Annotated in this window: 35 protein-coding genes (1 of these 35 only partly in view); 18 read left to right on the forward strand and 17 right to left on the reverse strand. The window is 63.1% G+C overall.

Annotated elements, in window-relative coordinates; all coding sequences use genetic code 11:
* Positions 1–796, forward strand: the 3' portion of a protein-coding gene (locus ACT6VE_RS06865) for an enoyl-CoA hydratase (protein WP_444797850.1). It extends 26 nt beyond the left edge of the window; 796 of the gene's 822 nt are visible here — the last part of the coding sequence; its start codon lies off the left edge, out of view; its stop codon occupies positions 794–796.
* A gap of 32 nt (positions 797–828) precedes the next feature.
* On the forward strand, positions 829–1,029 hold the full coding sequence (locus ACT6VE_RS06870; RefSeq protein WP_444797851.1) for a methionyl-tRNA formyltransferase: 201 nt from the start codon (positions 829–831) through the stop codon (positions 1,027–1,029).
* A gap of 4 nt (positions 1,030–1,033) precedes the next feature.
* Here the strand turns inward: ACT6VE_RS06870 and ACT6VE_RS06875 are convergent, their stop codons facing one another.
* On the reverse strand, positions 1,034–1,870 hold the full coding sequence (locus ACT6VE_RS06875; protein WP_444797852.1) for an EamA family transporter: 837 nt from the start codon (positions 1,868–1,870) through the stop codon (positions 1,034–1,036).
* Positions 1,871–2,118: 248 nt separating this feature from the next.
* Between ACT6VE_RS06875 and ACT6VE_RS06880 the strand changes: the two genes are divergently transcribed.
* The 4 genes from ACT6VE_RS06880 (at position 2,119) to ACT6VE_RS06895 (ending at position 4,851) form a co-directional block, all read left to right on the forward strand.
* Positions 2,119–2,556 (forward strand): CoA-binding protein, encoded by a 438-nt coding sequence (locus tag ACT6VE_RS06880; protein ID WP_444797853.1) that lies wholly within the window; start codon positions 2,119–2,121, stop codon positions 2,554–2,556.
* 65 nt (positions 2,557–2,621) lie between these two features.
* Positions 2,622–3,050, forward strand: coding sequence for a CoA-binding protein (locus tag ACT6VE_RS06885; RefSeq protein WP_444797854.1), 429 nt, complete (start codon positions 2,622–2,624; stop codon positions 3,048–3,050).
* A gap of 115 nt (positions 3,051–3,165) precedes the next feature.
* Positions 3,166–4,449, forward strand: coding sequence for an O-acetylhomoserine aminocarboxypropyltransferase (locus ACT6VE_RS06890; RefSeq protein ID WP_444797855.1), 1,284 nt, complete (start codon positions 3,166–3,168; stop codon positions 4,447–4,449).
* Between the two features lie 57 nt (positions 4,450–4,506).
* The gene (locus tag ACT6VE_RS06895; protein ID WP_444797856.1) at positions 4,507–4,851 is read left to right on the forward strand and encodes a cupin domain-containing protein; all 345 of its coding nucleotides are present in this window, start codon (positions 4,507–4,509) and stop codon (positions 4,849–4,851) included.
* A 58-nt stretch (positions 4,852–4,909) separates the two neighbouring features.
* On the opposite strand, the gene ACT6VE_RS06900 is transcribed toward ACT6VE_RS06895, so the two are convergent.
* The 3 genes from ACT6VE_RS06900 to ggt all read right to left on the reverse strand — a co-directional run bounded on the left by ACT6VE_RS06900 (position 4,910) and on the right by ggt (position 8,557).
* Positions 4,910–5,479: a hypothetical protein gene (locus ACT6VE_RS06900; RefSeq protein ID WP_444797857.1), complete on the reverse strand. Its 570-nt coding sequence runs from the start codon at positions 5,477–5,479 to the stop codon at positions 4,910–4,912.
* A gap of 8 nt (positions 5,480–5,487) precedes the next feature.
* Positions 5,488–6,738 (reverse strand): cytochrome P450, encoded by a 1,251-nt coding sequence (locus tag ACT6VE_RS06905; RefSeq protein ID WP_444797858.1) that lies wholly within the window; start codon positions 6,736–6,738, stop codon positions 5,488–5,490.
* Positions 6,739–6,802: 64 nt separating this feature from the next.
* A complete protein-coding gene (gene ggt, locus ACT6VE_RS06910; protein ID WP_444797859.1) occupies positions 6,803–8,557 on the reverse strand; it encodes a gamma-glutamyltransferase in 1,755 nt (584 codons plus the stop codon).
* A gap of 275 nt (positions 8,558–8,832) precedes the next feature.
* Here ggt and clpP point away from each other — a divergent pair, with 275 nt between their 5' ends.
* From clpP to ACT6VE_RS06940, 6 genes are all read left to right on the forward strand, one after another.
* Positions 8,833–9,465, forward strand: coding sequence for an ATP-dependent Clp endopeptidase proteolytic subunit ClpP (gene clpP, locus ACT6VE_RS06915; protein WP_444797860.1), 633 nt, complete (start codon positions 8,833–8,835; stop codon positions 9,463–9,465).
* A 33-nt stretch (positions 9,466–9,498) separates the two neighbouring features.
* Positions 9,499–9,864: an MmcQ/YjbR family DNA-binding protein gene (locus ACT6VE_RS06920; protein ID WP_444797861.1), complete on the forward strand. Its 366-nt coding sequence runs from the start codon at positions 9,499–9,501 to the stop codon at positions 9,862–9,864.
* A gap of 265 nt (positions 9,865–10,129) precedes the next feature.
* The gene (gene clpX / locus ACT6VE_RS06925) at positions 10,130–11,407 is read left to right on the forward strand and encodes an ATP-dependent Clp protease ATP-binding subunit ClpX (RefSeq protein ID WP_444797862.1); all 1,278 of its coding nucleotides are present in this window, start codon (positions 10,130–10,132) and stop codon (positions 11,405–11,407) included.
* 418 nt (positions 11,408–11,825) lie between these two features.
* Complete coding sequence (gene lon, locus ACT6VE_RS06930) at positions 11,826–14,249, forward strand: endopeptidase La (protein WP_444797863.1); 2,424 nt, start codon at positions 11,826–11,828, stop codon at positions 14,247–14,249.
* A gap of 206 nt (positions 14,250–14,455) precedes the next feature.
* On the forward strand, positions 14,456–14,731 hold the full coding sequence (gene hupB, locus ACT6VE_RS06935; protein ID WP_069059143.1) for a DNA-binding protein HupB: 276 nt from the start codon (positions 14,456–14,458) through the stop codon (positions 14,729–14,731).
* 272 nt (positions 14,732–15,003) lie between these two features.
* Positions 15,004–17,199: an esterase-like activity of phytase family protein gene (locus tag ACT6VE_RS06940; protein WP_444797864.1), complete on the forward strand. Its 2,196-nt coding sequence runs from the start codon at positions 15,004–15,006 to the stop codon at positions 17,197–17,199.
* A 117-nt stretch (positions 17,200–17,316) separates the two neighbouring features.
* On the opposite strand, the gene ACT6VE_RS06945 is transcribed toward ACT6VE_RS06940, so the two are convergent.
* On the reverse strand, positions 17,317–17,811 hold the full coding sequence (locus tag ACT6VE_RS06945; protein WP_444797865.1) for a MarR family winged helix-turn-helix transcriptional regulator: 495 nt from the start codon (positions 17,809–17,811) through the stop codon (positions 17,317–17,319).
* A gap of 229 nt (positions 17,812–18,040) precedes the next feature.
* Between ACT6VE_RS06945 and ACT6VE_RS06950 the strand changes: the two genes are divergently transcribed.
* From ACT6VE_RS06950 to secD, 4 genes are all read left to right on the forward strand, one after another.
* Positions 18,041–19,309, forward strand: a complete 1,269-nt coding sequence (locus ACT6VE_RS06950) for a metallophosphoesterase family protein (protein WP_444797866.1) — start codon at positions 18,041–18,043, stop codon at positions 19,307–19,309.
* A 5-nt stretch (positions 19,310–19,314) separates the two neighbouring features.
* Entirely contained in the window at positions 19,315–22,785 is a 3,471-nt protein-coding gene (locus ACT6VE_RS06955; protein WP_444797867.1) for an AAA family ATPase, read from the forward strand.
* A gap of 140 nt (positions 22,786–22,925) precedes the next feature.
* Positions 22,926–23,345, forward strand: coding sequence for a hypothetical protein (locus tag ACT6VE_RS06960; RefSeq protein ID WP_444797868.1), 420 nt, complete (start codon positions 22,926–22,928; stop codon positions 23,343–23,345).
* Between the two features lie 105 nt (positions 23,346–23,450).
* Positions 23,451–25,976 carry a protein translocase subunit SecD gene (gene secD, locus ACT6VE_RS06965; RefSeq protein WP_444797869.1) on the forward strand — a complete coding sequence of 842 codons (2,526 nt, stop codon included), beginning with the start codon at positions 23,451–23,453 and terminating at the stop codon, positions 25,974–25,976.
* Positions 25,977–26,012: 36 nt separating this feature from the next.
* On the opposite strand, the gene ACT6VE_RS06970 is transcribed toward secD, so the two are convergent.
* From ACT6VE_RS06970 to hutI, 9 genes are all read right to left on the reverse strand, one after another.
* Positions 26,013–27,137, reverse strand: a complete 1,125-nt coding sequence (locus tag ACT6VE_RS06970) for an NAD(P)/FAD-dependent oxidoreductase (RefSeq protein WP_444797870.1) — start codon at positions 27,135–27,137, stop codon at positions 26,013–26,015.
* A gap of 75 nt (positions 27,138–27,212) precedes the next feature.
* Positions 27,213–28,229: a LysR family transcriptional regulator gene (locus ACT6VE_RS06975; protein ID WP_444797871.1), complete on the reverse strand. Its 1,017-nt coding sequence runs from the start codon at positions 28,227–28,229 to the stop codon at positions 27,213–27,215.
* Positions 28,230–28,562: 333 nt separating this feature from the next.
* Positions 28,563–29,339, reverse strand: a complete 777-nt coding sequence (locus ACT6VE_RS06980) for a transporter substrate-binding domain-containing protein (protein ID WP_444797872.1) — start codon at positions 29,337–29,339, stop codon at positions 28,563–28,565.
* 122 nt (positions 29,340–29,461) lie between these two features.
* Complete coding sequence (locus ACT6VE_RS06985; protein WP_444797873.1) at positions 29,462–30,448, reverse strand: aldo/keto reductase; 987 nt, start codon at positions 30,446–30,448, stop codon at positions 29,462–29,464.
* A gap of 82 nt (positions 30,449–30,530) precedes the next feature.
* The gene (locus ACT6VE_RS06990; protein WP_444797874.1) at positions 30,531–31,109 is read right to left on the reverse strand and encodes a HutD/Ves family protein; all 579 of its coding nucleotides are present in this window, start codon (positions 31,107–31,109) and stop codon (positions 30,531–30,533) included.
* Positions 31,109–32,785: a urocanate hydratase gene (gene hutU / locus ACT6VE_RS06995; protein WP_444797875.1), complete on the reverse strand. Its 1,677-nt coding sequence runs from the start codon at positions 32,783–32,785 to the stop codon at positions 31,109–31,111. Before hutU ends, ACT6VE_RS06990 begins: the two co-directional genes overlap by 1 nt.
* A 17-nt stretch (positions 32,786–32,802) precedes the next feature.
* A complete protein-coding gene (gene hutG / locus ACT6VE_RS07000) occupies positions 32,803–33,603 on the reverse strand; it encodes an N-formylglutamate deformylase (RefSeq protein WP_444797876.1) in 801 nt (266 codons plus the stop codon).
* A gap of 1 nt (position 33,604) precedes the next feature.
* Positions 33,605–35,140, reverse strand: coding sequence for a histidine ammonia-lyase (gene hutH / locus ACT6VE_RS07005; protein ID WP_444797877.1), 1,536 nt, complete (start codon positions 35,138–35,140; stop codon positions 33,605–33,607).
* A 90-nt stretch (positions 35,141–35,230) separates the two neighbouring features.
* The gene (hutI, locus tag ACT6VE_RS07010) at positions 35,231–36,454 is read right to left on the reverse strand and encodes an imidazolonepropionase (RefSeq protein ID WP_444797878.1); all 1,224 of its coding nucleotides are present in this window, start codon (positions 36,452–36,454) and stop codon (positions 35,231–35,233) included.
* 113 nt (positions 36,455–36,567) lie between these two features.
* On the opposite strand from hutI, the gene ACT6VE_RS07015 reads away from it, so the two are divergent.
* Together ACT6VE_RS07015 and hutC are read left to right on the forward strand one after the other, a co-directional pair.
* Entirely contained in the window at positions 36,568–37,911 is a 1,344-nt protein-coding gene (locus tag ACT6VE_RS07015; protein WP_444797879.1) for a formimidoylglutamate deiminase, read from the forward strand.
* Positions 37,912–38,066: 155 nt separating this feature from the next.
* Positions 38,067–38,744, forward strand: coding sequence for a histidine utilization repressor (gene hutC, locus ACT6VE_RS07020; RefSeq protein ID WP_444797880.1), 678 nt, complete (start codon positions 38,067–38,069; stop codon positions 38,742–38,744).
* A gap of 3 nt (positions 38,745–38,747) precedes the next feature.
* Here the strand turns inward: hutC and ACT6VE_RS07025 are convergent, their stop codons facing one another.
* The 3 genes from ACT6VE_RS07025 to ACT6VE_RS07035 all read right to left on the reverse strand — a co-directional run.
* Positions 38,748–40,706: a CHASE2 domain-containing protein gene (locus ACT6VE_RS07025; protein ID WP_444797881.1), complete on the reverse strand. Its 1,959-nt coding sequence runs from the start codon at positions 40,704–40,706 to the stop codon at positions 38,748–38,750.
* 265 nt (positions 40,707–40,971) lie between these two features.
* Positions 40,972–42,219, reverse strand: a complete 1,248-nt coding sequence (locus tag ACT6VE_RS07030; RefSeq protein ID WP_444797882.1) for a tetratricopeptide repeat protein — start codon at positions 42,217–42,219, stop codon at positions 40,972–40,974.
* Positions 42,220–42,459: 240 nt separating this feature from the next.
* Positions 42,460–43,511: calcium-binding protein (locus tag ACT6VE_RS07035; protein ID WP_444797883.1), on the reverse strand; the 1,052-nt coding region annotated here is incomplete at its 5' end.

A 43,511-nucleotide genomic window follows, 5' to 3' on the forward strand; every position in this document is an offset into this window, starting at 1 on the left:
AGAGGAGTCGGCAGGGCTGTTGCGGGTCGAGCGTTACGAGCCCATCCTGCGGATCACGCTCAGCAACCCGCCCGCCAACGCCCTCTCCATCGCCGTTATGGAGGCGCTGGGTGACGCGCTGGATGCCGTTGCCGCCGATGACGCCATTCGCATCGTCGTGCTTGCCTCGACGGGGAAAGTCTTTTCTGCTGGTCACGATCTCAAGGAGATGACCGCGCGCCGCAGCGACGCGGACGGCGGGCGCGCTTTCTTCGAAAAGACCATGCGCATGGCGGCGGATATCATGCTGAAGATCGCCGCGCTGCCGCAGCCCGTGGTGGCGGAAATCGATGGTCTTGCAACGGCGGCAGGCTGCCAGCTCGTCGCAAGCTGCGACCTTGCCATCTGCACCGACACCTCCACCTTCTGCACGCCGGGCGTCAATATCGGCCTGTTCTGCTCGACGCCGATGGTCGCCGTCACCCGTGCTGCCCACCCCAAGCAGGCGATGGAGATGTTGCTCACCGGCGAGACGATCGACGCCTCGACCGCCAAGGATTTCGGCCTCGTCAACCGCATCGTGCCGCAGCAATATCTCCGCCAGGTCGTCGACAAATACGCTGCCGTCATCGCCGCGAAGTCGTCGCAGGCCCTGCGCATCGGCAAGGCCGCCTTCCGCGCCCAGGCAGGCCTGCCGCTGGCGGACGCCTATGATGTCGCCGTTGCCACGATGGTGGACAACATGTTCGCAGAGGATGCGCAGGAGGGTATTGGCGCCTTTCTCGGCAAGCGCATGCCGGAGTGGGGACAGAAGTAATGGCGAGGATTGCGAGTTTCCAACGAGATCAAATGGAGCGTCTTCAGCTTCATGGCGAAGTCGAAGCAAAGCTATTTGTCCAAGACTACGACGGACGAAAGTTGATGCAGATATCGACCTATGGCCGACCGGACCGCCAGGATGTCGGCAAATTAAGCCAGACCATTCAACTGGACGAAGTCGCTGCTCGTGAGCTTTTCGAAATCATGAAGGCGGAGTTTGGCTTCAAGTAGTCGCTCACGCGAGCTTCAGTACCAGCACGCCCGCCGCAATCACCGCGCCGGCAATGTATCGCCAGATGCTGGCCTTCTCCTTGAGGATGAAAACCGAGATGAGGAGGGCGAAGAGGATGGCGGTTTCACGCAGTGCCGCGACGGTCGCGACGGGTGCCTTGGTCATCGCCCAGAGCGCGAGGCCATAGGAGGCGATTGAACCGACGCCACCGAACAGGCCGCGGGCCCAGTTGTGACGGACATGGTTCCAGACCGGGCGGCTGCCGCGCCTTAAGATTGCCCAGCTGAAAAGCAGGACGGGGGGCAGCAGCGACATCCACAGCGTATAGGAGACAGCGTTGCCGGAGACGCGCGCGCCCGCGCCGTCCACGAAGGTGTAGGTGGCGATGACGGCGGCGTTCGCCAGCGCATAGACGATGGCGCGTCGGCTGCCATGTCGGGACTCGAAGGCCAGCGTCAAGACACCCGCGGAGATGACCAGGACGCCGGCCATGGCGGTGGGCGTGAGATGTTCGCCAAGAATGAAACCACTCGTGGTGGCGACCAATAGCGGTGCGGCACCACGCATCAGCGGATAGACGAGGCCGATGTCGCCCGCCCGGTAAGCTGCTGCGACGAGCTGGAAATAGGCGAACTGAAGGACGGCCGACGTCAGGATGAAAGGCCAGGCATCCGGGTGGGGAAGGGGCACGAAGGCAAGGAAGGCGAGGCCGACCATGCCGCCGCCGAGCGAGACCATCGCGGCATCGAGCGACTTGTCCGTGCCGGATTTGACGAGGGCATTCCAGCTCGCATGCAGGGCCGCGCCGAACAGCACGAGAAAAAGAACGTCTAGCGGCAATCTGGGACCTCGAGGGGGGAAGGCACAGGCGGAAGAAGCGCCTTCATCTGCCCAAAGCCAGGGATTTGCAATCGGGATTTCTAGCAAATCTTGTGATCGGGACGGCAAATTCCGTGATGACTGGCCCGAAACGGAACATGTCCTTCCGGAGGGCGCGCGCAAACACGGTCGTCTTCTTTAACGTTCTGCGCTAGACTATGACTTGGAAGACGAGTGAGAGACGGTCGCGAACGCCGGAGGAGGCAGCGATGAACCACGATCACTATGCCGACAGCTACATCCGCCACATCCTGAAATCCGTTCGCACGATCGCCATGCTTGGTGCATCGCCGAACGACGCGCGGCCGAGCCACGGCGTGATGGGTTTCCTGCTCGGCAAGGGCTACCACGTCATTCCGGTCAACCCGGGCCATGCCGGCAAAACCATCCTCGGGCAGACCGTCTATGCCCATCTCGCCGATATTCCCGAACCGATCGATATGGTCGATGTCTTCCGGGCCGCGAACCAGTTGGGTGCGGTGGTGGACGAGGTTTTGGCCCTTCGTCCTCTGCCATCCGTGCTCTGGGGCCAGTTCACGGTGCGCGACGATGCCGCTGCCGCCCGTGCGGAAGCCGCCGGCCTCCAGGTCGTCATGGATCGCTGCCCGGTAACGGAATATCCGGTATTGATGCTCAAGGCGTCCTGACGGTCGTCAAACATTGACTTCACGTTGCGTTACCCCAATTCTCCCGCGAGAAACGGGAAAGCATCATGAATCACGATTCCTATCCGGACTACTACATCGCCGACATCCTGCGTTCGACGAAGGTCATCGCGCTTGTTGGCGCCTCGCCGAACCCGGAGCGCCCGAGCTATCGGGTCATGGCTTTCCTGCTGCGCAAGGGGTACCGCGTCATTCCGGTCAATCCCGGCCAGGTCGGCAAGGAAATCCTCGGCCAGCCCGTCGTCGGGCGCCTTGCCGATATCGTCGAGCCGGTCGATATGATCGACGTTTTTCGCGCGGCAGATGCGTTGCCGTCAGTCGTCGAGGAGGCGCTGGCGCTCAGCCCCTTGCCAAAGGCGATATGGGGGCAGCTCTCCGTGCGTCACGATGCGGCCGCCGCAACGGCGGAGGCGGCAGGCGTCAAGGTGGTGATGGATCGCTGCCCGGCCATCGAATATCCGCGCCTCGTCGCGTGAAGTTTTCCGGCGTGCAAGACGGATTGTCGCTGCTGCCCTTTTCCAGAAAATCTTTCTTTGACCGGCTCTTATCGCTCTGAAATAGTGCGCCGACTTTAGCCAGGGAGGCCATTTCATGACGAAGAACAAACCCGGATTTTCCACGCTCGCCGTCCACGCCGGCGCACAGCCGGACCCGACGACCGGTGCGCGCGCGACGCCGATCTACCAGACCACCAGCTTCGTTTTCAACGACACGGACCACGCCGCCTCGCTGTTCGGCCTGCAGGCTTTCGGCAATATCTATACCCGCATCATGAACCCGACGCAGGCCGTGCTCGAAGAGCGCGTCGCGGCGCTGGAAGGCGGCACGGCAGCACTCGCCGTCGCCTCCGGCCATGCCGCGCAGCTCCTGGTCTTCCACACGATCATGCGTCCGGGCGACAATTTCATTTCGGCCCGCCAGCTCTATGGCGGCTCGATCAACCAGTTCGGCAATGCCTTCAAGAGTTTCGACTGGCAGGTGCGCTGGGCCGATACCAGTGACCTTTCCTCCTTCGAAAGCCAGATCGACGACCGGACCAAGGCGATCTTCATCGAGAGCCTGGCCAATCCCGGCGGCACCTTCGTCGACATTGCCGGCATTGCCGAAGTGGCGCACCGCCACGGCCTGCCGCTGATCGTCGACAACACGATGGCGACGCCCTATCTCGTTCGCCCGCTGGAGCACGGCGCCGATATCGTCGTGCATTCGCTGACCAAGTTCATGGGCGGCCATGGCAATTCCATGGGTGGCGTCATCGTCGATGGCGGCACGTTCGATTGGACGGCTTCCGGCAAGTACCCCGCGCTGTCCGAGCCGCGGCCGGAATATGGCGGCGTGGTGCTGCATGCGACCTTCGGCAATTTCGCCTTCGCCATCGCCTGCCGCGTGCTTGGCCTGCGTGACTTCGGCCCCGCCATTTCGCCCTTCAATGCCTTCCAGATCCTGACCGGTATCGAGACCCTGCCGCTCAGGATGCAGCGCCATTGCGACAATGCATTCGCCGTCGCCAAGTGGTTGAAGAACCATGAAAAGATCTCCTGGGTCACCTATGCCGGCCTCGACGACGATCCGAACCACGCCCAGCAGCAGCGCTATTCGCCGAAGGGCGCGGGCGCCGTCTTTACCTTCGGCCTGAAGGGCGGCTACGAATCGGGCAAGCGCTTCGTCGAAGGGCTGGAAATGTTGTCGCACCTGGCCAATATCGGCGACACGCGCTCGCTGGTCATCCACCCGGCGTCTACGACCCATCGCCAGCTCACCGAGGAGCAGCAGGTGGCGGCCGGTGCAGGCCCGGATGTCGTGCGGCTGTCGATCGGCATCGAAGACGTCGCCGACATCATCGCCGATATCGAACAGGCGCTGGCCAAGGCCTGATCCTTCCCGGGCGGTCGTAGCGGCCGCCCGTTTTCCCTTCATTGAACGGACAAAATCATGAGCAAGGCGCAACCCTTCGACATTGCCGGCATCGAACCCGAAGTGGGCAAACCGGCCGCGGACCGGCTGATTTCCGGCGATCCGATCTTCACCAGCTGGAACATCGAGGAGGCCGAGGGCGGCATCTATTCCGGCATCTGGCAGTCGACGCCCGGCAAATGGCGCATTCAGTATGACGAGTGGGAGTATTTCCACATCCTCGAAGGCCATTCGATCGTCACCTCCGACGAGGGCGAGGTCTTCTCCCTCAAGGCCGGCGACCGTCTGATCCTGAGACCCGGCTTCAAGGGAAGCTGGGAAGTCGTTGAAACGACTCGCAAGGATTACGTCATCCGTCTCTAGGACGTCGCCGACAAGGCTTTTGCCAGCCCGGGCAGTGCGCACCGGTCCTGTTCGGGGGCTAGGGCGCCGCCTGTAGCGGGAAAAAATTGGCCAGAAACGTCGCGATGCCCAGCGTCCCGGCGAGCGCGAAGCATGTGAAGCCGTAGGTGTCAAAAGGCTGCTTCAGCCGCATTCGGCTGCGGCCTGAACTGGCTTGGTAGAGTAGGAAGCCAGTCAAAAAGACCAGGGCGACGGTTACGCCGGCATGTGGTTGATGGCTGAAGAGACCCACGCGGCCGAGGACGGTGAGGGGCACCGGAACGCCGATGGCGAAGCCCAACAGCATGCTGCCGGTCCCTGATGATTTCGTACCGGACGGTGCCCGATAGAAGCGTGCCACGCCGCCGCCCACCGACGTCAGAATAACCAGGCAGAGGTGCGGAAAAGAAAGGCCCCACGCCAAACTGTCTTCGCGTGTGGATGTCGTGAACAAGACCCAGAGGGCAACGTTGGCGGCTACGAGTGCCAAGAAGGTCCGCTCATCGCCACGCGACCTCAGAAAGCCGGAGGCAAGCGTGGCGATGGGGACGAATAGATAGACCGCGACGAAGACAGTACCGATAATGACGATATTGTCGCCGTGTGCCACTCAGCGCCTCACCATTCCAACTCTAGCGTCTCGAGCCCGTGGAAATGGTAGACATCCTTGACCACGGGCTTTTTCGCGATCTTCAGCCCCGGCAGGCGCTGGAAGAGGATCGGCAGCGCGATGTTCAGCTCCAGCCGGGCAAGCGGCGCGCCGATGCAGAAATGGATGCCGGCACCGAAGGAGAGGTTGGCACCCTCGTTGCGATCCGGCTTGAAGACGAGCGGATCGGAAAACTTCTTCGGATCGAGATTGGCGGCGGCGAGGATCATCGCCACCTTGTCGCCACGCCGGAACTGGATGCCGTCGAGTTCGACGTCCTCCAGCGCGAAACGATCGAAGATATGCACCGGCGCGGAAATGCGCAGGCATTCCTCCACCGTGCGTTCCGTCGTCTTTTCATCGGCAAAGAGCAAAGCCGGGTCGGCATTGTTTTCGAGAATGGTGCGCACGGCATTGCCGATCTGGTGCACCGTCGCCTCGTGCCCGGCATTGAGCAGCACGATGGTGGTGGAGATCAGCTCATCCTCGGTGAGGAGCTGGCCGCGGTGCTCCGTGTGCACCATGTGCGAGAGCAGGTCGTCGCGCGGCTCCGCCCGGCGCTCGGCGATCACGCTGCGCATATAGTCGGAAAATTCCTGCGCCGCCTTGTCGGCGTTGCGTTCGTCCTGCTGCGTGCGGCCGAACATATACATGCGCACATAGGCATGCGACCATTTCAGCAGCTGCGGCCCCATCTCGTCCGGAATGCCGATCATGCGGGCAATCATCGTCACCGGCAGGATATCCGCGAAGGCAGACAGCAGCTCGACATTGCCGTCCTTCTCGAACCGGTCAATCGCCTGGTGGCAGAGGTCGGTGATTTCCGGCGTCAGCCGGTCGATTATGCGCGAGACGAAGGCGCGGTTGACGAGCGTGCGCAGCCGCGTGTGTTCCGGCGGTTCCAGCTCCAGCAGCGACCAGGCTTCCGCCGCATCGAAATGCGCAAGATGCGCCTGCGGCTCGGGCATGCCGAGTTCTTCGCGCGTCGCCACATGCAGGATCTGCCGGCCAAAGCGGCGGTCGCGCATCAGGCCGTTCACATGGTCGTAGCCGGTGAAATACCACATCTTCTGCTCTTCCCACCAGAAGGTGGGACAGTGCGCATGCAGCGCCGCATAGACCGGGTTCGGATCGCGGTAGAAATCAGGATTGCGGCCGTCGAGGGAGACGCGGCGGCTCGCGGGATCGATGGAGAGGAAGGGAAAATCTGTCGTCGTCATGGAGATGACCTAGCGGATTTCGTCGCGCCGTGAAAGCGCGACGATCTCGTGGTCAACAGCCGCATCATTTTCCGATGGCGATACCTTCACGGCGCGGATCGGCGGCCCCCTTGAGGCCATCTGCGGAAAGTTCGATGGCGTGCAGGCCCGAATTCATCTCGCCCACCTTCACCTCGTAGCCGAGGGCCTTCAGCGGTTCGGCGAGTTTTTCGGCGTCTGTGCCGGCTTCGAGGTCGTAGGGGCCGAAACGGTTGATGAGGTGCGGCATGGCGACGATCTGGCCGACATCCATGCCCCAGTCGATATGGGCGATCAGTGCCTGCGCGACATAGCCGATGATCTGGCTGCCGCCGGGCGAGCCGATGGCCAAAAGCGGTTTGCCGTCCTTCAGCACGATCGTCGGCGACATGGAGGAGCGCGGGCGTTTTCCCGGCTCGACGCGATTGGCAACGGGCACGCCGTCGTCATGGGTCTTGAAGGAGAAGTCGGTGAGTTCGTTGTTGAGCAGGAAACCACCGGTCATCAGCCGTGAGCCAAAACCGTTTTCGATGGTCGTGGTCATCGAGACGACGTTGCCTTGCCTGTCGACGATGACGAAATGGCTGGTGGAGGGCAGTTCGATGGCCGCGTCGCGACCAAAGTTGAAGGCGTGGTCCCATTCCGGTTTGCCTGATGTCACCGCGTCGTCGCCAAGCGCCTTGTCGCCGTCGAGCAGCTTGGCGCGTTCGCCGAGATAGGTTTTGTCGATAAGCCCCTTGACCGGGATGGGCATGAAATCCGTGTCGGCGAGGTAGCGTTCGCGGTCGGCGAAGGCCAGGCGCTGGGCGTCGCCGATCAGCCGCCAGCTTTCCGGATTGTCCTTGCCGAGCGCCTTCAGGTCGAAATTCTCCAGCATGCCGAGCATCTGGCCGATGGCAACCGCACCGGAGGAGGGCGGTCCCATGCCGCACACGTCGAGCGCGCGATAGTCGATGCAGACCGGGCGGCGTTCCTCGACGCGGTAATTGGCGAGGTCGGCGAGCGAAAGCACACCGGCATTCTTGCCGGACATGCGCACCGTATCGACGATCGCATCGGCAATCGGGCCGGTGTAGAACGCCGATGCCCCGTCTTGCGCGATTGCAGAGAGCGTTTCGGCATAGGCGGGGTTCTTGAGGACGGTGCCGGCCTTCAATGGCGCGCCGTCGGCGCCGAAGAAATAGGAGGTCGTCGTTTCGAAAGTCTTCAGCTTGTCGCCTTCCGCGGCGATCAGTGTGGCAAGGCGCGGCGAGACGGCAAAACCATCGCGGGCAAGCCCTTCTGCCGATGCGAAGAGGTTTTTCCACTCCTTGCGGCCCCAGCGGTTGTGCGCCTCCTGCATCAGCATGACGGTGCCGGGCGTGCCGACCGAACGCCCGCCGACGACGGCATCGAAGAATTTGAGGGGCTGGCCCGTCTCATCCAGGAAGAGTTTCGGTGTCGCCTCCATCGGCGCGGTTTCGCGACCATCGAGTGTCGTGATGCGCTTGGCGCCGGCATCGTAATAGAGAAGGAAGGCCCCGCCGCCGAGGCCGGAGGATTGCGGCTCAACGAGGCCGAGCACGGTCTGGACGGCAATCATTGCGTCGATCGCGCTGCCGCCTTCGGCAAGGACCTTTTCGCCGGCCGCCGCCGCCAGCGGATGGGCGGCGGCCACCATATGCTCCTTCGCCGTCACGACTTTGGCGGCGGCGAGGCCGGTCGCGCGCTCGGGCGCCACGCTATCCGAGGCCTGCTGGGCTGAAGCGCCTGTCGCGGTCAGGAAAACAAGCCCGAGGGCTGCAAGAGTTCGTATTGTCATGGTTGCCTCCGATAGGTGGAGAATATAGTGCGGGCATTCGAAAACGGCAGATGCGGGGCAGTGTGGGATTCACGCTTTCTTTACCTTGCGGACAGCGCGGTTGTGGAAATCATGGCTCCACGTCGCACCGATTAACCGCATTCTGGCATAGAGCGCCGCAAAACGCGCGTCCGTCTTGAAGTCCGCTACCCTGACACTCTATGTAGGGAAGATGAAACTTGCTGATTCCCAACGCTTGGCGAAGGGGTTCAGGGCCACACCGATGAAGGATTGATATGAGAAATCCCGTAGATACCGCCATGGCTCTGGTGCCGATGGTCGTGGAGCAGACCAACCGCGGCGAGCGTTCCTACGACATTTATTCGCGTCTCCTCAAGGAACGTATCATCTTCCTGACGGGTCCCGTCGAAGATCACATCGCGACACTCGTCTGCGCGCAGTTGCTTTTCCTCGAGGCCGAAAACCCGAAGAAGGAAATCGCGCTCTACATCAACTCGCCGGGCGGCGTGGTTACGTCGGGCATGGCGATTTATGACACGATGCAGTTCATCAAGCCGGCCGTATCGACGCTCTGCATCGGTCAGGCCGCATCGATGGGCTCGCTGCTGCTCGCCGCCGGCCACAAGGACATGCGCTTTGCCACGCCGAACGCCCGCATCATGGTGCACCAGCCGTCCGGCGGGTTCTCCGGCCAGGCGTCCGACATCGAGCGCCATGCCCGCGACATCCTCAAGATGAAGCGCAAGCTGAACGAGATTTACGTCAAGCATTGCGGACGCACCTACGAGGAAGTCGAGCAGACGCTGGATCGCGATCATTTCATGAGCGCGGACGAGGCGAAGGACTGGGGTCTGGTGGACCGCGTCATCACGAGCCGCGAGGCGATCGAGAGTGCCGAGGGGGCGTAAGTATCGACGCTCGATGCAACGCTGCGGAATTCCATGACGCTCGACGAATACAACGCCTTCTGCGCTTCGCTCCCTGCCACGTCACATGTCGTGCAATGGGGCGGGGCGCATGTCTGGAAGGTTGGCGACAAGGTTTTCGCCATCGCCGGGTGGAGCGAGGCGGACCTGCCTGGGGTCACCTTCAAGGTGTCCGAGCTGGCATTCGATATCCTGCGCGAGCAGCCGGGATGCCGTCCGGCACCCTATCTCGCCTCGCGCGGCATGAAGTGGATTCAGCGGCAAACGGGCGAATCAGTGGACGACGCGGCCTTGTGTGACTATCTAAGGGAAAGTCACGGTTTGGTTGCGGCCAAGTTGACGCGCAAGGCGCGCGCGGATCTTGGCTTAAAGCGCGAATGAACGCAATCGTGTGATTTGTAATGATCGTGGGGCTTTATCAGCGCCATAAAGCCGGTAATATTGGCCGTTAATGCTATGTTGATTTGTCACAGTCTAGCATTCGGTGTTTAAGCGGGGAATGCGTTGCGACCGGTTCACGGGCTTGATCCCGGTCCGGTCAGTGCCCCTGGAGCCTTTGAAGGGCGCGAAAGCGTTACCTGTAAGGGCGGTTTGAGTGGTCCGGCCATCTTCCGGGAGATGAGCGGCGTGCTGGAAGGAAAGTGATATGAGCAAGGTCAGCGGCAGCAACGGCGGCGACTCCAAGAATACCCTGTATTGCTCTTTCTGCGGAAAGAGCCAGCACGAAGTCCGGAAACTCATCGCCGGACCGACCGTATTCATCTGCGATGAATGCGTCGAATTGTGCATGGACATCATCCGCGAAGAGAACAAGACCTCGATGGTCAAGTCCCGTGACGGCGTTCCCACGCCCCAGGACATCATCAAGGTCCTCGACGAATATGTCATCGGCCAGCAGCAGGCGAAACGCATCCTGTCGGTCGCGGTGCACAACCACTACAAGCGCCTGGCGCATTCCGCCAAGGGCTCGGACGTGGAACTGGCGAAGTCGAACATCATGCTGGTCGGCCCGACCGGCTGCGGCAAGACCTATCTTGCGCAGACGCTCGCCCGCATCATCGATGTGCCCTTCACCATGGCCGACGCCACGACGCTGACCGAAGCCGGTTACGTCGGCGAAGACGTCGAAAACATCATCCTGAAGCTCCTGCAGTCGGCCGACTACAATGTCGAGCGTGCGCAGCGCGGCATCGTCTATATCGACGAAGTCGACAAGATCTCGCGCAAGTCCGACAACCCGTCCATCACCCGAGACGTATCGGGCGAGGGCGTGCAGCAGGCGCTGCTGAAGATCATGGAAGGCACGGTCGCTTCGGTTCCCCCGCAGGGTGGACGCAAGCACCCGCAGCAGGAATTCCTGCAGGTCGACACGACGAACATCCTGTTCATCTGCGGCGGTGCCTTTGCCGGCCTCGACAAGATCATCTCGGCGCGCGGCGAAAAGACCTCGATCGGTTTTGGCGCACAGGTTCGTTCGCCCGAAGATCGCCGCGTCGGCGAAGTCCTGCGCGAACTGGAGCCGGAAGATCTGGTGAAGTTCGGCCTCATCCCGGAATTCATCGGCCGTCTGCCGGTTCTGGCGACGCTGGAAGACCTCGACGAGGACGCGCTGATCCAGATCCTGTCCGAGCCGAAGAACGCGTTGATCAAGCAGTACCAGCGCCTGTTCGAGATGGAAGACGTCGAACTGACCTTCCACGAAGACGCGCTGCGCGAGATCGCCAAGCGTGCCATCGTCCGCAAGACCGGCGCGCGCGGCCTGCGCTCGATCATGGAGAAGATCCTGCTCGACACGATGTTCGAGCTTCCGACGCTCGAAGGCGTGCGCGAAGTCGTCATCTCGGACGAAGTGGTCAAGGGCTCTGCCCGTCCGCTGTACATCTACTCGGAGCGCTCCGACGAGAAGGCCAACGTCTCGGCCTGATCGTGCCTCCCATGTCGCTTCAGGAAGGACCCGCCCCGGCGGGTCTTTTCGTTTGTGGTCAAACTCGCGACATTTCGTGACTGGCCGCTTGCCGACGGACGGGGCATGATGCCGGACCTGCCATGTATGTAAGACGTTGCGAAACGATGCGTGGCGGGCGAAGATGGAAGACTTCGATTCTGTTTTGCGTATGCTCCGACGACATGCCGGGGGAAGGCCGCAAGTTCCGCAACAGCGCGGAAGACTACACTTCCTTCCGTTGGTTCGTCTGGCCCGATACGGGGTGGGGCACTCCGTTGCCGGGCTTGAAAAAGTGTTAACCGCACGCCACTTGTGGATGGAAAAGATCGCCGGCCCGTTATGCTTTTAGCGCCGACAGGACCGGTTCCCGGAAACGGGACATTTGAAAGGAAATGACATGACGAAAAAGACGTCTGCGCCGCACGATTCCACGGCCTTCCCGGTCCTGCCCCTGCGCGACATCGTGGTGTTCCCGCATATGATCGTTCCGTTGTTCGTCGGCCGCGAGAAGTCGATCCGCGCGCTCGAGGAAGTCATGGGCACCGACAAGCAGATCATGCTTGCGACCCAGATCAATGCTTCCGACGACGACCCGGAAACCGACGCCATCTATCGCATCGGCACCGTCGCCAATGTTCTCCAGCTCCTGAAGCTGCCCGACGGCACCGTCAAGGTGCTGGTCGAAGGCCGCGCGCGTGCCGAGATCGACGGCTACACCGAACGTGAAGAGTTCTACGAGGCGCTGGCCCATGTGGTGGCCGAGCCTGAGGAGGACCCGGTCGAGATCGAGGCGCTGTCGCGCTCCGTGGTCTCCGAGTTCGAGAACTATGTGAAGCTCAACAAGAAGATTTCGCCGGAAGTCGTCGGTGCCGCGAGCCAGATCGAGGATTACTCGAAGCTCGCCGACACGGTCGCCTCGCACCTCTCCATCAAGATCGTCGAGAAGCAGGAAATGCTCGAGACGACGAGCGTCAAGCTCAGGCTTGAAAAGGCGCTCGGCTTCATGGAAGGCGAGATCTCGGTTCTGCAGGTCGAAAAGCGCATCCGCTCGCGCGTCAAGCGCCAGATGGAGAAGACCCAGCGCGAGTACTACCTGAACGAACAGATGAAGGCGATCCAGAAGGAACTCGGCGACGGCGAGGACGGCCGCGACGAGATGGCCGAACTGGAAGAGAAGATCGTCAAGGCCAAGCTCTCCAAGGAGGCCCGCGAAAAGGCGGATGCCGAGATGAAGAAGCTGCGCCAGATGAGCCCGATGTCGGCGGAAGCCACCGTCGTGCGCAACTATCTCGACTGGCTGACCGGCATTCCGTGGGGCAAGAAGTCGAAGATCAAGACCGACCTCAACGCCGCGGAAAAGCTCCTCGACGAGGATCATTTCGGTCTCGACAAGGTCAAGGAGCGCATCGTCGAATATCTCGCGGTGCAGGCTCGCTCGGCCAAGATCAAGGGTCCGATCCTGTGCCTCGTCGGTCCTCCGGGCGTCGGCAAGACCTCGCTCGCCAAGTCGATCGCCAAGGCGACCGGCCGCGAATATATCCGCATGGCGCTCGGCGGCGTTCGTGACGAGGCCGAAATCCGCGGTCACCGCCGCACCTATATCGGCTCGATGCCCGGCAAGGTCATCCAGTCGATGAAGAAGGCGAAGAAGTCCAACCCGCTCTTCCTGCTCGACGAGATCGACAAGATGGGCATGGATTTCCGTGGCGACCCGTCGTCTGCCCTGCTCGAGGTGCTCGATCCGGAACAGAACTCGACCTTCATGGACCACTACCTGGAAGTCGAATACGACCTGTCCAGCGTCATGTTCGTGACGACGGCAAACACGCTGAACATCCCGGCGCCCCTGATGGATCGCATGGAAGTGATCCGCATTGCCGGCTACACGGAAGAGGAAAAGCTGGAAATCGCCAAGCGGCACCTGCTGCCCAAGGCGATCCGCGACCACGCGCTGCAGCCGAAGGAATTTTCGGTCACCGACGATGCGCTTATGGCGGTTGTCCAGCAGTACACCCGCGAGGCGGGTGTGCGTAACCTGGAACGTGAACTGATGAAGCTCGCCCGCAAGGCGGTGACCGAGATCATCAAGGGCAAGTCGAAGAGTGTCGAGGTCACGGCGGAGAACGTCCACGACTTCCTCGGCGTTCCGCGCTATCGCCACGGCGAAGCAGAGGGCGAGGACCAGGTCGGTGTCGTCACCGGTCTTGCCTGGACGGAAGTCGGCGGCGTGCTGCTGACCATCGAAGGCGTCAGCCTGCCGGGTGGCAAGGGCCGCATGACGGTGACCGGCAACCTGAAGGACGTGATGAAGGAATCGATTTCGGCGGCGGCGTCCTATGTCCGCTCGCGCGCCGTCGATTTCGGCATCGAGCCGCCGCGCTTCGACAAGACGGACATTCACGTCCACCTTCCCGAAGGTGCGACGCCGAAGGACGGCCCGTCGGCTGGCATCGCCATGGCAACCGCCATCGTCTCCATCATGACCGGCATCCCGGTCTCGAAGGATGTGGCGATGACCGGCGAAGTGACGCTGCGCGGCCGGGTCCTGCCGATCGGCGGCCTGAAGGAAAAGCTGCTTGCAGCGCTTCGCGGCGGCATCAAGAAGGTGCTGATCCCGGAAGAGAACGCCAAGGACCTGGCGGACATTCCGGACAACGTGAAGAACAGCATGGAGATCGTCCCGGTCTCGCGCATGGGCGAGGTCATCAAGCATGCGCTCGTGCGCCGGCCGGAGCCGATCGAGTGGGACGGAACTGCCGAGGCGGCCAAGGTTCCGGCGGTCGAATCGACCGACGATGCCAATGGCGCGATCGCGCATTGAGCCTTAATGCCGGGTAAACAACCCGGCGTTTTGGAGTGAAACTGGAAAAGACCGGCCTTCGTGCCGGTCTTTTTCGTTGAAAAACGTGTGTAAACCCCGGATTCTCAGGGGATTGCGACGAAATTTTCTTGCGAGGCGAAGGCCGATGCGTATTCTGCCCCCCGACTTGTATGAGTCGTTTCAAACCGTAAGAAAGGGGTGGAAACATGAACAAGAATGAACTCGTATCCTCGGTCGCTGAGAAGTCTGGCCTGTCGAAGACGGACGCAGCATCTGCTGTAGACGCCATTTTCGAGACGATCCAGGGCGAACTCAAGAGCGGCGGCGACGTTCGTCTCGTCGGTTTCGGCAATTTCTCCGTGTCGCGCCGTGAAGCTTCGAAGGGCCGCAACCTTTCGACCGGCGCCGAGATCGAGATCCCGGCCCGCAACGTGCCGAAGTTCTCGGCCGGCAAGGGTCTGAAGGACGCCGTTAACAGCTGATCCGCTGCCGCTGCATCCGTCCTTGGGCCGATCCCGGCTTGAGGATGCGTTCGGCATTTAAAAGCCTGCAGTGTCCTTGCGTGTCATGCGCGATACTGTGGGGGAGGGCGGTTACCCACTCCGCCGCCAATCCTGAATTTCAGGGTCGGGGTCCGGTTCGTCCGGGCCCCCTTTTATTTGCGGTACAGGGCCTGTGCCTGTAGTCGAATTGTCATAGGCCTGTAACACGGAAGCCTCAGAACCGCCGGGTTCCTTTTGACCCGGAGGCTTTCATGAAAACCCGTTCGCTCACTGCTGCCCTGGCAGCGGTCCTCGCCGCATCGGTGGCCCCTGCCGCCAGCGCCGAGCCTGTATTCAATCGCATTGCATCCTTCGCCGTTGCCGAGAACCTGCCGGAAGGCAAGGACAAGGCGACGCCAACCTCGGCTGAAATCATTGCCGCATCCGAGGATGGCAACACGCTGGTCTATTCCGACAGCCCGAACAAGGCGATCGGCTTCATCGACATTACCGATGCGAAGGCCCCGAAGGCTGGCGGCACCGTCGCCTTCGAAGGCGAGCCCACCTCGGTAACGATTGCCGGCGGCAAGGCGCTCGTCGCGATCAACACCCGCGAAAGCTTCGTCAAGCCGTCCGGCGTCCTCGCCCAGGTCGACGTGGCCTCGAAGGCCATCGACACGACCTGCGATCTTGGCGGCCAGCCGGATTCGATTGCCCTCAACAAGGACAAGACGATCGCCGCGATCGCCATTGAAAACGAGCGCGACGAAGAGGTCAATGACGGCGCCATCCCGCAGATGCCGGCCGGTGACCTCGTTCTCCTCTCGCTCAAGGACGGCGTCGTCGATTGCGGCTCGATCAAACACGTCACGCTGACCGGCCTTGCCGACGTTGCCGGTGACGACCCGGAGCCGGAATTCGTCGCCTTCAACGGCCTGGACGAGATTGCGCTGACGCTCCAGGAAAACAACTATATCGTCATCATCGACGGCAAGACGGGCGAGGTGAAAAACCACTTCTCTGCCGGCAGCGTCAGCCTTGAAGGCGTCGATACCAAGAAGGACGGTGCCCTCAAGTTCACCGGCGAGATGAAGGACGTCGCCCGCGAGCCCGACGCCGTGAAGTGGCTGGACGACAACCGCTTCGTCGTTGCCAACGAAGGCGACTGGAAGGGCGGCGCGCGCGGCTTCACGATCTTCGACAAGACCGGCAAGGTCGTCTACGAGAACGGCGCCGGCTTCGAGCGCGAGATCGCCAAGATCGGCCACTACCCGGACAAGCGCAACAAGAAGGGCGTCGAGCCGGAAGGCCTGGAAGCCGCCAAGTTCGGTGACGACAACCTGTTCTTCGTGCTCGCCGAGCGTGCCTCCATCGTCGGCGTCTACAAGGACACTGGTGCCGAGCCTGAGCTTCTTCAGCTCCTACCGTCGGGCGTCGGTCCGGAAGGCGCCGTCGCCATTCCGAGCCGCAATCTCTTCGTGACCGCCAACGAAACCGACCTCGTCGAAGACGGCGGCGCCCGTTCGCACGTCATGATCTACGAGCGTGCGGAAGGCGAAGCCGCCTATCCGCAAATCGTCTCCACCGAAAAGGACGGCGAACTGATCGGTTTTGGCGCGCTTTCGGGCCTCGCTCCGGTCAAGGACAAGCCGGGCATGCTCTATGCCGTCAACGATTCCTTCTACGCTTCGCAGCCGACGGTCTTCACGATCGACGCAACCGCCAAGCCGGCGAAGATCGTCGATGCCCTGCGCATCACGCGCAACGGTGCTGCCGCGCAGAAGCTCGACAGCGAAGGCCTGACGCCGGACGGCGAGGGCGGCTTCTGGCTTGCCAATGAAGGCGATGCCGACAAGCTCGTCGGCCATGCCATCATCCATGTGAACAAGAAGGGCGAGATCGAGAAGGAAATCGCCATTCCCGCCGAACTGCGTGCCGGCGAGAAGCGCTTTGGTTTCGAAGGTATCACCAGCGTTGGCGAAGGCGACGACCAGGTTCTCTGGATGGCCATGCAGCGCGAATGGGGTGATGACGAAAAGGGTTTTGTGAAGCTCGTCTCCTACAAGCCGTCGTCGGAAGAGTGGGGCGCCGTGCGCTATCCGCTCGAAAAGACCGAAAGCGGCTGGGTCGGCCTTTCCGAAATCACGGCGAACGGCGACTACGCCTATATCATCGAGCGTGACAACCTGATCGGTCAGGCCGCCAAGCTGAAGAAGCTCTACCGCGTGGCGCTTGCCGACCTGAAGCCGGCCAAGCTCGGCGGTGACCTGCCGGTCGTGAAGAAGGAAGAGGTTCGTGACTTCATTCCCGACCTGAAGGGCGCCACCAACGGCTTCGTCGTCGACAAGGTCGAAGGCTTCACCATCGACGCCGCCGGCAACGGCTTCGTCGTGACCGACAATGACGGCGTTGACGGTTCGTCCGGCGAGACGCTGTTCTTCGGTATCGGCCCGATGAACGCGATGTAAACACCAGAGCGCCGCGCCTCTTTCTCGTGGAAGAGGCGCGGCATCTGGCGGTATGCCAAAATGAAAAGGCCGGGATCTCGCGATCCCGGCCGTCTCTATTTCATAAGGTCGGCGGGCTTAGCCGACAGCTTGCAAAGGACGAACGGGTGCCGCGTCGGCGCCACCCTCGGTCTTGTCTCTTTCCCGCTGCAGCGCGTCGGTCTTCTCGCTGAGACAGCCGATAATGTCCTTGAGCTGCTGCTTCTGTTCCTCGGTGAGGACGTTGAAGATCGCCTCGATCATTTTGTGCTGCGGCTGCTGGGCGGCGGAAATCACCGTCCGGCCGGTATCCGTAATCGAGACGATCTTGGCGCGACGGTCCTTCGGATCCGGCTCGCGCTTGACCAGCTTGTCACGCTCGAGACCATCGATCGCTTCCGTCACCGTGCGGGGGGCGAAACCAAGTGCGCAGGCAATATCCGTCGACCGCTGCGGGCCCTGACATTCCAGAAGAAGCAGGAACTTGCTGCGGGCGAGCGATACACCTTCGTCCATCATGCACTCGTTCACCAGGCGACTGACCTGATGGTAGAGTTTGAACATGCCCTGGGAGATTTCTATCGTACTATTCATGAGGGGAAATATAGGTATTATGAGGGACCATGTCAAATGATTGTGAAGGTTTTCAGATAATTTGATCATAGATATTGAACGATCACTGTAAACGCGAACAGTCAGGCAACGGACGTTTTTCCTGTTCCTTCTCCGGCCTTTTCAGGGAGGATCGATTTCTTTCCTGCATAACCCGGCGGACGTTGCTGCAAGCATTGACCGGCAGGAGGGCTGAGGCGATTGTCCGGCCATGCCTTTCCGCTTCATCCACACCGCAGACCTCCACCTCGATTCACCGCTCACCTCGCTCGCTTTGCGCAACGCCGAGCTCGGCGATCTCGTGCGTGGCGCGACGCGCAAGGCGCTGGAGCGCATCGTTGATCTCGCCATTTCGGAGGAGGTCGAGGCCGTCATCATCGCCGGCGACCTCTATGACGGCTCGCAGACCTCGATGGCGACGGCGCTCTTCCTGATGGGCCAGATGCGCCGGCTGGAGGCGGCCGGCATCCGGGTCTACCTCATTCGCGGCAACCACGATGCGCAGTCGCAGATCACCCGCGAACTGACCTTCCCGCCGAACGTGCACGTCTTCGACGGTCGCGGCAAACCGGTGAAAGCGGGCGCACTCGGCAACGGCCGGGAGATTCACATCCACGGCGTCAGTTTTGCCCAGCCGCATGCACCCACCTCGCTGCTGCCGACCTATCGCGGGCCGGTGGCGGATGCCGTCAATATCGGCCTCATGCACACCAGCCTCGCCGGCGCGAGCAGCCACGATCCCTATGCGCCCACGAGCATCGCCGACCTCTCCGCCCATGGTTTCGACTACTGGGCGCTCGGCCATATCCATCAGCGGCGGGTGCATCTGGAAAAGCCGTGGATCGTCATGCCCGGCAATCCGCAGGGCCGCGACATCAATGAGGGCGGACCGAAAGGCGTGACGCTCGCGACCGTCGCGGAAGACGGCACGATCACCTGCGAGGAGCGCGGGGTTGCCGTCGCGGTGTTCGAGCGACTGACGCTTGATCTTTCCGGCATCGACGATTGGCGCGGCATGCTCGACCGTGCCGAAGCCGTTCTGGCGCGGGCGAGGGAGGCTGCCGCTTGCACGCATCTCGTGGCGCGCCTTCTCCTGACCGGTGCCACGCCGCTTGCCTGGCGCCTGCGCCGTGATGAGGATCTGTTGCTGGGCGAATTGCAGAACCTCTCCGCCTCGCTTGGCGAATGCTGGATCGAGGCGGTGGAACTTGCCGTTTCCTTGCCGCTGGCGACGAGCAATGCCGATGCGGGACCGGTCACCGAGCTTTCGCGCCTGATGCATGAGGATGTGGTGCAGAGCCACGCGTTTCGCGAGGAACTGCGCGAGACCGTGACCGACCTCCTGCGCCAGCTGCCGAAGGAAGCCCGTAGCCTGCTGGCAGCTGATGAGATGGCGGAGGAGGCGTTGCTCTCCGATCTCGCCCTCCAGGGCTCCGATGCCGTGCTTGCCCGCCTTGGCGGCGACGGCGAGAGGACGTAGACGCCATGCGCCTCGATCGCCTCGACCTCGTCCGCTATGGAAAATTCACCGACCGCAGCCTCGATTTCGGCTCGGTGCGGCCGGGCAAGCCGGATTTCCACCTCGTGCATGGCCCCAACGAGGCCGGCAAGTCGACGCTGTTCTCCGCCTATCTCGACCTGCTCTTCGGCATCGAAAAATCGAGTGCCTACGGCTTCCTGCATCCGTATTCGCTGATGCGCGTCGGCGGCCGGCTTTGCATCGGCGGCGAGCATCACGACGCCTATCGCCTCAAACGCAACCAGGCTTCGCTCGTTTCCATCGATGACCGCCCGCTGCCTGACACGCTTTTCGCCTCGGTGCTCGGCGGCATGGACCGCAATGCCTACCGCACGATGTTCTCGCTGGACGACGAGAGCATCGAAAAGGGCGGCGAGGACATCCTGAAGAGCGAGGGTGAACTCGGCTCGATGCTGTTCTCCGCCAGCTCCGGCCTTTCCGACATGACCTCGGGGCTCGCCGCGCTGAAGCTGGAGGCCGACGACTTCTATCGCCCCTCCGGGCGCAAGCACGGTCTTTCCGCACTGAAGGCCGAAATTGAGGCGCTGGCAGCGGAGCGCAAGGCCTTGGACGTGGCCGCTCGCGACTACGGCATTCTGGTGCGCGAACGCGACGCCGCAGCCCACCGGCATGAGGAAGCGACCGCCGCCCGTTCCGGCATGCGCGCTGCCCTCGCGCAGGTGGAGCGCAGCCTCTCCGCGCTGCCCTACCTTCGGCGCTTGCGTGCCCTGCGGGCGGAACTTGGGGCCTTCGATCTGGGCGATTCCCCGCCGATGAACTGGCGCGGGCTCTCGGGCGAACTGGCGCGCGAGGAGGCCGAAATCGCGGCACGCGGCGCGCGGGTCGAGGCCGAGCGCGAGCGCCATGTCGGGGAGCGAGCGGCGCTTTCCGAAGACGATGGGGTCCTCGCGGCCGAGGCGGACATTGCGGCTCTTGCCGGCTCCGCTCTCGAAGCCCGCTTCCGGACCGCGGCGATGGACCTGTCCTCCCGTGAAGCAGAGCGCGACCGCGTCGTCGCGACGATCGGTGCGGGCATCGCCACGCTCGGCCTTTCGCCCGATGCCGATCCCGCGGAAACCTTGCTCCCGCCCGGCCTCGGCGAAAAACTCACAGCGCTCCTGTTGCGGCGCACGGCGCTTGTCGAACGCTCCGAAGCAGCCCTTCGGGAACGTGCCGAAGCGGAAAAGGCGCTGGCTACCACCGGAAGCAAGGCCGGCGCGGTTTCGGAGGAGGATGCGGGCAGCGAAGAGGAGCTTGTGTCCACCCTCGGCGCGGTCCTGCGTGCCGCCCGTTCCGGCGACCTCCTGGCACGCCTGCGCGAAGCCCGCCGCCTCGTCGCCCTTGCACGGCAGGAGGCGGACGGCGCGATGGCGCGCCTTGCGCCCTGGTCCGGCACCGCAGCGGCGCTGGAAGGCCTGTCAGTCCCGGCAGCGACGGAACTGGAAACTCTTCGCAAGCGGTACGACCTGGCCGCCGAGGCCATGCGTCGGCAGCAAGAACAGGTCACGGCGCTTGAGCTTGATGCCACGTCCAGCAGAACCATGCTCACGGCTCTTCAACAGGAGACCGGACTGGTTGGGCAGGATGCCGCTGGACAACTGCGCTCGGAGCGCGAGTCGAAATGGCAGCTGCACCTGACACAGCTTGATCGAGGGACTGCGGAGGTCTTCGAGGAAAGCATGCGTCGGGATGACCATGCCAGAGATGCTCTCCTTCGCAATGCCGATCGCCTTTCGGAGGTGCGTATCCTCGAACGCACCGTAGCGGAGGGCGCTGCGCGCATCCATGCGTTGGGTGGCGACGTCGCGCGGCTGGAGCAGGTGAGGGCGGAAATCGATACAGAGGTGTCTTCGCTGGCCGGCCGCTTCGGCCTGCCGACGGAAACACCGCTCGCGGAGACGACCGCCTGGTTCGAGCGGCGGTCAACGACGCTGGAGACGCTTGGCGACCTTGCGCGGCAGAAGATCGACACCGATCTGGTCGAGGCGGAGGCGCGCGCCTTGCTCACCCGGCTCCATACGCTCCTTGGCAGCAAGTCCGACGGGGATGCGGCGCTCGACGAAACATTGTTCGTTGCCGAGGATCGTTTGGAGGCCATGAAGGCGGCGCGCGCGCAGCGGCTTGCCGCTGCCGAGCATCTGGCCCGCGCAAAGGCGGACGTGGAAACGCGCCGAAAGGCCGCAGAGGAGGCTGCCTCGGCACTCGCAGCGTGGCAGGAGGCCTGGGACAGGGCGATTGCCGGCAGTTGGCTTGCAACCGAGAAGGCGCCCGCCGAGTTGGAGCGTCTGGCATCGCTTCTTCCGACCTTGCAGACGCTTGCCCAGAATGTCGAGCGGCGGCGTGACTTCGACCACCGCATCGCCGGAATGCGCCGCGACCAGCAGGAATATGGCAGCCAAGCGCGCCGCCTTGCCGAACGCCTTTCCGAACCGTTCAATGCCGAAGACCCGCTGTCCACCGTTGCGGCCCTCGCGCAGCGGCTCGCCGCCGCCAAGATAGTCCACGAGCGGCGTGAAGCGGTCGACAAAACACTGGCGCGACTTGACGAGGAGGAGAGGGCGCTGGACGAGCGCCGGGCCGTCCTGACCTCGCGGCTTGCGGAAATCTTCGCCTTCCTCGGTTGCGATAGTCTCGCGGAGGCCGATCTCCTGCTTGAAGCCTATCGCAAGCGGGACGATGTTCTCGGACGCATCGAGGACGCGGCGCGCGATCTGGTGCAGCAGATGCGCGCTGAAACTGTGGACGAGGCCGAGGCGCTGCTTTCGGCGGTCGACGATGATCAACTGGCGGCGGAGAGGGCGGACCTCTCGACGCGGCTGGAAGACCTCGACCGTGCTGTCGAGGAGCAGCATCTGGCCCGGGCGCGGGCACAGGAGGCCCTGTCGCGGGTTGCCGGCAGCGATGAGGCGGCGGTGCTGGAGGAGCGGCGGCGCACGGCGCTGATCGAGCTTGCGGAAAAGTCGCGGCGGTATCTGGCGACACGCGCCGGCATCCTGGCTGCGGAGCAGGCCTTGCGGCTCTACCGCGAGCGCCATCGCAGCGCCATGATGGAGCGGGCCTCGAAGACGTTCCGCGATATTACCGGCGGCGAATATGCCGGCCTTTCGACGGTGCTGGAAAAGGACGGCGAGTATCTCGTCGTCAATGCCGCGTCCGGCGGCTCGAAGCTCGCCAAGGATCTTTCCAAGGGCACGCGTTTCCAGCTCTATCTGGCGCTGCGCGTCGCCGGTTATCATGAGATTGCCGCCAGCCGCGAGATCGCGCCCTTCATCGCCGATGACATCATGGAGACCTTCGACGATCGCCGTGCACTGAATGCGCTGCGGGTGATGGGCGAGATGGCGAAGGGCGGGCAGGTGATCTACCTGACGCACCACCAGCATCTGCGCGATCTTGCGCTGGAAGCCTGCCCGGACGTCACGCTGCATGAATTGTGAGGGCTGGAACGTTTGGTTTCCCGGGCAAGCGTTATCGCCCGGAACTTGACTCGCCGGGCGGTAAGTGGTTCTTGGCGCACCATCTGCACCGCCGCGAATCCTGCTTCGCGTGGCGCTCCGCCTTTGTAAAACGGACAGGCATGACGATGAGGACCGGGAAAGAGGCGAGCATGTGGGAGCGGGGTTTTGCACCCGTCGGCTTCCTCGTGCTGCTCGTTACCCTGTTCCTCTCGCAATTCTCCCTGCCGGACACGACACGCGCAGCCGGTCACCCGGATCGTGCGGCCGCCGAAGGCGGCGTTGCACCGTCACCGCTGTCTGCTGCCGACGATCTTTGGTTTCCGGCAAGCGGCCATGCCGAGCGGCGAACCGCCAAGGCGAAGGCCGGCCTGCCGGAAGGCGATTCCGGTGGAAAAGCGCTCGTTGCCGGCGCCGGAGCGCTGCTTTACCCCTTTGAAACTGCCTTGGCTGAGGCCTTTTCTTCTGCCGACGATGTAGCGCCGGCGCGATCCGGCCCCGCATCCTTCCGCAGCCGCGCGCCTCCGGCTCTCGCTGTCTGAGGCCTTGTGGCGCTTCGGCGCCGCGCCATTCGATTGAAATTCCGATCCCACGGACGGCGCCGGCAAACCTGCCGCGCCTTTCCGGCAGTTAAGTGGAACAACCCCATGAAAACCTCCAAATGGGCATTGTTTGTCTCCGGCCTCATCATCCTCTTCGGGGTGTTTGCGGCGGTGCCCAACGTGCTGACGCCTGAGCAGCAGGCGAAATACGGGCGCTATCTGCCCGCCAACCCGGTCACCCTCGGCCTCGACCTGAAGGGTGGTTCGCACCTCGTGCTCCAGGTGGATTCTGCAGCGCTACGCAAGGCGCGCATGGATTCGCTGCTCAACGACACACGCGCCATCCTGCGCACGGCAGGTGAACGTGCCTCGGCGGCGCGCCTCGCCGGCACGACGCTGACGGTGACGCTGCCCGACCAGGCCGCATTCGACAAAGTTCTGCCGGAAGTGCGCAAGCTCGCGGCGCCGACCACCACACTCGGCTTCAGCGGCGGCTCTTCCGATATCGACGTCGCCACCAGCGGCCTCGTGATCAGCGTCACGCTGACGGAAGCCGGCGTCAACGAACGCATGTCGGCCGCCGTCGAGCAGAGCCTTGAAATCATCCGCCGCCGCGTCGACCAGGTCGGCGTGGCCGAGCCGCTTATCCAGCGCGTCGGCGGCGACCGCATCCTCGTGCAGCTGCCGGGCCTTCAGGATCCGACGCGCCTGCGCCAGCTGCTCGGTTCGACCGCGCAGATGAGCTTCCACATGGTCGACCAGACGGTGGATCCGAACAGCGTTCCCCCGCGCGGCGTGATGATCCTGCCGGGTGCCAACGATCCCGGCAAATACGCCGTCGAAGAGCGCGTCGCGATCTCGGGCGACCGTCTTGCCGATGCCAAGGCCGGCTTCGACCAGCGCACGAACGAGGCAATCGTTTCGTTCAGCTTCGATTCCACCGGCGCGCGGCAGTTCGCGGAAATCACCCAGGCCAATGTCGGAAAACCCTTCGCCATCGTTCTCGACGGCAAGGTGCTGACGGCACCGGTCATCCGTGAGCCGATCATCGGCGGCCAGGGCCAGATCTCCGGCAACTTCAACCCGCAGGAAGCGACCGTGCTTTCGGCGCTGCTGCGCTCCGGCGCGTTGCCGGCACCGCTCACCATCATCGAAGAGCGTACCGTCGGCCCGAACCTCGGTTCGGACTCGATCCGCATGGGCCTCTACACCGGCTTTGCCGGCCTCCTCGCCGTCGTCGTGCTGATGCAGGTGCTTTACGGCTCCTGGGGCCTCATCGCCAATCTCGGCCTCGTGCTGCACACGATCCTGACGATCGGCCTGCTCGGCCTGCTCGGCTCCACGCTCACCTTGCCCGGTATCGCCGGTATCATTCTCGGCATCGGCATGGCGGTGGACGCCAACATCCTCATCAATGCCCGTATCCGCGAAGAGACGGCGGGCGGGGCAGGTGCCCTGAAGGCGCTCGACGTCGGCTTCAACAAGGCCTACGCCACCATCGTCGACGGCAACATGACGACCATGGTCGGCATGATCCTGCTCTTCATGTTCGGCTCGGGTCCGGTGCGCGGCTTCGCGATCACCATGATCATCGGCCTTGCGATCTCGATGTTCACCTCGATCACCTTCGTGCGCTTCCTGATGCGCGCGGTCGTCAGCCGCCGCAAGATGAAGAAGATCGACATCCATTCGATGTTCGGCCAGGTCTGGAGCATCCCGACCTTCTCCTTCATGCGCGGTCGCTATATCGCAATCGCCATGTCGGCCTTCATTTCGATAAGCTCGATCATCCTGTTCTTCACACCAGGCCTCAACTACGGCATCGACTTCGTCGGCGGTATCCAGGTCGAGGCGACCTCCAAGACGCCCATCAACCTCGCACCGTTGCGCGAGAAGATGGAAGGCCTGAACCTCGGCGAAGTGGCGCTGCAGGAATTCGGCCAGGGCGCGTCCGTGCTCGTGCGCGTCCAGCGCCAGCCGGGCGGCGACGAGGTGCAGACCGCAGCCCTCCAGAAGATCCGCGACGGCGTTGCCGAAGTGATCCCGGACGCGAGCTTCGAGCGCACGGAAGTGGTCGGCCCGACGGTCAGCACGGAGCTTGCACGCTCCGGCTTCCTGGCTGTGGGCCTCGGCATGCTGGCGATCCTGATCTACATCTGGTGGCGTTTCGAATGGCACTTCGCCGTGGGCGCCATTGCGACGCTGATCCTAGACATCACCAAGATGATCGGCTTCTTCTCGCTGATGCAGATCGACTTCAACCTGACGGCCATCGCCGCCGTGCTGACGCTGATCGGCTATTCGGTCAACGACAAGGTGGTGGTGTACGACCGCATGCGCGAGAACATGCGCAAGTACAAGTCGATGCCGTTCTCCGATCTCATCGACCTGTCGATCAACCAGGTGGTCATGCGATGCATCTTCACCTCGGTCGCCGTGGCGGTCTCGCTGCTGCCGATGGCGATCTGGGGCGGCGATACGGTCAAGCCGTTCGCCTGGCCGATGCTGTTCGGCGTCATCGTCGCGACGACTTCGTCGATCTATATCGGCGGTCCAATCCTGCTCTTCCTCAACCGTTATTGGAAGGATCGCGCCGTCGCCACGCCGGGCGCGCCGGCAACGGAAGCGTGAAAACAGAACGGGCGCCCTTGAGGCGCCCGTTTCGTTTCAGGAGAAGCGTGCGGGGCTGAAGGTTTCGGCCCCGATGCCCTCGCGGGCGAGTGGCTCCGGCACGGGACTGCCGGCGAGGAGGGCAGCGGCAAAGCTGCCAAGTGCTGGCGACGTCAGGATGCCGTAGCCGCCCTGGCCGGCGAGCCAGAAGAAGCTCGGCTCGTCCTGCGCGGGGCCGATGACCGGCAGACGATCGGCGGAAAAGCTGCGCATGCCGGCCCAGCTCTTGAAGACACGGCGCACGTTCAGCGTCGTCGCCTCTTCGACATAATGGGCGGCATAGGCAATATCGAGTTCTTCCGGCTGCACGTCCGCCGGCTCGCAGGGCGTCGCATCGGCCGGCGAGGCGAGCAGGCGGCCGCCCTCCGGCTTGAAGTAGAAGATTTCCTCGATCTCGTTAATTTCCGGCAGGCGGCCGGCGTCCACGCCTTCAGGCAGGTCGACGGTGATCGCGGTGCGACGGTGCGGCACGATTCCCACGGGGGCGACGCCGGCAAGGGCTGCGACCGTGTCTGCCCAGCCGCCCGCCGCATTGACCAGAATACCGGCGGCGATCGTCTCCTCGTTCGTCTCGATCAGCCACTTTTCGCCGACGCGCCGGGCGCCGGCAAGCTGGCGGCTTTCCAGGATGTGTGCGCCGTGACGCCGCGCATGGCGGGCATAGGCCTGCAGCAGGGCGTCGACCTCGATGTCCCAATAGTCGGGATCGAAATAGGCCGCGGCGGTGTAGGCGGGGTTCAGAATCGGCGCACGGGCAAGCAGTGCGGCCTCGTCGAGCCATTCCACGGCAACGCCCTGCGCCTTGGCTTGATCGAAGCGCTCGCGCACCAGCGCCTCCTTGCCATGGGTGCCGAAGAGGATGCTGCCGCGAGGGATAAGAAGGGGTACGCTGGCAAAGCCCTCCGGCGGCGTTGCCAGGAAGGCATGGCTGGCGCGGGCAAGCGCATTCACCAGAGGCGCGTTGTCACGCAGCGTGAATTCCGCGGCAGAGCGGCCGGTGCTGTGATAGCCGAGTGCCGGTTCCTGCTCCAGCACGACGACGGAGCGGTGCGGGCTGAGAAAATAGGCAAGCGAAATCCCGGCAATGCCGCCGCCAATGATTGCGATGTCGAACGTCTGCATGGCCGCCTCCCTATGATGGTAAAGCCGTACGAAAGCTTTCAGCATTCTTCAAATTTATAGGGATGAAGGCCGATATCAGCCGGATTGATGTGGCTCGCCCCAGCGCCATGCCGGCACGTCGGCCATGTGCGCGAGGAAAGCGCGTTCCGCCGGATTGAGCGCCGAGCCGGGATTGGTGATGCGGAAGGTTTCGGCGATCGGCAGGTCCTCATAGGGCGGTAGCTGCCAGAGTTCGCCGGCCGTCAAGGCCGCCCCTGTGAGATGCACCGGCAGCATGCCGATGCCGGCATTGGCCACGACCAGCCGCAGCACTTCCTCCACGTTGAAGGCCAGCGCCCGCACCTGCTGGCCGAAGGACCCGACGGCGCGCACGGCCGTCACGGGTCCCATATGCGGCCCGCCGAGAACATCGGCGAGGAAGCTCACATAGGGCTCTCCACGCAGGTCCTGCGGCCGGGCATCCAGCACGCCGAACAGCCGGTGCCCGCGGCCGCAATAGAGCGCGTAGCGTTCGTAGCAGAAGGGCACCCTGTCCAGCCCCTCAGGAATGATGCCATCCGAAAGGCCGAGCGTCGCGACACCGCGCTCCACCGAGCGGATGACGTCCGTCGTCGTCTCGACCGTGACACCCACCGTGACGCGCGGATGCAGCCGGAAGAAATCCGCGATCGCCCGGTCCCAGGCGGGGTTGAGGGCATGGCTGACAGAATGGAGCGTGATGTGTCCAGCAATATCCCCGCCGGAGGGCTCCATCGCCTCGGGGAGACGCACGATCGCCGAGAAAATGTCGTGGCAGAGGGCGTGCAGCCGCTCACCGGCCTCCGTCAGCTCGAAACGGCCGGGGCTGCGATCGATCAGCCGATGGTCGACCGATTGCTCCAGCCGCTTCAGCGCCATGCTGACAGCCGGCTGTTGTAAGAGCAGCCGGTTCGCCGCCCGCGTGATCGAGCCTTCTTCCACCACGACCACGAAGGTGCGCAGGAGGTTCCAGTCGAGATTGTGGGCGAAGCGTTCCAGGCGGTTGATCGGCATGCGTGTAGCTAGGACGGCGGCGCGGTGAAAGGCAAGGGGCGCCGGAAAAGAGCGCGTCATTAATGTGATCCGCGGGTGGTATTTTTCCAGGAACCAAACTTGCAGCCCATGCATTGGGCTCCCCGAACGAAGGGGAAATACGTTATGTGGGAACGGTTTAGCACCAGCGGGCTCGCGGGGGCCCATGTCGATGAGCTGTTGGCAGCCGGCGTGGAAGCGCGCATGGAATTTCGGCCGAGACGCGAGTTCGACCCGTGTCCGTTTCTCGTCTGCCCGGGTGACGCAGACATGGTTTTCCGGTGGCCCGATCGCCTGGCGAAAGGTGGGGACGATACGCAGCCCGACCCGTGAGACCGGAAGAAGCGGAGGCGGCCAGAGCCGCCTCCCGAGACCTTACTTCATCGTGTAGATGTCGATGGAGAAGTACTTGTCGTTGATCTTCTTGTAGGTGCCGTCCTCGCGAATGGCCTTCAGCGCGGCGTTCAGCTTTTCGCGCAGGTCGTTGTCTTCCTGGCGCACGGCAATGCCGACGCCTTCGCCGACGAATTTCGTGTCGGTGATGGGCTCGCCGATCAGTTCGCAGCACGTTTTGCCGTCATCGTTCTTGGTGACCCAGTCGAGCAGCGGGATCATGTCGCCCACCTGCAGGTCGAGGCGGCCGTTGACCATGTCGAGGTTCACTTCGTCCTGTGTCGGATAAAGCTTGATCTCGGAATCCGGATAGACGGCGGCGGCATAGTCAGCCTGCGTCGTGCCGGACTGGGCGCCGATCGTCTTGCCCTTCATGCCTTCCTTGGTGAAGTCGGTGATGCCGGCGCCCTTCGGTGCGGCATGCGTCATGGCGGCAAGATAGTAGGGGTCGGTGAAGTTGACCTGCTTCTTGCGCTCCTCGGTGATGAACATCGAGGCAATGATCATGTCGTATTTCTTGGCGAGGAGGCCGGGAATGATGCCGTCCCAATCCTGCGCGACCACTTCGCATTCAGCCTTCATCTTCTCGCAGAGTGCCAGGCCGATCTCGACGTCGAAGCCACCGAGTTTGCCGGCGGAATCCTGGAAGTTGAAGGGCGGATAGGCGCCCTCCGTGCCGATCTTCAGCGTTTCGGCCGAAGCCGCCGTGGAAAGGAGGCAAGAGCCTGCGAGAGCCAGTGCGGCAAGCATTCTTTTCATGGTCGTTCCCCTGTTCTGATTATGACCGAGGAAACGGTAGCGCGGGCGAGTGCATAAACGAAATAGATAGCCATGATGTTGGCTATCATTTCGGTTTATGCACTCGCCTTTCTCGGATTGTCTTACCAGCGGTCGTGCACATGGGGCGCGACGAGGCGGTAATAGACCTCGCGGGTGGCTTCCATCACGGCCTCCGGAATGGCCGGAAGGCTGGCGGCGATCGCATTGGCTTTCGCCTGTTCGGCATTGCGCGCGCCGGGAATGACGACGCTGACGGCGTCCGCCATCAGGATCCAGCGCAGCGCGAAGGCCGCCATCGTGGCGCCTGTCGGCACGAGCGCGCGGATTTCTTCCACGGCCTGCAAGCCGGTCTCGAAGGGCACGCCGGCAAAGGTCTCGCCGACGTCGAAGGATTCGCCGTGGCGATTGAAGTTGCGATGGTCATCAGCCGCGAAGGCGGTGTCTTGGGTGATCTTGCCGGAAAGCAGGCCGCTTGCCAGCGGCACGCGGGCGATGACCGCGACATGCCGACGGGCAGCCTCCTTGAAGAACAGCTGCGCCGGGCGCTGGCGAAAAATGTTGTAGATGATCTGGACGCTGACGACGCCCGGGTACTCGATGGCCTTCAGCGCTTCCTCGACCTTCTCGACGCTGACACCGTAATTGGCGATCTTGCCGGCGGCCTTGATCTCTTCCAGCGCATGGAAGACCTCGGGACGGTAGTAAACCTCCACCGGCGGGCAATGCAGTTGCACGAGATCGAGGCGCTCGACGCCGAGGTTCTTCAGGCTGCGGTCGATGAAGCCTTCGAGGTTTTCCTTGTTGTAGCCATCGGCGACATGCGGCGAGAGCCGGCGGCCGGCCTTGGTTGCCACCATCGGGCGCTGGCCGCCACGATCCTTGAGAACATCGGCGATGATCTTTTCCGAACGGCCGTCGCCATAAACGTCTGCGGTGTCGATGAAGGTCATGCCGGCGTCGAGCGCGGCGTTGAGGGCGGCGCGGCCATCCGCCTCGGTGACGTCACCCCAGGCGCCGCCGATCTGCCAGGCGCCGAAGCCGATATCCGTGGTGGTGAAACCCGTGCGGCCGAATTTGCGATGTCTCATGAAAATGTCTCCCGGCAAATTGATGTGCCGGGAGGTAGCACTCCGCTCAAGCGCGGACAAGGAAATCGCTTCCGCCCATGGCTCAGGCGGGAGTGATTTCTACCAGATAGAAGGCGGCACTTTCACCGACAGACAAAACCTCAGCCTTCTCCGAGCCGTCGAGCACGAGCGCATCGAGCGGCTGGAGACCGATGAGCCCCTCGGCGGTGGAAACGCCGAGCGGTGCCAGCGCCAGCAGCAGGCGCTCGCCGGATGATGCCGGCAGGGCCTTGGAGTTGTGTGCGATGTGATGGACGAGCGTGTGTCGAAAGACACCCCGCCGCGTCATCACGTTGAGATCAGTGATCGGTCCGCCCGTCAACCGGGCGGTCGTCGGTGCATCGGCCGGAAAGCCGAGGGGCGCGCAGACCGGCGTCAGCAGCTTGTCGCCGAGCCCTTCGATGGACAACGCCATACCATCGCCCGAAAGCACCGCCAGCGTGCGGTCGATACCGGGGAAGACCGAGAACGGTCCATCGCTCGCCACCGTCGCCATGCTGACGCGCCAGCCGAACTCCGAAAGGCTTGCGTCTTCCGGAGTGACGATTACCTCGACCGTCTCGCCGCCGCCGTTCTTCCACGGCATGCGGCGATGGTCGCTGTTGCGAAGGAGGCGGGCCATCAGTTACCGAGGATGCCGGGCAGGCGCAGACCCTTTTCCTTCGCGCAATCGAGCGCGATGTCGTAGCCGGCATCGGCATGACGCATGACGCCCGTCGCCGGATCGTTCCACAGCACACGGCTGAGGCGCTCGGCCGCTTCATCCGTGCCGTCGGCGCAGATGACGACGCCCGAATGCTGCGAGAAGCCCATGCCGACGCCGCCGCCGTGGTGGAGCGAGACCCAGGTCGCGCCCGAAGCGGTGTTGAGCAGCGCGTTGAGCAACGGCCAGTCGGACACGGCGTCCGAGCCGTCCTTCATCGATTCCGTTTCGCGGTTCGGCGAGGCGACGGAACCCGAATCGAGGTGGTCACGACCGATGACGATGGGCGCGCTCAGTTCGCCGTTCCTGACCATCTCGTTGAAGGCGAGGCCGAGGCGATGACGATCCCCGAGGCCGACCCAGCAGATGCGCGCCGGCAGGCCCTGGAAGGCGATGCGCTCGGCGGCCATGTCGAGCCAGTTGTGCAGGTGCTTGTTGTCCGGCAGCAGTTCCTTGACCTTGGCGTCGGTCTTGCGGATGTCCTCCGGATCGCCGGAAAGGGCCGCCCAGCGGAACGGGCCGATGCCGCGGCAGAACAGCGGGCGGATATAGGCCGGCACGAAGCCCGGGAAGGCGAAGGCGTTTTCGAGGCCTTCTTCCTTGGCGACCTGACGGATGTTGTTGCCGTAGTCGAAGGTCGGGATGCCCCTATCCTGGAAGGCGATCATCGCTTCGACATGCTCGCGCATCGAGGCGCGGGCGGCCTTTTCGACGGCCTTCGGGTCGCTTTCGCGCTTTTCCTTCCACTCTCCCATCGTCCAGCCCTTCGGCAGATAGCCGTTGATCGGGTCGTGGGCAGACGTCTGGTCGGTGACCATGTCCGGGCGGATGCCGCGACGGACCATTTCCGGCAGGATTTCGGCGGCGTTGCCGAGCAGGCCGACGGACTTGGCCTCACCGGCCTTCGTCCAGCGGTCGATCATCGCGAGCGCCTCGTCAAGCGTCTCGGCCTTTTCGTCGATGTAGCGGGTGCGCAGGCGGAAATCGATCGAGTCGGGATTGCACTCGACGGCTAGGCACGACGCGCCGGCCATGACGGCGGCGAGCGGTTGGGCGCCGCCCATGCCGCCGAGGCCGCCGGTCAGAACCCACTTGCCCGTGAGGTCGCCGTTATAATGCTGGCGACCGGCCTCGACGAAGGTTTCGTAGGTGCCCTGAACGATGCCTTGGCTGCCGATATAGATCCACGAGCCGGCCGTCATCTGGCCGTACATGGCGAGGCCCTTCTTATCCAGCTCGTTGAAATGATCCCAGGTGGCCCAGTGCGGCACGAGGTTGGAATTGGCGATCAGCACGCGCGGCGCGTCCTTGTGCGTGCGGAAAATACCGACCGGCTTGCCGGACTGCACGATCAGCGTCTCGTTCTCTTCGAGATCGCGCAGCGAGGCGACGATCTTGTCGAAATCGGCCCAGGTGCGCGCGGCGCGGCCGATGCCGCCATAGACGACCAGTTCATGCGGGTTTTCCGCAACATCGGGGTCGAGATTGTTCATCAGCATGCGCAGCGGCGCTTCCGTCATCCAGCTCTTGGCGGTGAGCTCGGTGCCGCGGGCAGCGCGGACTTCGCGGATGTTGTGGCGGGGATTGGTGGTCATTGGCTGGTTCTCCCGGATCAGCGTGGAAGGGTGGAGGCAAGCGCCTCGAGACGGTTCAGGATGTCTTTCAGGGGTATGCGGAGCCGTGTGGCCTTCTCCTCGTCGAGGGCGAAGGGCGGGACTTCCGTGGCGAGATGGCTGACTTGCGCCAGTTCCATCTGAATGGCGTGCACGCCGGTTTCCGGCTTGCCGTAGTGGCGTGTCGTCCAGCCGCCCTTGAAGCGGCCGTTGAGGATGCTGGTATAGCCCTCGGCTGTGGCGCAGGCCTCGAAGGTCGCCGTTTCGATGGCCTTGTCGCAGGTGCGGCCCATGTCGGTGCCGACGTTGAAATCCGGCAGCCGGCCTTCGAACAGGAAGGGGATCAGCGAGCGGATCGAGTGGCAATCATAGAGGATCGCCACGCCGTGGATCGCCTTGACGCGCTCGATTTCGGCGGCAAGGGCCGCGTGATAGGGCGCGTGGAAATTGGCGAGCCGATAGGCGATGTCCGTCTCGGTCGGTGCCGCGCCATCCTTCCAGATCGGCTTGCCGTCGAAATCCGTGTCCGGAACGAGGCCCGTCGTGTTCTGGCCGGGATAGAGGCTGACGCCGGCCGGATCGCGGTTGGCATCGATGACGTAGCGGTGGAACGTGGCGCGCACCGTCGTTACATCGGGCAGAAGACCGTCATAGAGACGCTCGATGTGCCAGTCCGTATCGGCGAGGATGCGACCGTTGTCGTTGAGGCGCTCCCAGATATCGGCCGGGACATCCGTGCCGGTATGCGGGAAGGCGAGGATAACGGGCGAGGTGCCCTGGTGAAGTTCGAACAGCGCCATCTTACGCCTCCAGCACCGGCAGGATGCCCTTCGTTACGGAAGCGGCGAGCGCGCCCGAGGAGACGAAGGTGCTGGCGGCGGCAAGATCCGGCGCCATGTAGCGGTCTTCCTCCAGCGTCGCCACGACGGTGCGTAGCGCCGCCACGACCTTCTGCAGCTCCGGGCTGGTGGTGAGCGGGGCACGGAAATCGATACCCTGGGCGGCCGTCAGGGCCTCGATACCGATGATGGAGAACAGGTTTTCCGTCATGCGCAGCAGGCGGCGCGCACCATGGCAGGCCATGGAGACGTGGTCTTCCTGGTTGGCGGAGGTCGGCGTCGAATCGACCGAGGCCGGATGCGCCATCTGCTTGTTCTCGCTCATCAGCGCGGCCGAGGTGACTTCCGCGATCATCAGGCCGGAGTTGAGGCCGGGCTTCTTGGCAAGGAAGGCCGGCAGGCCGAAGGAGAGGGCGGGATCGACCAGCAGCGCGATACGCCGCTGGGAAATCGCACCGATCTCGCAGACCGCAATGGCGATCTGGTCGGCGGCGAAGGCGACGGGCTCGGCGTGGAAGTTGCCGCCGGAAACGACGCTGTTGTCCGACAGGACGAGCGGGTTGTCGGTCACGGCATTGGCTTCGATTTCCAGCGTGCGGGCGGCGGCACGCAGGACGTCGAGGCAGGCGCCGTCGACCTGCGGCTGGCAGCGGATGCAATAGGGATCCTGCACGCGCTCGTCGCCAGTGATGTGGCTTTCGCGGATGACGGAACCGGCAAGCAGGGCGCGCAGCGATGCGGCCGCAGCGATCTGGCCCTTGTGGCCGCGCAGCGTGTGGATATCCGGATGGAAGGGTGCGGAGGAGCCCATGGCCGCATCGGTGGACAGTGCGCCAGTGGCGAGTGCTGCCTGTGCCGCACGGTGGGCGCGGAAGAGACCGGCGAGCGCGAGGGCAGTCGAAACCTGCGTGCCGTTGATGAGGGCAAGGCCTTCCTTGGCGGCGAGCACGACGGGCGCAAGGCCGGCCTTGGCGAGGGCTTCACCGCCGCGCAGCCGTTCGCCGGCATAGAAGGCTTCGCCTTCGCCGAGCATCACGGCCGTCATGTGGGCAAGCGGCGCAAGGTCGCCGGAGGCGCCGACGGACCCCTGTTCGGGAATGACCGGGATGACGCCCTTCGCCTGCATGGCTTCGAGGAGGCGCACGATCTCGATGCGCACGCCGGAAGCGCCGCGGCCGAGCGAGATCAGCTTCAGAGCGATGATCAGGCGCACGATGTTTTCGGCAAGCGGTTTGCCGACGCCGCAGCAATGCGACAGGATCAGGTTACGCTGGAGCGTCGCCACGTCGGCGGAAGCGATCTTGATCGAGGCGAGTTTACCGAAGCCGGTATTGATGCCGTAGACCGGTTCGTCGCCGGCGGCGATTTCCGCGATGCGGGCGGCAGCCTTCTGGATGCCGGCATCGAAGGACGCGTCGAGCTTGGTCGCCTCTCCGGTCCAGTAGATGGTTTCAAGGGTCTTGAGAGGTACGGAGCCCGGGTGAAGGGTGATCGTCATGATTGATTTCCCGATGCAGCACGCGGCTGCGCAAAGATCGAATTCGAGCACATCCGGCAAAGCGCGTTGCGGCTTTGCAGCGGGACGTGTTCAGTGTCCGCTGCGGATACGGGCAAACATGGGGTTGAAGCCCATGCGATAGACCAGTTCCGCCGGCCGGCCGATGTCCCAGAGGACGAAATCGGCCCATTTTCCGGCTTCGAGCGTCCCCACTTCATCGACCAGGCCCAGCGCGCGCGCAGCTTCGCGCGTCGTGCCGGCAATGCATTCCTCGACGGTCATGCCGAAGAGGGTTGCAGCCATGTTCATGGTCAGAAGCAGAGAGGTGAGCGGCGAGGTGCCCGGATTGCTATCGGTAGCAACGGCCATTTTCACGCCGTGCTTGCGGAAGAGGTCGACCGGCGGCTTCTTCGTTTCGCGGATGAAATAGAAGGCGCCCGGCAGGATGACGGCGACGGTGCCGGCCTTGGCCATGGCGGCCGCGCCCGCATCGTCGGTATATTCGAGGTGGTCGGCCGACAGTGCGCCATAAGAGGCGGCAAGTGCTGCGCCATGCAGATTGGAAAGCTGGTCAGCATGAAGCTTCACCGGCAGGCCATGTGCCTTGGCGGCGTCAAAGACCCTTGTCATCTCTTCGGTAGAAAAGGCGATGCCCTCGCAGAACCCGTCGACGGCATCGGCAAGCCCCTCGGCTGCGATGGCCGGCAGCATCTCGTTCACGACTTTTTCGATGTAGGCGGTCTTGTTGCCGTTCATTTCCGACGGCAGCGCATGGGCGCCGAGGAAGGTGGTGCGCACGGTGACGTCACGCTCTTCGCCGACGCGGCGGGCGGCGCGCAGCGACTTCATCTCGTTTTCGGTGTCGAGGCCGTAGCCGGATTTCAGCTCCACGGTCGTCACGCCCTCGGCAATAAGCGCATCGAGACGGGGCAGGGTCTGGCGCACAAGGTCGTCCTCGCTTGCGGCGCGCAGCGCCTTGACGGACGAAACAATGCCGCCGCCGGCCCGCGCGATTTCCTCATAGGAGGCGCCGGCAAGGCGAAGCTCGAATTCGTGGGCGCGGTCGCCGGCATGCACGAGGTGGGTATGGCAGTCTATGAGGCCGGGGGTGATCCAGCGGCCTTCGCAGTCGATCGTTTCCGCAGCGGAGAATTCGGCCGGCAGATCGGCTTCTGGGCCAGCAAAGGCGATGCGGCCGTCGCGCACTGCAATGGCACCGTTTTCCACGATGCCGAGCCCCGGCAGGCTTTCCTTGAGTGTCGCCAGTCGCGCATTGCGCCAGACGCGGACCGTGTCCTTTTCCGTTGCCACCATGGTGATTGCCTCTTCCCTGCGATGAATATAATGTATATACATAATCGCAATCGACGCAAGAGCCATTTTGAAATTCGGCGTCGAACAGGCACACCGGGAGAGGGAGACACGCCGTGGGCGTCATTCATGCAAGGCAGGGGCTGCTGACGGGCGGCTGGGCGAACAATATCCGCATCCGCATCGAGAACGGCCGCATTGCCGACATCGAAACGGGCGTGGCCGCCGCACCCGGCGACGAGCGCCACGACACGATCGTCTCCGGCATGCCGAACCTGCACAGCCACGCCTTCCAGCGCGGCATGGCGGGCCTGGCCGAAACTCGCGGGCCGGGGAATGACAGCTTCTGGAGCTGGCGCAACGTGATGTATCGCTTCGCGCTTTCCATGACGCCGGACGATGTGGAAGCCGTTGCCGCCCAACTCTATGTCGAAATGCTGGAGGCCGGCTTTACCCGCGTCGGCGAATTCCACTACCTGCACCACGACAAGGACGGCGGGCACTACGGCGACGTCGCGGAAATGGCGGCGCGCATCGCGTCGGCTGCCTCCGAGACCGGCATCGCGCTCACCTTGCTGCCCGTCTTCTATGCTCATGCGGGCTTTGGCGGCACCGCGCCGGGCGAGGGGCAGCGCCGCTTCATCAACGATCGGGATTCCTACGCTGCCCTCTTGGAGCGCTGCCGTGCGCTCACCGACTCCCTGCCTGAAGGCATCACCGGCGTCGCCCCGCACAGCCTGCGCGCCGTTACGCCGGACGAGCTTTCCGCTGTCGTCGCCATGGCTGGCGACAAGCCGATCCACATCCACATCGCCGAACAGGTGAAGGAGGTCGAGGACAGCATCGCCTGGTCCGGCCGCCGCCCGGTGGAGTGGCTGCTCGACAATCAAAAGGTGGATGGCCGCTGGTGCTTCATCCATGCAACGCACATGACGGGCGCCGAGACGCGCGGCATGGCCGAAGCCGGTGCCATTGCCGGCTTGTGCCCGATCACCGAAGCCAATCTCGGGGACGGCACGTTCCCGGCGGAGTTCTTCTCTGCCGGTGGCCAATTCGGTGTCGGTTCGGATTCCAACGTGCTGATCGGCCTGCCGGACGAGTTGCGCCAGCTCGAATATTCTGAGCGGCTCGCCCATCGCGCCCGCAATGTGCTGGCCGCACCCGGTGGTTCCACTGGCCGGGCGCTGTTCGATGGCGCGGTTGCCGGCGGTGCGGCAGCACTCGGCGTCGAAGCCGGACTTGCTGCGGGACGCGTCGCGGACTTCGTCAGCGTCAAGGCCCGTCACGGCCTCGACCTTGCCGGCGACATGCTGCTCGACGGCTGGATCTTTGCCAACGGTGCCGAGGTCGATTGCGTCTGGGTCAATGGCCGCAAGCAGGTCGAGGGCGGGCGTCACGTGGCGCGTGAGGCGATCGGCCAGCGCTTCACCCGGACGATGCAGGCCCTTGCCGAAGCCTGAGGACGTATTGAAAGGCTTTTCGGCCTTACCTATGACATTTTAAAGCCCGGGCGAATCTGCGCCCGGCAGCAGCGGAGGCGACCATTTCCACCGAAGAGGACAAGACGCGCCCCGATGCAAAGGAGCCCTCGCTGCACCGGCGCATCCTCGAAGAGGTGGAGGGCAAGATTCTGTCGGGCGAATGGCCGCCCGGCTACCGCATTCCCTTCGAGCACGAATTGACCGAGCAGTATCAGTGCTCGCGCATGACGGTGAACAAGGCGATCACCGACCTCGTCAAGCGCGGCCTCATCGAGCGCCGTCGCAAGTCCGGCAGCTACGTCACCCATCCCCATGCCCAATCCGCGGTGCTGGAAATCCATGACATCCGCCTGGAAGTCGAATCACTCGGCCTGCCGTATCGCTACGAGCGCCGCGCGCGCGTCGATCGCCCCGCCAAGGCGGCCGACCGGCGTCTCATGGAGCTCGGCGAATCGGCGCGGCTGGCGGAGATTTTGGCCCTGCATTTTGCCGGCTCCCAGCCGTTCTGCCTGGAGGATCGCCTGATCAACCTCGCCGCGGTGCCCGAGGTCACGGACGAATCGTTCGACGCGATCGCCCCCGGCGCCTGGCTGATGAGCCGCGTTCCCTGGAGTGCTGCCGAACACCGTATCCGTGCGGTCGGTGCCGATAGCCGCACCGCCGGTTTCCTGGCGATCGCACCGGGCACACCCTGTCTCGTCGTCGAACGCCGAACCTGGAGCGGCGGCGTCTACATCACCCACGTCCGGCTGACCTATCCCGGCGAAAAACACGAACTCGTCGCTGAATTCGCACCGACTCATCCGAAGTGAATTTCAGGCTCCGCCGGTGAACTGGCCGGACCGTACGGTCTGATAGTAGGGGGCGAGTGCCGGGGCGGCCTCCGCAAGCGTGTCGAAGCGCGTGTCGTCTGCCGTGAGATCACCGGCATATTTGTCTTCGACGAGCCGGGCATGCAGTGCCTTGATCTCTTCCGGCAGGCTGCGCGCGACGGTGTAGACGGGCGCAGCCGTCGTTCGGCCCTTCACCGTAATTCGATCCAGTTCCAGCACCGCAAAATCCGCCTCGGCAAACCGCGCCGTCTGCTCGCCGATCAAGAGCGGCACGCCATACATCTTCGAAGCCCCCTCGAGGCGTGAGGCGAGGTTCACCGCGTCGCCCAGCACGGAATAATCGAATCGCTGCAGGGAGCCCATATTGCCGACCACGCAATCTCCCGTGTTGATGCCGATGCCGATTCGCAGCGAATGGTAGGTGGTGCCGTTGGCGGCCGCCTCGGCGCGCAGCTCGGCATTGAGCGCCGCCATGGCATCCAGCATATCCAGCGCGGCGGCGACGGAATGATGGGCGTGTTCCGGATCGTCGAGCGGTGCGTTCCAGAAGGCCATCAGGCAGTCGCCGATATATTTGTCGATCGTGCCGCCATGTTTGAGCACGATGTCGGAGAGCGGCGTCAGCAGCCGGTTGATCAGGGCGGTCAATTGCTCCGGATCGTCTTTCAACGCCTCGGCAATGGTGGTGAAGCCGCGCACGTCGCAGAAAAGAATCGAGAGCGTTCGCCGTTCGCCACCGAGCTTCAACTGCGATGGGTCGCGCGCCAGACGCTCGACGAGGGCAGGGGACAGATATTGCGAGAAGGCGCGCACGATCTCGCGCCGCCGCCGCCGTTCTTCTGCATAGTCGAGTGCCGTCTGGCCGGCCGCGACCAGCAGCAGGGCGATCGTCGGGCCGATCGGCGAAACAAAGACATTCGCCGTGCGAATGAGCGCGTAGCTGACGAGACCGATCGCCACCACCGCAAATAAGCCAAGCGCAATGGTCTCCCAGCGGGTCGCGTTGCGCACGATGACGGCAGAAAGCAGGGCCGCAAGCGCAACGGCACCGATGGCGACGGGCGTGCCGGCGCGCGTAATGGCGACATCCGACGTCAGATTGTCGAAAATCGTCGCCTGGATCTCCGCGCCGGGCACCAGCTGGCCGGTATGAAGGGTGTAGGACGTCGCAAAGGCATCCGCCCCGCCGGAATTGAGCGCCGGCGCGTTCTGCAGGCTAAGGCCGACGACCACCACCCGTCCCTTGAAGATGTCCTTCGGCAGCATATTTTCCGGATCGAGCGCCTGATAATAGGAAACCGTCGGATAGCTGCGCGACGGGCCGAAGGATTGCAGCAGTTTACCAGCCGGCGGCACCGTCTCTTTCCCGACGATGCGGGCGAGCGCCATGGCAAAACCGTCGTCATAGCCAGGCAGATCGCGAAAAACCCCGTCACCGCCTAGCGCAATGGAGGCAATGCCCGTTACCGCACCGGTTTCGGTGAAGGCCGGCAGCGGCGTGGTGCGCAGAAGCTGGTCGGCCTGCGGCGTGACGATCAGGCTCTCGTCGCCCGCAAGCACGACATCCGGCCCGAGCACCCTGGCGAGCGCGCCGTCGGAGACCGGGTTGGAGGGTTCTGCGAAAATGATGTCGAGGCCAATAGCCTTGGCACCGGCCTTGCGCAGGCTTTCGACGAGCCGGGCGTGCAATTCGCGCGGCCAGGGCCATTGCGCATTAATATCGGCCAGCGACGGCTCATCGATCGCCACGACAACAGGGCCGTCGGCAGGCGGGCGGGGGTCGTCGATGGTGGAGAGATAGTCGAAGGCACGCAGATCGGCGAGCGACCAGGCCGGGAACTGGGCAAATGTTGTCACCAGTCCGATCACCGCAAGCGTCAGAAGGGCAAGGCGGCGGCTGCGGCGCGACCAGCAGCCGGGAAGGTTAAACAGGGTCGTCATGCGCCGCGCTCCGCGGACGGCTGCATTTGGAGAGATGATAGTGGGCCAGAGCGCGGCGGGTAGAGGCTTTTCATCGCACCAGCACTCGGCATCCCCCTGAAAAAGTCAAGGCTATCGTTTTCGCTGGCGTTGCTCTCCGAAAGCGCTTCGTTGTCAGGGGCGATTGCGAGAGGCCAGGTGATATGACTGCATCGAATTCTCGGCAGACAATCGTCGAGCCGGCGCCGGGCGATAGCGAATCCTTGCGCCATCCGAGAAATATTTTCTAAGCGTTCAATTCTTTCCTAAGGCGAGCAATGTGCGTCAGTGTCGGCTTGAAACTGGGGTGAGTATCCTGGTGGCGCTCGAAATGATGCAGCGCTTCGCGGTGGCGCTTCTTTTGCAGAAGCGCCAAGCCCATCTCATAGTGAACGCGCGATGGACAATCCGTTAGCTCCAACGCCAGGCTGTAGTTCTGCATAGCGTCGTCAATGGCGCCGATTCGATATTGCACGGAGGCCAGCTTTGCAAAGCGCTTTCCGTCCCGCGATGGAAAGAATTCCTGACTCTTCCTGAACGAAGTTTCGGCGGCCCGGTCTTTGCCCAGCTTCTCCAGCACCAATCCGAGCCCATAGTGCGCGTCATAGTTCTCGTGGGAACAGACAACGGCGCGCTCGAAATTCGATCGCGCGGCTTCATAATCTCGGAGCCGGGAAAAGCTATCGCCTAGCGCCACGTACAACGCTGAAAGCCCGACTTCGTCAGCAATTGGCTCAAGCGTTTTTATCACGGCCTTGTAATTTTTATGAACGTAGAAGAGATGCCCGGCCTCCGTTACAGGCGCCGTTGCTGCGGCGGGCATCTTGACCGTTTTCGTAGAGAATGGCTTACCCATAGCTGCGTATTTGAAGAACGCGGGAAGCTCGCCGCGACGTTTCATGGTTGCCAGAACGTTGTGCATGGCGCCAGGAACGGCATGAATGTTGAGGTTCTCCCGAGGCTTCAGGCGTAGAAGATTATAGAGGTCGGTAAAACTCTCCGCCCCGTACCAGATATCGATCTGGGTGTCTTTCGGCGCATTGGCCACCAAGGACGCAATAGCATCGTATTTTACCGGAACTTTCGGTGCATGTGGCAAGCGCGGGTCCAACATGAGCTGAGGTGCGCAGGCAACGATGCGGCCGACACCTAACTTCAGCCCGAACAATAGCGCCGCATACCCCCCCATAGACGATCCGCATGCTGTTATCATGTGCCGCGGAAACGATCCGATGCGTTTGGCCAATTGCTCGACCAGATCGTCGGCATCACGAGACAGCCCCCTAATCGAAAGATTGTACCAACCCCGATTTGGATCGAGGAGTACAATAGTGTTCGTTTTGTGCGCCAAGAGCGGGGCAATACCGCGCATACTTGCCATGTTGGAAGCACCTGCTCCCCCGAAGTAGAGAAGAAGGCGTTCCGCGCCGTCCTTGATTGAAGTGGCAAGAATACCGTCAACGTCATTCACGATGATATGATTTTTCAATAGCAATTACTAATCTCTAAATTGTTTTTACCGCGCCATTTCACGCGAGAAATACAACGAAGAGTTGGTTATGTCCAGAGCCAGGACACAGCATGGTGATCATGGAGGCGGTTGACACGTACGGCAGGCGAAATGGAGCTGGAAGTTGTCTGAAAGCCGACGGCGACTGCCAATTTTCGGTCTCAAGGCGCCGGTGGCCAGCGCCTTGAGTGTTCGGTCCGATCGCAGGGGGCGGCTGCATCCCTACTAGAAGATGAAGAAGTCCGCGTTGGTGATACCAAGGCCTGCAGACAGAGTGGCGAACTGCACCGATCCACCCCCCGCATTGCCGTTGGCGTCGTAAAACAGTTTTCCGGTATCAGTTTCGTAGATGATGCGGTCGTTCGAATCGCTGGCCGTGCCGCTGACGTTGGCGACGAACTGCGAGGCACTGAGCACGCCGACACCGACGATCGCGTTGAAAATGGCATTATCCAGCCGGATCGTGTCATTGACGAAGCTGAAGTCAGTGATCGTGTCGACGTTGGTGGCTCCGAGCGCCGTGTCGAACACGAAAGTATCGTTCCCGTTGCCCCCGGTCATCGTGTCGTTGCCGGCCCGGGCGTTCAGCGTATCGTTGCCATTGCCACCGATCAAGACGTTGACGCCGCTGTTGCCAGTCAGCGTATCGTTGAAGGCGGAACCGGTCAGGTTTGCGATCGACGAATAGGTGTCGCCCGCTGCATCGCCGGTATTACCAGCTGTGTTTGTCAGGTTTGCGACCACTCCGGTCGTTGCCGTCTGGTACGAAACCGTGTCCGTTCCATTGCCACCGGACAGCGTATCAGCACCCACGCCGCCGATTAGAGTGTCGTTGCCGTCATTGCCGAAAAGGCTGTCGTTCCCGCCGAGGCCGAAGAGCGTATCGTTGCCGTTTCCGCCGATAATGCTGTTGACGCCATTGTTGCCGGTCAGCTTGTCGTTGAAGTTGGAGCCGGTGAGGTTTTCGATCGATATGTACGTATCACCCGCTGCGTCACCGGTATTGCTGGCCGGTGTTGTCAGGCTCGCGACTACGCCGGCCGTGGCTGTCGCATAGGAGGCACGGTCGCTGCCCGCAGCGCCGTCAAGTTTATCCGCGCCCGTGCCACCGATCAGGACATCGTTGCCACTCTGCCCGAACAGATTGTCATTGCCGCCGAGCCCAAAAATGGTGTCGTTGCCAAGACCGCCGATGATGCTGTTGACGCCGTTGGTGCCGGAAAGCGTGTCGTTGAATTTGGAGCCGGTGAGGTTTTCGATCGATATGTACGTGTCAC

It is taken from the genome of Shinella sp., from assembly GCF_052438155.1.
In the GTDB taxonomy this organism is placed as follows: Bacteria; Pseudomonadota; Alphaproteobacteria; order Rhizobiales; family Rhizobiaceae; genus Shinella.

What these genes read in the sequence shown, in the direction of transcription:
- ACT6VE_RS06870 (WP_444797851.1), top strand. Translation starts at nt 829, where the DNA reads ATGGAGCGTCTTCAGCTTCATGGCGAAGTCGAAGCAAAGCTATTTGTC.
- ACT6VE_RS06880 (WP_444797853.1), top strand. Translation starts at nt 2,119, where the DNA reads ATGAACCACGATCACTATGCCGACAGCTACATCCGCCACATCCTGAAA.
- ACT6VE_RS06885 (WP_444797854.1), top strand. Translation starts at nt 2,622, where the DNA reads ATGAATCACGATTCCTATCCGGACTACTACATCGCCGACATCCTGCGT.
- ACT6VE_RS06890 (WP_444797855.1), top strand. Translation starts at nt 3,166, where the DNA reads ATGACGAAGAACAAACCCGGATTTTCCACGCTCGCCGTCCACGCCGGC.
- ACT6VE_RS06895 (WP_444797856.1), top strand. Translation starts at nt 4,507, where the DNA reads ATGAGCAAGGCGCAACCCTTCGACATTGCCGGCATCGAACCCGAAGTG.
- ACT6VE_RS06905 (WP_444797858.1), bottom strand. Translation starts at nt 6,738, where the DNA reads ATGACGACGACAGATTTTCCCTTCCTCTCCATCGATCCCGCGAGCCGC.
- ggt (WP_444797859.1), bottom strand. Translation starts at nt 8,557, where the DNA reads ATGACAATACGAACTCTTGCAGCCCTCGGGCTTGTTTTCCTGACCGCG.
- clpP (WP_444797860.1), top strand. Translation starts at nt 8,833, where the DNA reads ATGAGAAATCCCGTAGATACCGCCATGGCTCTGGTGCCGATGGTCGTG.
- ACT6VE_RS06920 (WP_444797861.1), top strand. Translation starts at nt 9,499, where the DNA reads ATGACGCTCGACGAATACAACGCCTTCTGCGCTTCGCTCCCTGCCACG.
- clpX (WP_444797862.1), top strand. Translation starts at nt 10,130, where the DNA reads ATGAGCAAGGTCAGCGGCAGCAACGGCGGCGACTCCAAGAATACCCTG.
- lon (WP_444797863.1), top strand. Translation starts at nt 11,826, where the DNA reads ATGACGAAAAAGACGTCTGCGCCGCACGATTCCACGGCCTTCCCGGTC.
- hupB (WP_069059143.1), top strand. Translation starts at nt 14,456, where the DNA reads ATGAACAAGAATGAACTCGTATCCTCGGTCGCTGAGAAGTCTGGCCTG.
- ACT6VE_RS06940 (WP_444797864.1), top strand. Translation starts at nt 15,004, where the DNA reads ATGAAAACCCGTTCGCTCACTGCTGCCCTGGCAGCGGTCCTCGCCGCA.
- ACT6VE_RS06945 (WP_444797865.1), bottom strand. Translation starts at nt 17,811, where the DNA reads ATGAATAGTACGATAGAAATCTCCCAGGGCATGTTCAAACTCTACCAT.
- ACT6VE_RS06950 (WP_444797866.1), top strand. Translation starts at nt 18,041, where the DNA reads ATGCCTTTCCGCTTCATCCACACCGCAGACCTCCACCTCGATTCACCG.
- ACT6VE_RS06955 (WP_444797867.1), top strand. Translation starts at nt 19,315, where the DNA reads ATGCGCCTCGATCGCCTCGACCTCGTCCGCTATGGAAAATTCACCGAC.
- ACT6VE_RS06960 (WP_444797868.1), top strand. Translation starts at nt 22,926, where the DNA reads ATGACGATGAGGACCGGGAAAGAGGCGAGCATGTGGGAGCGGGGTTTT.
- secD (WP_444797869.1), top strand. Translation starts at nt 23,451, where the DNA reads ATGAAAACCTCCAAATGGGCATTGTTTGTCTCCGGCCTCATCATCCTC.
- ACT6VE_RS06970 (WP_444797870.1), bottom strand. Translation starts at nt 27,137, where the DNA reads ATGCAGACGTTCGACATCGCAATCATTGGCGGCGGCATTGCCGGGATT.
- ACT6VE_RS06975 (WP_444797871.1), bottom strand. Translation starts at nt 28,229, where the DNA reads ATGACGCGCTCTTTTCCGGCGCCCCTTGCCTTTCACCGCGCCGCCGTC.
- ACT6VE_RS06980 (WP_444797872.1), bottom strand. Translation starts at nt 29,339, where the DNA reads ATGAAAAGAATGCTTGCCGCACTGGCTCTCGCAGGCTCTTGCCTCCTT.
- ACT6VE_RS06985 (WP_444797873.1), bottom strand. Translation starts at nt 30,448, where the DNA reads ATGAGACATCGCAAATTCGGCCGCACGGGTTTCACCACCACGGATATC.
- ACT6VE_RS06990 (WP_444797874.1), bottom strand. Translation starts at nt 31,109, where the DNA reads ATGGCCCGCCTCCTTCGCAACAGCGACCATCGCCGCATGCCGTGGAAG.
- hutU (WP_444797875.1), bottom strand. Translation starts at nt 32,785, where the DNA reads ATGACCACCAATCCCCGCCACAACATCCGCGAAGTCCGCGCTGCCCGC.
- hutG (WP_444797876.1), bottom strand. Translation starts at nt 33,603, where the DNA reads ATGGCGCTGTTCGAACTTCACCAGGGCACCTCGCCCGTTATCCTCGCC.
- hutH (WP_444797877.1), bottom strand. Translation starts at nt 35,140, where the DNA reads ATGACGATCACCCTTCACCCGGGCTCCGTACCTCTCAAGACCCTTGAA.
- hutI (WP_444797878.1), bottom strand. Translation starts at nt 36,454, where the DNA reads ATGGTGGCAACGGAAAAGGACACGGTCCGCGTCTGGCGCAATGCGCGA.
- ACT6VE_RS07025 (WP_444797881.1), bottom strand. Translation starts at nt 40,706, where the DNA reads ATGACGACCCTGTTTAACCTTCCCGGCTGCTGGTCGCGCCGCAGCCGC.